Source organism: Bacillus sp. FSL R5-0443 (assembly GCF_038608285.1).
GTDB lineage: Bacteria > Bacillota > Bacilli > Bacillales > Bacillaceae > Bacillus > Bacillus velezensis.
Window position 1 is genome coordinate 172,501 of the sequence record NZ_CP152013.1, and the last position, 57,671, is coordinate 230,171.

The 57,671-nt window shown below is 44.6% G+C and carries 55 protein-coding genes, 5 tRNA genes and 1 pseudogene (1 of these 61 running past the window's edge); 40 read left to right on the plus strand and 21 right to left on the minus strand.

What is annotated here, in order from left to right; genetic code table 11:
• Positions 1-4: 4 nt before the first annotated feature.
• On the minus strand, positions 5-1,216 hold the full coding sequence (locus tag NYE28_RS01005; RefSeq protein WP_198161195.1) for an MFS transporter: 1,212 nt from the start codon (positions 1,214-1,216) through the stop codon (positions 5-7).
• 228 nt (positions 1,217-1,444) lie between these two features.
• Between NYE28_RS01005 and NYE28_RS01010 the strand changes: the two genes are divergently transcribed.
• The 5 genes from NYE28_RS01010 (at position 1,445) to NYE28_RS01030 (ending at position 7,438) form a co-directional block, all read left to right on the plus strand.
• Complete coding sequence (locus NYE28_RS01010; protein WP_007408029.1) at positions 1,445-2,713, plus strand: aspartate aminotransferase family protein; 1,269 nt, start codon at positions 1,445-1,447, stop codon at positions 2,711-2,713.
• The gene (locus tag NYE28_RS01015; protein ID WP_160222803.1) at positions 2,710-3,660 is read left to right on the plus strand and encodes an inositol monophosphatase family protein; all 951 of its coding nucleotides are present in this window, start codon (positions 2,710-2,712) and stop codon (positions 3,658-3,660) included. The genes NYE28_RS01010 and NYE28_RS01015 overlap by 4 nt, the downstream gene beginning before the upstream one ends.
• The gene (locus tag NYE28_RS01020) at positions 3,635-4,681 is read left to right on the plus strand and encodes an alcohol dehydrogenase catalytic domain-containing protein (RefSeq protein WP_076425732.1); all 1,047 of its coding nucleotides are present in this window, start codon (positions 3,635-3,637) and stop codon (positions 4,679-4,681) included. The genes NYE28_RS01015 and NYE28_RS01020 overlap by 26 nt, the downstream gene beginning before the upstream one ends.
• A 231-nt stretch (positions 4,682-4,912) precedes the next feature.
• Positions 4,913-6,346: a SulP family inorganic anion transporter gene (locus NYE28_RS01025; protein ID WP_043021532.1), complete on the plus strand. Its 1,434-nt coding sequence runs from the start codon at positions 4,913-4,915 to the stop codon at positions 6,344-6,346.
• A gap of 150 nt (positions 6,347-6,496) precedes the next feature.
• Positions 6,497-7,438 carry a bile acid:sodium symporter family protein gene (locus tag NYE28_RS01030; RefSeq protein WP_094031904.1) on the plus strand — a complete coding sequence of 314 codons (942 nt, stop codon included), beginning with the start codon at positions 6,497-6,499 and terminating at the stop codon, positions 7,436-7,438.
• On the opposite strand, the gene NYE28_RS01035 is transcribed toward NYE28_RS01030, so the two are convergent.
• From NYE28_RS01035 to NYE28_RS01090, 12 genes are all read right to left on the minus strand, one after another.
• Positions 7,427-8,179, minus strand: a complete 753-nt coding sequence (locus NYE28_RS01035) for an alpha/beta hydrolase-fold protein (protein ID WP_032870174.1) — start codon at positions 8,177-8,179, stop codon at positions 7,427-7,429. The genes NYE28_RS01030 and NYE28_RS01035 overlap by 12 nt on opposite strands.
• Positions 8,176-9,186, minus strand: coding sequence for an iron ABC transporter permease FeuC (gene feuC / locus NYE28_RS01040; RefSeq protein WP_032870282.1), 1,011 nt, complete (start codon positions 9,184-9,186; stop codon positions 8,176-8,178). The genes NYE28_RS01035 and feuC overlap by 4 nt, the downstream gene beginning before the upstream one ends.
• A 1-nt stretch (position 9,187) precedes the next feature.
• A complete protein-coding gene (locus tag NYE28_RS01045) occupies positions 9,188-10,195 on the minus strand; it encodes an iron ABC transporter permease (protein WP_007408022.1) in 1,008 nt (335 codons plus the stop codon).
• 19 nt (positions 10,196-10,214) lie between these two features.
• Positions 10,215-11,171, minus strand: a complete 957-nt coding sequence (locus NYE28_RS01050) for an ABC transporter substrate-binding protein (protein ID WP_337681203.1) — start codon at positions 11,169-11,171, stop codon at positions 10,215-10,217.
• 87 nt (positions 11,172-11,258) lie between these two features.
• Positions 11,259-12,854 (minus strand): helix-turn-helix domain-containing protein, encoded by a 1,596-nt coding sequence (locus tag NYE28_RS01055; protein WP_060562972.1) that lies wholly within the window; start codon positions 12,852-12,854, stop codon positions 11,259-11,261.
• 137 nt (positions 12,855-12,991) lie between these two features.
• Complete coding sequence (locus tag NYE28_RS01060) at positions 12,992-14,236, minus strand: DUF1343 domain-containing protein (protein WP_337681204.1); 1,245 nt, start codon at positions 14,234-14,236, stop codon at positions 12,992-12,994.
• A 15-nt stretch (positions 14,237-14,251) separates the two neighbouring features.
• On the minus strand, positions 14,252-16,165 hold the full coding sequence (locus NYE28_RS01065; protein WP_160223403.1) for a glycoside hydrolase family 3 protein: 1,914 nt from the start codon (positions 16,163-16,165) through the stop codon (positions 14,252-14,254).
• Between the two features lie 46 nt (positions 16,166-16,211).
• Positions 16,212-17,495, minus strand: a complete 1,284-nt coding sequence (gene pbp4b, locus NYE28_RS01070; RefSeq protein ID WP_043021528.1) for a penicillin binding protein PBP4B — start codon at positions 17,493-17,495, stop codon at positions 16,212-16,214.
• Positions 17,496-17,513: 18 nt separating this feature from the next.
• Positions 17,514-18,881 (minus strand): PTS transporter subunit EIIC, encoded by a 1,368-nt coding sequence (locus NYE28_RS01075; protein ID WP_015239055.1) that lies wholly within the window; start codon positions 18,879-18,881, stop codon positions 17,514-17,516.
• Between the two features lie 128 nt (positions 18,882-19,009).
• On the minus strand, positions 19,010-19,939 hold the full coding sequence (gene murQ, locus NYE28_RS01080) for an N-acetylmuramic acid 6-phosphate etherase (RefSeq protein WP_015416693.1): 930 nt from the start codon (positions 19,937-19,939) through the stop codon (positions 19,010-19,012).
• A 99-nt stretch (positions 19,940-20,038) separates the two neighbouring features.
• Entirely contained in the window at positions 20,039-20,515 is a 477-nt protein-coding gene (locus NYE28_RS01085; RefSeq protein WP_015239057.1) for a GNAT family N-acetyltransferase, read from the minus strand.
• A gap of 18 nt (positions 20,516-20,533) precedes the next feature.
• On the minus strand, positions 20,534-20,986 hold the full coding sequence (locus tag NYE28_RS01090) for a DUF523 domain-containing protein (RefSeq protein WP_007408014.1): 453 nt from the start codon (positions 20,984-20,986) through the stop codon (positions 20,534-20,536).
• Positions 20,987-21,166: 180 nt separating this feature from the next.
• Between NYE28_RS01090 and NYE28_RS01095 the strand changes: the two genes are divergently transcribed.
• From NYE28_RS01095 to NYE28_RS01170, 16 genes and pseudogenes are all read left to right on the plus strand, one after another.
• Positions 21,167-21,238: transfer RNA gene (locus tag NYE28_RS01095), tRNA-Glu, on the plus strand.
• A gap of 3 nt (positions 21,239-21,241) precedes the next feature.
• A tRNA-Val gene (locus tag NYE28_RS01100) sits at positions 21,242-21,317 on the plus strand.
• 5 nt (positions 21,318-21,322) lie between these two features.
• A tRNA-Thr gene (locus tag NYE28_RS01105) sits at positions 21,323-21,395 on the plus strand.
• 19 nt (positions 21,396-21,414) lie between these two features.
• A tRNA-Tyr gene (locus NYE28_RS01110) sits at positions 21,415-21,499 on the plus strand.
• Between the two features lie 4 nt (positions 21,500-21,503).
• Positions 21,504-21,575 (plus strand) — tRNA-Gln (locus tag NYE28_RS01115).
• 230 nt (positions 21,576-21,805) lie between these two features.
• On the plus strand, positions 21,806-22,369 hold the full coding sequence (gene sigW / locus NYE28_RS01120; RefSeq protein WP_003156766.1) for an RNA polymerase sigma factor SigW: 564 nt from the start codon (positions 21,806-21,808) through the stop codon (positions 22,367-22,369).
• Positions 22,370-22,382: 13 nt separating this feature from the next.
• Entirely contained in the window at positions 22,383-23,009 is a 627-nt protein-coding gene (gene rsiW, locus NYE28_RS01125; protein WP_011996220.1) for an anti-sigma-W factor RsiW, read from the plus strand.
• 165 nt (positions 23,010-23,174) lie between these two features.
• Entirely contained in the window at positions 23,175-23,996 is an 822-nt protein-coding gene (gene cdaA / locus NYE28_RS01130) for a diadenylate cyclase CdaA (protein ID WP_003156763.1), read from the plus strand.
• Positions 23,989-25,428, plus strand: a complete 1,440-nt coding sequence (locus NYE28_RS01135) for a YbbR-like domain-containing protein (protein ID WP_015239058.1) — start codon at positions 23,989-23,991, stop codon at positions 25,426-25,428. Before cdaA ends, NYE28_RS01135 begins: the two co-directional genes overlap by 8 nt.
• A 17-nt stretch (positions 25,429-25,445) precedes the next feature.
• The gene (glmM, locus tag NYE28_RS01140) at positions 25,446-26,792 is read left to right on the plus strand and encodes a phosphoglucosamine mutase (protein WP_007408011.1); all 1,347 of its coding nucleotides are present in this window, start codon (positions 25,446-25,448) and stop codon (positions 26,790-26,792) included.
• 431 nt (positions 26,793-27,223) lie between these two features.
• A complete protein-coding gene (gene glmS, locus NYE28_RS01145) occupies positions 27,224-29,026 on the plus strand; it encodes a glutamine--fructose-6-phosphate transaminase (isomerizing) (protein WP_052826991.1) in 1,803 nt (600 codons plus the stop codon).
• 703 nt (positions 29,027-29,729) lie between these two features.
• On the plus strand, positions 29,730-31,043 hold the full coding sequence (locus NYE28_RS01150) for an ATP-binding protein (RefSeq protein WP_342490251.1): 1,314 nt from the start codon (positions 29,730-29,732) through the stop codon (positions 31,041-31,043).
• Between the two features lie 89 nt (positions 31,044-31,132).
• On the plus strand, positions 31,133-32,128 hold the full coding sequence (locus NYE28_RS01155) for a hypothetical protein (protein ID WP_342490252.1): 996 nt from the start codon (positions 31,133-31,135) through the stop codon (positions 32,126-32,128).
• A 15-nt stretch (positions 32,129-32,143) separates the two neighbouring features.
• The gene (locus NYE28_RS01160; RefSeq protein ID WP_342490253.1) at positions 32,144-33,118 is read left to right on the plus strand and encodes a TIR domain-containing protein; all 975 of its coding nucleotides are present in this window, start codon (positions 32,144-32,146) and stop codon (positions 33,116-33,118) included.
• Positions 33,119-33,721: 603 nt separating this feature from the next.
• Positions 33,722-34,593 (plus strand): annotated as a pseudogene (locus tag NYE28_RS01165) (ABC transporter ATP-binding protein).
• Entirely contained in the window at positions 34,571-35,224 is a 654-nt protein-coding gene (locus NYE28_RS01170; protein WP_122503672.1) for an ABC-2 transporter permease, read from the plus strand. The pseudogene NYE28_RS01165 and the gene NYE28_RS01170 overlap by 23 nt, the downstream one beginning before the upstream one ends.
• Positions 35,225-35,337: 113 nt before the next feature.
• On the opposite strand, the gene NYE28_RS01175 is transcribed toward NYE28_RS01170, so the two are convergent.
• Positions 35,338-36,219, minus strand: coding sequence for a hypothetical protein (locus NYE28_RS01175; protein WP_043021526.1), 882 nt, complete (start codon positions 36,217-36,219; stop codon positions 35,338-35,340).
• Between the two features lie 134 nt (positions 36,220-36,353).
• Here NYE28_RS01175 and NYE28_RS01180 point away from each other — a divergent pair, with 134 nt between their 5' ends.
• Positions 36,354-37,520 carry a DUF4885 family protein gene (locus tag NYE28_RS01180; protein ID WP_033575103.1) on the plus strand — a complete coding sequence of 389 codons (1,167 nt, stop codon included), beginning with the start codon at positions 36,354-36,356 and terminating at the stop codon, positions 37,518-37,520.
• 52 nt (positions 37,521-37,572) lie between these two features.
• On the opposite strand, the gene NYE28_RS01185 is transcribed toward NYE28_RS01180, so the two are convergent.
• From NYE28_RS01185 to NYE28_RS01195, 3 genes are all read right to left on the minus strand, one after another.
• A complete protein-coding gene (locus NYE28_RS01185) occupies positions 37,573-38,418 on the minus strand; it encodes an aldo/keto reductase (protein ID WP_011996234.1) in 846 nt (281 codons plus the stop codon).
• A gap of 110 nt (positions 38,419-38,528) precedes the next feature.
• Entirely contained in the window at positions 38,529-39,221 is a 693-nt protein-coding gene (locus NYE28_RS01190; protein ID WP_007408978.1) for an LrgB family protein, read from the minus strand.
• Complete coding sequence (locus tag NYE28_RS01195) at positions 39,191-39,595, minus strand: CidA/LrgA family holin-like protein (protein WP_025284151.1); 405 nt, start codon at positions 39,593-39,595, stop codon at positions 39,191-39,193. Before NYE28_RS01195 ends, NYE28_RS01190 begins: the two co-directional genes overlap by 31 nt.
• A gap of 196 nt (positions 39,596-39,791) precedes the next feature.
• Between NYE28_RS01195 and NYE28_RS01200 the strand changes: the two genes are divergently transcribed.
• The 12 genes from NYE28_RS01200 (at position 39,792) to NYE28_RS01255 (ending at position 49,945) form a co-directional block, all read left to right on the plus strand.
• Positions 39,792-40,223 carry a MarR family transcriptional regulator gene (locus NYE28_RS01200; protein ID WP_011996235.1) on the plus strand — a complete coding sequence of 144 codons (432 nt, stop codon included), beginning with the start codon at positions 39,792-39,794 and terminating at the stop codon, positions 40,221-40,223.
• A gap of 424 nt (positions 40,224-40,647) precedes the next feature.
• Entirely contained in the window at positions 40,648-42,033 is a 1,386-nt protein-coding gene (locus NYE28_RS01205; protein ID WP_015416703.1) for an amino acid permease, read from the plus strand.
• Positions 42,034-42,125: 92 nt separating this feature from the next.
• Complete coding sequence (locus NYE28_RS01210; protein WP_327954654.1) at positions 42,126-42,839, plus strand: YjjG family noncanonical pyrimidine nucleotidase; 714 nt, start codon at positions 42,126-42,128, stop codon at positions 42,837-42,839.
• A gap of 10 nt (positions 42,840-42,849) precedes the next feature.
• Entirely contained in the window at positions 42,850-43,980 is a 1,131-nt protein-coding gene (locus tag NYE28_RS01215) for a sensor histidine kinase (RefSeq protein ID WP_032870194.1), read from the plus strand.
• Between the two features lie 4 nt (positions 43,981-43,984).
• Positions 43,985-44,629 (plus strand): response regulator transcription factor, encoded by a 645-nt coding sequence (locus tag NYE28_RS01220; protein ID WP_342490254.1) that lies wholly within the window; start codon positions 43,985-43,987, stop codon positions 44,627-44,629.
• 141 nt (positions 44,630-44,770) lie between these two features.
• A complete protein-coding gene (locus tag NYE28_RS01225; RefSeq protein ID WP_220006938.1) occupies positions 44,771-45,706 on the plus strand; it encodes an ABC transporter ATP-binding protein in 936 nt (311 codons plus the stop codon).
• 8 nt (positions 45,707-45,714) lie between these two features.
• A complete protein-coding gene (locus NYE28_RS01230) occupies positions 45,715-46,896 on the plus strand; it encodes an ABC transporter permease (RefSeq protein WP_342490255.1) in 1,182 nt (393 codons plus the stop codon).
• Positions 46,893-48,035: an ABC transporter permease gene (locus NYE28_RS01235; protein ID WP_337681212.1), complete on the plus strand. Its 1,143-nt coding sequence runs from the start codon at positions 46,893-46,895 to the stop codon at positions 48,033-48,035. The genes NYE28_RS01230 and NYE28_RS01235 overlap by 4 nt, the downstream gene beginning before the upstream one ends.
• Before the next feature lie 13 nt (positions 48,036-48,048).
• Complete coding sequence (locus tag NYE28_RS01240) at positions 48,049-48,228, plus strand: hypothetical protein (protein WP_059366490.1); 180 nt, start codon at positions 48,049-48,051, stop codon at positions 48,226-48,228.
• A gap of 103 nt (positions 48,229-48,331) precedes the next feature.
• Positions 48,332-48,808: a DUF4879 domain-containing protein gene (locus NYE28_RS01245; RefSeq protein ID WP_007408988.1), complete on the plus strand. Its 477-nt coding sequence runs from the start codon at positions 48,332-48,334 to the stop codon at positions 48,806-48,808.
• Between the two features lie 80 nt (positions 48,809-48,888).
• Entirely contained in the window at positions 48,889-49,137 is a 249-nt protein-coding gene (locus tag NYE28_RS01250; protein ID WP_038460644.1) for a sigma-G-dependent sporulation-specific acid-soluble spore protein CsgA, read from the plus strand.
• A 109-nt stretch (positions 49,138-49,246) separates the two neighbouring features.
• Positions 49,247-49,945 carry a DUF308 domain-containing protein gene (locus tag NYE28_RS01255; RefSeq protein WP_337681213.1) on the plus strand — a complete coding sequence of 233 codons (699 nt, stop codon included), beginning with the start codon at positions 49,247-49,249 and terminating at the stop codon, positions 49,943-49,945.
• Between the two features lie 45 nt (positions 49,946-49,990).
• Here NYE28_RS01255 and NYE28_RS01260 read toward each other — a convergent pair whose 3' ends face one another.
• The gene (locus NYE28_RS01260; protein ID WP_025284161.1) at positions 49,991-50,251 is read right to left on the minus strand and encodes a hypothetical protein; all 261 of its coding nucleotides are present in this window, start codon (positions 50,249-50,251) and stop codon (positions 49,991-49,993) included.
• A gap of 185 nt (positions 50,252-50,436) precedes the next feature.
• Between NYE28_RS01260 and NYE28_RS01265 the strand changes: the two genes are divergently transcribed.
• The 5 genes from NYE28_RS01265 to NYE28_RS01285 all read left to right on the plus strand — a co-directional run bounded on the left by NYE28_RS01265 (position 50,437) and on the right by NYE28_RS01285 (position 54,145).
• Positions 50,437-52,056, plus strand: coding sequence for an APC family permease (locus NYE28_RS01265; RefSeq protein ID WP_015239073.1), 1,620 nt, complete (start codon positions 50,437-50,439; stop codon positions 52,054-52,056).
• Positions 52,056-52,184, plus strand: a complete 129-nt coding sequence (locus tag NYE28_RS01270; protein WP_277424704.1) for a hypothetical protein — start codon at positions 52,056-52,058, stop codon at positions 52,182-52,184. The genes NYE28_RS01265 and NYE28_RS01270 overlap by 1 nt, the downstream gene beginning before the upstream one ends.
• A gap of 435 nt (positions 52,185-52,619) precedes the next feature.
• Positions 52,620-53,675, plus strand: coding sequence for a hypothetical protein (locus NYE28_RS01275; RefSeq protein WP_342490256.1), 1,056 nt, complete (start codon positions 52,620-52,622; stop codon positions 53,673-53,675).
• Between the two features lie 3 nt (positions 53,676-53,678).
• Positions 53,679-53,822: a hypothetical protein gene (locus NYE28_RS01280; RefSeq protein WP_342490257.1), complete on the plus strand. Its 144-nt coding sequence runs from the start codon at positions 53,679-53,681 to the stop codon at positions 53,820-53,822.
• Between the two features lie 74 nt (positions 53,823-53,896).
• The gene (locus NYE28_RS01285) at positions 53,897-54,145 is read left to right on the plus strand and encodes a DUF2651 family protein (protein ID WP_041482172.1); all 249 of its coding nucleotides are present in this window, start codon (positions 53,897-53,899) and stop codon (positions 54,143-54,145) included.
• 180 nt (positions 54,146-54,325) lie between these two features.
• On the opposite strand, the gene NYE28_RS01290 is transcribed toward NYE28_RS01285, so the two are convergent.
• Together NYE28_RS01290 and glpT are read right to left on the minus strand one after the other, a co-directional pair.
• Positions 54,326-55,213: a glycerophosphodiester phosphodiesterase gene (locus tag NYE28_RS01290; protein WP_337681215.1), complete on the minus strand. Its 888-nt coding sequence runs from the start codon at positions 55,211-55,213 to the stop codon at positions 54,326-54,328.
• Between the two features lie 95 nt (positions 55,214-55,308).
• Complete coding sequence (gene glpT / locus NYE28_RS01295; RefSeq protein ID WP_003156725.1) at positions 55,309-56,643, minus strand: glycerol-3-phosphate transporter; 1,335 nt, start codon at positions 56,641-56,643, stop codon at positions 55,309-55,311.
• A gap of 334 nt (positions 56,644-56,977) precedes the next feature.
• Between glpT and NYE28_RS01300 the strand changes: the two genes are divergently transcribed.
• Positions 56,978-57,220: a DUF2651 family protein gene (locus NYE28_RS01300; RefSeq protein ID WP_007408994.1), complete on the plus strand. Its 243-nt coding sequence runs from the start codon at positions 56,978-56,980 to the stop codon at positions 57,218-57,220.
• Positions 57,221-57,275: 55 nt separating this feature from the next.
• Here the strand turns inward: NYE28_RS01300 and hpaB are convergent, their stop codons facing one another.
• Positions 57,276-57,671, minus strand: the final stretch of a protein-coding gene (gene hpaB / locus NYE28_RS01305; protein WP_342490258.1) for a 4-hydroxyphenylacetate 3-monooxygenase, oxygenase component. 1,050 nt of this gene lie beyond the right edge of the window; only the last 396 of its 1,446 coding nucleotides appear in the window; its start codon lies beyond the right edge, outside the window; it ends in the stop codon at positions 57,276-57,278.

The window sequence follows — 57,671 nt, forward strand, 5'->3', positions numbered from 1 at the left end:
TTGTTTACATTGATTTTGCTTTGCTGTTGTGATGTTGAAGATTGTTTGATTTTATTGTCTCGAGCATTCTTAAACTGAACACAATCAGCAGCATAAGGAGCATCAGTGCAGTAAACAGCCAGAACGCAGTTTGTGCGGGATATTCATCTAAGCTCCAGCCGACGGCGATCGGAAGGAGTGAACCTCCTAATCCGTTTGAAGCGAGCAGAATACTGGTAGTTGTTTCTGTCTTTCCGGGATAAAAATGATTCGTGATGATTAGGGCTATTGCAAACATGCCTGCCATGAACAGTCCTAAAAAGAAGCAAAGGGCAAAACCGAACCATACGTTTTTGCTTAATGCTAATACGGTAAGTGCAGCCAGACCGCCAATGCTTATGAGACGGAGATAACGGTGATATGTCAGCTTTTCTGATACCGGGCCTGTTAATAACCTTCCGATGATCATACCCGTCCAATACACTGTAACTGTTATCGTTACCAAAGAGTTGGGGATATCCCATTTCTCAGCGAAGATGGAGGGGATAAAATGTACAATGGAAACTTCACTGCCGCCGTAAAAGAAGAAGTAAGCACCCGCCAAGGCAATAAACAGCAATCCGTGTGACCGATAACCGGTGCTTTCTTTTTTAGTGTCATCGGAAGAGACCTCTTTGCGGATGAGAAGCTGATCAATACTGCCGAAACTCATCTGCTTCCATGCGATTAAAAGTGCAAAACTGGATAACCCTAATACTAAAAAAGCAATTGTCCACATGTGGTTGTTGATAAGAAAGCCTGAGAGCAGAGGCATGAACAGCGCACCTAATCCGTAGGCCACTTCCATCTTGCTCATGGCCACAGCCTGTCTTTCTTTAATAGCGGTGAGGATGATCGTGCCTACACAGGATTCCACCAATCCGGCGCCAAGCCCTGCGATGCTGACGAGAAGAAAGAGCAGCGGCCAGGGCGGCAGGAAGGTGATGAACATTTCACAGCTGATGAGTGCCAGGCCAAAGATAACGACGTTTTTGCGCCCAAGCTTTTTCACCATGTATGGCATGCCAATAACTCCGATGAGAAAGCCCATGAACTGAGAGAATACTAATACACCGCCATTACTGTAGCTTTGTGAATAATGTGTGAGTAACTCAGGCAGTACGGCTCCCAGAATAACAAGTGTAAAAGCAATCGATCCATAAGAAAAACAGCTTATCCACAGCAGACGAGTTTTCATCATTTTATCTCCTTATTGGTAAAATCATATTTCTCTCTACTCGTATAACATGATGTTTTTACAAAAAATCCAATTATTGTTACTATATCACATAACTTTTTCTCGTACATCCATTATGGTAACGTTAACAAATTGTTAACATTTTTTACAAGAAAGATCGTTGACATTATTTTCAATAATTTATACGATAAAAAGCGAAATTCTAATAATTTCATAGGGGTGGTATTTGTGGGAACGAAGGAAATCACGAATCCAGACAGCTTGTATTACAGTGTTGACGATGTAGTAATGGAGCGCGGAGAAGGGATTTACCTGTACGATCAAGAGGGAAATGAGTACATTGATTGCGCCTCTGCCACGTTTAACTTGAATTTAGGATACGGTAACAAAGAGGTCATTGATACGGTTAAAGAACAAGCCGATAAGCTCATCCATGTAACATCATCTTTTCAAACAGACGCCGTAAATAAACTGGCAGAAAAACTAGTAGAAATCGCCCCCGATAATCTCACAAAAGTACACCCTAAAGTCAGCAGCGGTTCCGGTGCAAATGAAGGAGCTATTAAAATGGCTCAGTATTACTCCGGAAAAACCGATGTCATCTCCTTATTTCGAAGCCACCTCGGACAAACGTATATGACTTCCGCTTTGTCCGGCAACTCATTCAGAAAAGAACCTTTCCCGCCGCAAATTTCTTTTGGCCTGCAAGTCCCCGATCCCTATTGCAGCCGCTGTTTTTATAATCAGAAACCTGATTCATGCGGTATGCTGTGCGTAGAAAGAATTAATGATTTTATTGAGTATGCGAGCAATGGGAAAATTGCCGCCATGATTATTGAACCGATATCCGGAAACGGTGGAAATGTCGTTCCGCCTAAAGAGTATTTTAAACAGCTGAGAAAGCTTTGTGATGAACATGATATCGCTCTGATTTTTGATGAAATTCAGACCGGGTTCGGACGGACGGGTAAAATGTTTGCCGCCGACCACTTCGATGTGAAACCTAATATGATGACGGTAGCAAAGGGGCTCGGGGGCACAGGCTTTCAAGTCGCCGCCACTCTGACGGAGGACAAGTATACCGGGCTTCCGGGGTATACGCACTCCTTCACATACGGCTCAAATGTGATGGCCGCCGCTGCCGCTTGTAAAACCATAGATATCATGCAGCGACCGGGATTTTTGGAAAATGTAACGACGGTCGGTCATTATATTATGGATCGCTTAGAAACGATGAAAGAGGATTTTGCTTTTATTTCTGAGGTAAGAGGCGTCGGTCTTATGATCGGTGTGGAGATTGTTAAAGAGAACAATGAACCGGATGTGGAGCTGACCAATTATATTGCTAAACGGGCAATGGATTACGGGCTGATTCTCCGGACATCCCGTTACGGCTTCGGAAATGTCTTTAAAATCCGTCCGCCTTTAACCATAACACTTAGTGAAGCCGAAGTGCTCTGCTACAGACTTCGCAAGCTATTGGAGGAAATCAAGTGAGAGACTATATCATTGAGCTTGGACAATTTGTTTATCAAAAGGTGAAAAATCAAAAAGGCACGCTGAAAAACCGGCTCGTAAACGGCTATTCTCCGGGAGGCGATGCCCAATTTAACATAGACGCCGCTGCTGAGGAGGCGGTGCTGGATTATATTCAAGAAAAGGGCCATCCGGTTGCTTTTTACACGGAGGATGGCGGCCTGAAGCTGATTGGAGAAGATCCGCAATATATTTTAATTGTAGATCCGATAGACGGAACGCGCCCGGCCGCCGCGGGACTTGAAATGTCGTGTATTTCGATTGCGCTTGCTTCGTATAAGCCAAACGCAAAGATTAAGGATATCGAGTTTGCTTTTTTACTTGAATTGAAATCAGGCGCTTATATGTACGGTGATGTATACAGCGATGCCATTCATTTTGAAGGGTATCATGGAGAATTGCCGAATTTGAGCGAAGTGCGGGATATTAAAAATATGTTTTGGAGCCTTGAATTTAACGGGCATCCGGCGCAGCTGATGACGGACGCATACGGCCATCTGATTGACCAGTCGGCCAATAATGGCGGGGTTTTTGTTTTTAACAGCGCTTCTTATTCGATTTCACGAATTATCACGGGGCAGATGGATGCTTATGTGGATATCGGCAATCGTCTGCTGAAAGATGATCCGAAGCTGCTTTCAGATTTTAAGCAGGTCGGGAACGGACAGGTGCTGCATTTGTTTCCTTATGATATTGCCGCAAGCGTCTTTTTGGCGAAGAAGGCGGGAGTGGTCATTACGGATGCGTACGGCCGGTCTTTGGACGAAACGCTTCTGACAGATTTAAGTTATCAGAATCAGCAATCATGTATTGCGGCATCAACGAAGGAGCTTCATCAAACATTGTTAGACCAAATCCGCTGGGGCAGAAAGGAAGAGAAATATGAAGGCGTTGGTCTGGACTCCTAATGATAAGCTTGAATATCAAGAGGTGGACGAGCCTCAAATTCGGAAATCCAATGATGTGAAAGTGAAAATTTTCGGCACCGGTATCTGCGGAACGGACTTAAATGTGCTGAAAGGAAAAATGAATGCAACCCATCATATGATTATGGGGCATGAATCGGTGGGAGCGGTCGTGGAAATCGGACCGGACGTGACAAATGTAAAAGTCGGAGACCGCGTCGTGATAGATCCTACGCAGTTTTGCGGGAAATGTCATTATTGCCGGAGAGGGCTGACGTGTTATTGCGAAACCTTCGAGGATTGGCAGCTCGGAATCGGGGCGCACGGAACGTTTGCGGAATATTACGTGGGGGAAGACAGGTTCATGTACAGAATTCCGGATTCAATGGAATGGGAGCGGGCCACATTGGTTGAGCCTCTCTCCTGTGTGCTGAATGTTGTGGACAAGGCTTCGATTCAGCCGGAGGACTCGGTCTTGGTTTTGGGATCCGGACCGATCGGACTGCTTGTGCAAATGATGGTGAAAAAAATGGCGCGATTGACGGTTGCGACTGAAATAGGCAGTTTCCGAAGCGAGGCGGCAAGCCGGATATCTGATTATGTCTACCACCCTGAAGCATTAACCGTGGATGAAGTGAAACGGATTAATCAAGGAAGAAAATTTGATGTGATTTTTGACGCGATCGGCAACCAGCTTGATTGGGCTTATCCTTTTATTGAAAAGGGAGGAAGAATCGTGCCGATGGGCTTTGATGATACGTATGAGATGACGGTCAGGCCGTACCAGCTGCTGTCAAACGGCGTAACGATTGTGGGCACAGGTGAAGCCCGCCAGATCATGGAAGCCGCGTTAGCATGCGCGTCCGACCTTCCGCAGCTCTATGATTTTATTACGGAAAAGACGGAACTGAAGAATTATGAAGAAGCCATTGATCATCTCATGGGCATCGACCCGGTGACAAAAGAAAGAAAGGATATCAGCGCAATAAAAACGATTCTTGTGTCTGATCCGGAACTTTTATAAAAGCGGAAACGGCTCCAGTGAGAGTCGTTTTCTTTTCTTATTTATACGGTCTTGCACATTTCTTTAAAGTTTAATATGATACTCTTTGTTCACAATTCCTTTCCTCAACGACATTATACTCTGAGCGTGTCCTCTTTTTCCCCGTAAGCTTGCCTCATATTCCCCAGATGAAAATCAATGTTTCCAACTGATAGGGTGCGGATTTTTATAGTGAAAAGGAGTCGTTATCATTTGAAAGATTATACGTTACAGCAGCAATGGTTCGGGAATGTCCGTAAAGACATTCTGGCCGGTATTCTGGTTGCCCTCGCTCTGATCCCTGAGGCGATCGGATTTTCAATTATTGCAGGTGTCGATCCGATGGTCGGCCTTTATGCATCATTTTGTATCGCGATTATTATTTCTATCTTCGGCGGCAGACCGGGAATGATTTCAGCCGCTACGGGTTCAATGGCGGTTGTCATGGTGACATTGGTGGCTGATTACGGGCTGCAGTATTTGTTTGCGGCAACCATTTTGACAGGTATTATTCAATTTATTCTTGGTGTCAGTAAGATAGCGAAATTGATGAAATTTATTCCGCGTTCGGTCATGATCGGATTTGTGAATGCTTTGGCGATCTTGATTTTTTCTGCGCAGCTGCCCCAGTTCAAAGGAGCTTCATGGGTCATGTACGCCATGCTTGCCGGATCACTGGCTATCATATATCTATTGCCGAAGGTTACGACGGCTGTGCCGTCTCCGCTGGTGGCGATTTTTGTCATGACGATCATTGCGGTGGTCTTCCATGCGGATGTCCGCACGGTCGGTGATATGGGCGGGATCACAAGTTCACTTCCGCATTTCTTGATACCGGATGTTCCGTGGACGTTTGAGACATTGCGGATTATTTTCCCGTATTCTCTGGCGCTTGCTTTCGTCGGATTGCTTGAGTCATTGCTGACAGCCCAGATCATTGATGAAATGACGGATACGGATAGTGATAAGAACAAAGAAAGCCGCGGACAAGGCATCGCCAATATTGTGAACGGATTTTTCGGAGGCATGGCCGGATGCGCCATGATCGGCCAGTCTGTCATTAATACGAAAGCCGGCGGACGCGGCCGGTTATCGGCTTTTACCGCCGGCGCGTTTTTAATGTTTTTAATTGCCGTATTAAGCGGTATCGTCGTGAAAATTCCGATGGCTGCGCTGGTGGCCGTGATGGTTATGGTGTCTATCGGCACGTTCGACTGGTCATCGATTAAAGGTTTGCGGAAAGCGCCCCTTACTGATTCGATCGTTATGGTTATTACCGTCGTGACGGTCGTCCTGACAAATGATTTATCAAAGGGTGTCTTCGCGGGTGTGCTATTAAGCGCGATCTTCTTTACGGCTAAAATTTCTAAGCTGAAGATTGTGTCACATTCCGAACAGAAAGATGTCAGAACTTATAAGGTAACGGGACAGATCTTTTTTGCTTCCGTGTCTGAACTGATGAATGCCATCGTTTATGATGAAGACGTGAAACGGATTGTCATTGATTTGACCGACGCCCACGTGTGGGATGATTCGGGAGCGGCGGCTCTTGAGAAAATTGTCGCCAAATGTAAAGAATACGGAATTGAGGCTGAATTAAAGGGATTAAATCAGAAAAGCCGAGATTTAATGAAACAAATGGCATAGAATTTGTGAAGTCCGGATGAATATATCCGGGCTTTTTTTCGGTTAAATTTGCCGGGGTGCATTGTTATAATGAATGAGACTTGAAAACCGTATATAGGAGACTTGCATATGATGTGGCTTCAGAAGTTGAACCAAGTGTTGGGGAGAATCATGCCGCTTTTGACTCCGTCAAGTGTGGCGGCGGGTGTGCTGTTATCTCAGCATATCAGCTGGATGGCCGGCGCTGTGCCGTGGATATTTGCATTTATTACATTTACGGGCAGTCTGAGTGCCAATTTTCATTCGCTGAAGCGCAGTATTGAGAAGCCGCTACCGATGATCATGGCATTGTTTGTTCTGCATATTTTCATGCCTGTTTTTGCATGGGGAAGCGGTCATCTGATTTTCAGCGGTGACCCTTTAACTGTGACGGGGCTGATTATGGGTGTGGTGATTCCGACCGGAATTACGAGTTTGATTTGGGCTGCGATGTATAAGGGGAATGTCGGATTGACGCTGTCTATTATCCTGGTTGATACCGTGCTTTCTCCTTTTATCGTACCGTTAAGCCTGTCTGTCCTGGCCGGGGCGAATGTTCAGATGGATGTGTGGGGAATGATGAAAGGGCTGGCGGAGATGGTGGTGATTCCATCCATCGCAGGGATGATAGTCAACCAGTTTTCCCCGCCGGTAAGGACTCAGGCAATAAGCCGGTCGCTGTCTCCTTTTTCAAAAATCTGTCTGATGATTGTCATTGCCATTAACAGTTCGGAAATCGCGCCGTATGTCACGCACGTGGATATCAAATTTGCGGGCATCGCAGGCATGGTATTTTTTATTGCCATGACGGGTTATGCCGTGGCATGGCTGATCGGAAGGCTGATGAAGCGGAGCCAGGATGAAATTGTGTCTCTGATTTATACGGGGGGCATGCGCAATATCAGCGCTGGAGCCGTTCTCGCCGTGTCTTTTTTTCCGTCTCAAGTGGCGGTTCCGGTCGTCATCGGGATGCTTTTTCAGCAAATCCTTGCAGCTTTGTTCGGCTATTTGCTGAGACGCTTTGAACTTAAGCCGGTCGTGATGAAGTATGAAAAAAACCGCTCAGCTACGTGAGCGGTTTTTTCCGTACAGCCAGCTTAGTGCTGCATTGAATTGTCGTTTGAATGCTTCTTGATGGTGCACGGCGTCCTCTTCAACAGTGAAAGAGAGCTGAGATTGAGAAAAGCCTTTTTCCCTCAGGCTTTCATGCACGTCTTTATTTTGTCGGATCATGTTGTTTTGGATGTTGTTTTTATGCTCAGCTTCGCGGCTGCCGACAGACATATAGATACGCCGCCGTGCCGGACGCAAAGATGCGGAGCGGACATAATCTGCTGATTTTTCATACCAGAAGGAACCGGAAATACAACCGATTCTGCCGAATATTTCAGGCTTTTGTAGCATCGCGTATATCGAAAACAGTCCGCCTAATGACGCGCCGATCAGTCCTCTCGTTTCCGGATGTGCAGAAATGTGATGCATATCTTCAACAGTGGGAATGATGACATTTGTCAGCTCCTCGAGAAAGAGCCTCCCTTTGCCGCCGAAATCATGAAACGCAGGGCTCAGGGAAGGCGCGGGCCACGGCGTGTACTCATCGAGCCTGTCAGCCGGTTTGATGCCGATGAAAATCAATTCGGGAAGTGTTCCGTTCGCAAATTGGGATTCAAGCTTATCCATCTGTTCTAAAAACAAAGAACCCCCGTCCAGTACGTACACACAGGGTAAAGCCCCTGTTTGAACCGAATAGGAGGGAGGAAGATACACAGTGCATTCCTTTCCGTTTATCCGGTGTTCTGTAAGGGTGCCTCTCATGCATCCAGCCCCTTCTTTTGCTTAAACAGAAGAAAAAAGAAATAAGGAACGCCGAGAATCGCAAGAATAATTCCCGCCGGCACTTCTGAAGGCTGAAAGAACAATTTGCCCGCAAAGTCGGCGGATATGACGAGGAGCATACCGACCAATCCGCTGACCGGTAATGAGTATCTGTGCTCAATCCCGGCGAGCCTGCGGGAAATATGGGGCGCGATCAGTCCGACAAATGCCATGCTGCCCGCTGCGGTTACACATGCGCTGATCAAAGCGATGCAGGCAATGAGTAAAATCGTTTTTTCTTTATTGGTTGAAACACCGAGGCTTTTCACCGTGTCCTCATCGAAACGAATGGTATCCAGCAATGACGTTTTCGCCATAAGCAGAGGAATGAACACGATCAGCCACGGAAGGATCGCCGTAATGGTCATCCAGTTTGCCGACCAGATGCTGCCGTTTTTCCAAACCATCGCCATCTCATAATCCTGCGGGTCCATTTTTAATGAAAGAAATAAAGACAGCGCGCTGAATCCGGAATTCATGGCGATCCCGACGAGAATAATTCTGCCCGATTCCAGATGCCCCCGGTGCCAGGCGAAAATATAGATCAGCACGGCCGCCATCAATCCTCCGATGAGGCCGAAGACAGGCATACCCATCGCAGAGGCAAGTGCCGTCGCTTCAGATTGTCCCTGAAACAGAAGCATAAACGTGACGATTCCGGCTCCGGCTCCTGCATTAATGCCCAAAATACCGGGATCGGCAAGACCGTTTTTGGTAATGGCCTGAATAACGGCTCCGGCTATCCCCAATCCGAGCCCGATGGCAGCAGCCATGACAATGCGCGGCAGCCTCAGCTGAAACAGCAAAATGTCATATTGCGGATTCGGATGGATGCGGAAAAGGGTACTGAGCAGTTCACCCGGCTTTGCGGAAAAAGAACCGCTTGTCATGCTGAAATAGCTTACGAGCAATATGAGAGCAATCAGAATGATATAAATTCCGGCCATTTTACGCACCACGCTGATCCCCTCCTTTTCTTTTAATCAAATAAAGAAAGAAAGGAACACCGATGATAGAAGTGACAACTTCAATAGGCGTCTCAAACGGATAATTGATGAATCGGCTGGCAAGGTCGCAAAGGGTCAGGAAGACGCCGCCGATGATGCACGCGCATGGGATCAGCCTGCTGTAGTCCGATCCGACGAGAAAACGTGTGATGTGCGGAACGACCAAACCGACAAATGCAATTTTTCCGGCGAGTGCCACCGAGCTTCCGGTCAATATGACAACGGCCGCCATCGCCATGAGTTTGATGGTTCTTTTCTGCTGTCCCAGACTTTTTGAAATGTCGTCTCCTAATGATACGGCAGTGACCTTTTTGCTGAGAATCATGGCCGTGATGATTCCGATCGCAAAAAACGGGACGGCCAGTTTCAAAAAATCAGGGTTCATTTGATGCAGTCTCGCACTGTACCAAAAACTGAGATCCTGCGAAATTTGAAAATAAATCGAAAGCGCAGCCGACAGACTGCTGAGAAGCATACTGGTCACCGTTCCGATGATGGCAAGCTGCACCGGGGTAAAACCGCCGGGAAGAATGGAGGCCAGCCCGAAAACAAGAGCGGCCCCGAATGCGGAACCGATAAACGAGTATATGATCATTTCAATGGATGTCGATTGAGGGAGCAATACCATGCAAAGGGTGATGATAAAAGCGGAGCCGTCCGACACACCCATGATCGAAGGCGAGGCCAGATAGTTCCGTGTGATTCCCTGCATGAGCGCTCCGGAAACAGCAAGGGCGGCGCCGATAAACATAGCGCCGGCAGCCCTCGGGATTCTTGAATGCCATATGATCTGATGGTCGGTATTCTCCGGATTAAAGTGCAGCAATGCGGAGAACACGGTATGGATGTCAAGCTGCTTTGCGCCGTATAAAACGGAAAGCAGCAGTGACAGAACAATGGCAATCGGTGAAGCAATGATAATCATGTGTGTCCGCCGTTTTGCATACATGTGAAAAACCTACTCTTTATTAGTCTTGAGTCAATTTGTCAGCCGCAACCTGTAAGAAGCTGATTTTACTCCACGCGGTTCCGCCTTGGGCTAATGGATCAATCGTATTGACGTATACATGGTCTTTTTTGACTGCCTTCAGGCTCTTCCAGATCGGATTTTTCTCTAAGTCTTTCAAAGCGTCCGGCTTATCTGCGTTTTCGTCATCAGAGAATTGTACGAAGATATGGTCAGGGTTCATTTCGCTTAATTTTTCAAGAGAAATCAGTTCCTGCGCTTTCGCCGCTTTGACTTCGTCCGGCGCCTTCAGGCCTAAATCACCGTAAAGCGTGGAGTTGAAATATACTTGTTCAGGATAAATATAAATATTGCCTTGTCTGATTCTGATGACCAGCGCGTTTGACTGTTTCGCTTTGCTGTTGATCTTTGTTTTTGTCTTTTTCAGGTCCTGTTCGTAATCTGCGATGATTTTTTTCGCTTTTTTCTCTTTATCTGTAAGCTGGGCGAGCAGCATCATGTTTTCTTTCCAGTTTGATGAGATATGAGAGACAGGGATCGTTTCAGCGGTGCCGCTCAATTTTTTCAACGTTTTTTCCGGGAATTTGGTTGATGCCAGAATGACGTCCGGCTGCAGCTCAAGAATTTTTTCCATATTCGGCTGCATTTTTTCTCCCGTAGATACGGATTTATCTGTAATATCTTTAAACAGTTCCGGGAATTTGCCGGAGAAAGAAATTGCTCCTGCCGGATGAACGTCAAGCAATTTGGCGTCTTCCATTGATTCTACGCTGCCTGTAATGGCGATTTTGTCAGTCGGCGCTTTGACTTCATATGTTTTTCCGAGATATTCGATTTTCTTTTTATCTGAAGAAGCGTCCTTTCCTTTACTTGCTGTATCAGATGTTTCTGAGCTTCCGCAAGCCGCGGCCGTGAAAGCCAAAAGCAAAATCATGAAAGTGAATGCCAATTTCTTCATCTATTGTTCCTCCTGTTCAATTGATAACTATTATCAATTGGAATTATAGAGAATGAACAGGGATAAGACCATGGATAATTTCCGGCATTACCATGGACGATCTTCGGATAAAATGGAAATGCTTTGCTCGATCATCCGCTGATGTCCGCTTGGAGAATATTCAATCCACGGGTCAGATGATATGGGAAACACGCGTTTATCGCTGACGGCTCTAAGGTTCTGCCATATCCCGGTCTGCTGAATCCGCTGAAAATAACGAAGCGTTTCCGGTTCTTTACAAGTGAAAAGCATGATGCAGTCAGCCTGGCAATCCGCCAGCATGTCCAAGGAAATCTTTTCGTCAGGAGCAAAAGATTCCGGTTTTGCGGAGGCAAAGCCTAAATCACCGAAGAAGACATCCTCAATACTGTTGTTATGGGCGATGTACATATTTTCTTTATATACACGGACAAATAAGAACCGCTGATGCCGCACGTGTTTCAGAGCATCTTTCGCTGAATGGGCGAGACTTTGATAAGCTTTAAGCCAGTGCCGCGCTTCCTGCTCTTCATTCAAATATGCGGCTGTGCGAAGAAACTGGTCTCTCCAATTCTCTTGAGCCGGAAGGTAAAAAACTTCAGTGATGTCATTCAGGCGCTGTTTTTCTTCTTCACTGACAGAATCAAGACTGAAAATGATGTCCGGGGCAGCTTGGGAAAGCGTGTGCAGGTTCTCTTCCCAATTTGCATTATAGCGGTAAGCACTCAGGTGAACCGGAATATCGGAAGAGAATTGTTTGTAATAATAGGCCGTCCATTTCGGGTGCAGCGCCGCAGCATAAGGCACGTGATGCAGAGGAATCAGATGCCCCATCGTTTCTTTTCCGTACGCGGCCATTTTTGTGCGCCTTTTTTTCATATAGCTTGTAGGTGAGCTGCCGGTATGTTTTTTAAAGATGCGGCTGAAATAAAATTCGTCTTGGTAGCCGATTTGATGAGCGATTTCCCGCAGTTTGCAGTTTGCCTTGGCCATCAGTTTTTTCGCATTGGTTATGCGGATGTCTGTGATATATTCAGTTACGCTCTGCCCGTATAGTTTTTTAAAGGTTTCACTGTAATGCTTGGGACTGATTCCCGCCATATGAGCGAGCTGGGTGAGCGTGATTTTTGTGTCGGACTGAGCATGTATGAATTGTTTTGTCTGTTCGATCGCCGCTTTCGTATTATTTTGATGGCATACTTTTGCAGCATAAAGGTCATACATCAGCTGCTGAAAGTCGGCTGTATATTTCATTTTCTGCAATGCATCCGCCGATCGCACGTTTTCAGAAAGTGACTGAAGCCGGCTTGTCAAATGATCAACCGTTTGTAAATTCATTTGCTGAAGTCCGTGGAAGATGTCTTCCCCGTTATCCGGAAGCATCGCTTCATCATCTGATGAATAGGAGAAAACACGGAGTCTGACGATATATAAATGGATGCCGCCTGACGGTATAGGGGCAATATTGAATGTCTCATCACAAGGACAGATGTAGAGCGTTTCCTTCTGCAGCGGAAAGCTGTCTGTTCCGATATCAATTTGTCCCTCGCCTTTCACATGAAAGATCAATACGGGGGAATCAGTGAGCTGATGCTCTGACAGAAGGTCGGCTGTTTTTTTTACGGAGATGATATCAATGGGCTGAAAGAATAATATGTTTTTCATGAGAAACCACCTTTTAGGAAACATTCATTTAAATGATAACTGTTATCATTTAAATTGTACCAAATAAATGAATGTTTTCCTATAAAAAGCGGAAATGTGAAATGCGTCAAAATGTTACACGTGTAACACGAATGTTGTCAGTATATGAGGTATTGTTTTCTTATAGTTTTGAATTGGTCCAGCCGGCGTTGATATGTGCTGGTGATGTCTTCAATGGAAGCGCCTTTTTCTATTTTTTTGCGTACCCAGCCGTTACCGATCAGCTTGTCAAATGAGCCTGTCGGCAAGAATAAAAAGTCATTCGGATATAAGTCATGCATGGTTTTCAGAATGGAGAGCCCTGTTTTTGCCGCTTCAAATGTGTTTCTGTTTGTTACGTAGACTTGTACGCCGTGGCACAGCTTGCTCTGGTGCTTGGAGAAGCTGGGGATAAATGATGCGGCTCTGAAGGTGACGCCCGGAAGCTTGAGACTGTTCAGGCGTTCTTCGAGCTCGGTGCTTTTCATATAAGGCGCGCCGATCAGTTCAAACGGCTTTGTCGTGCCCCTTCCTTCGGATACGTTTGTGCCTTCGATTAGTCCTGTCGCCGAATATGCGAATATGCTGTCCGGGGTCGGGATATTAGGCGAAGGGAGGACGAACGGCAGACCGGTATCTTCAATCGTCATCGTCCGCTTCCAGCGCTTCATTTTTACGACGGTGAGGTCGGCGCCAATATGAAACTCTTTATTGAATAAAAGAGCAAGCTCACCGATCGTCATGCCGTGCTTCAGCGGGATCGGATACAGTCCGACAAATGAAGCGTAATCCGGTTCAAGAACCGGGCCGTCCGGATTTCGTCCGCCTTGCGGATTCGGCCGGTCCAATACATAAAAAGGAATGCCTTTTTCTTTTGCCGCTTCCATGGCATAGGCCATTGTATAAATGTAGGTGTAGTATCGCGTTCCGACATCCTGAATATCGAAAATCAGCACATCTGTATCTTTCAGCATGTCTGGCGTCGGTTTCCTCGTTTCCCCGTACAGGCTGTAGACGGGAAGCCCTGTTTTTTCGTCTATATAGGATGTGACTTTGTCTCCGGCCTGAGCATCGCCGCGGACACCGTGCTCCGGTCCGAATAATGCCGTCAAGTGGATGTCTGGTGCCTCATACAGCACGTCAACGCTGCTTTTCAATGAATTGTTCACACCGGTCGGGTTGGTGATCAGCCCGACCCTTTTTCCCTTCAGTTCCTGTTTATAATCTTTCAGCAGGCGGTCGATGCCTGTTTGGATGCTTGGTTTCTTGGCGGTATGAAGGTTTCTGTCAGAAGCCGCCGAGACTGCCGTCATAGCACTGATGACGACTAATCCGGCAAGAAGCGCAGCCGTTTGTGTTTTCATGATCAGTCCTCCTGTTTAAAGCGGTTTTCCGGTCTTCAGATTGATACCGAAACCATAAGGATACAGTGTCGTTCCCGGATGCGTGACGGAAGGAATGTCAGCGGGCAGCCTGCCTTGCGGTTTTGTCTGTCCGAATATCGCTTCAACGCCTGCCGGAATGTTTGGCTGGAGAAATTGTCCGTCTGTATATCCTTTAAAGCCGTAGACTGCGATAAGGGCTTCAGCTTCTTCAAAGTTCGCAGCGTCATATGGATTACGCAGGCTCATCAGCACAAAGGGTTTTTGGTTCGATTGTGCGGCTTTCATGACGGCCCGCGGAAATGCAGTCGTCCACTTGCCGGGATCTGTGACGGAATCGTCAATCACGCCGTCGTTTACGACAGGATCATTTTTCACAACATATGAGCCTGTAATCACGTAATCAGCGTCAGATATCTGCTTTTTGTGTTCATCATGAAATGTACGCTCGGCGAAGTTCATTTTACTGATGGTTACCGGCCGGATTTTTTTCTTTTTGATGAGCTGCCGAATGGTTTGTTCCATTGACGCTGTTTGATCTTCATATGGAGCGGCAATGAGAACGCGGCTGTTCTTTTTCGGTTTGAATGGGAGCGTGCGGTTTTTGTTTTGTAAGACGGTGACGGACCTTTCCGCGATTTGTTTTTCCGCTTTCAGGTGATTTTTGCTGCCGACGGTTTTCTTTGCTTTTGCAATCTTCTTTTTCAGATTTTTCTCTTTCGGGGAGGGATATATCCCTCTTTTTATTTTCAGGGAAATGATGCGTTCCGCTGATTTGTTAATTTGCTGCAGCGGAATTTCCCCTTTTTGTACCGCCTTTTTTAAAGCGGAATGAACCCGGGCAAAGCGGTTTTCCGTTTGCAGCGATGTCACTTGGGCCGGCATCAGGGCAATATCGACTCCTGCTTTTACGGCCATGACGACCGCCTCTTCCTGGCCGAAATGATCGGCAATGGCTTTCATATTTAATGCATCCGTGACGATGACGCCGTTAAAGCCCATTTCCTCACGGAGAAGATGAGTCATCACTTTTTTCGAGAGTGTGGCGGGTACGAGGATGTCTGAACCGTCCAGCTTGCTTTTATAGGTTGTATCGTCAAACGCGGGAAATTGCACATGGGCTGTCATGATCATATCAGCTCCGGCCTGAATGGCCTTCCGGAACGGATAAAGTTCAATCTGACGCAGCCTTTCTTGATTGTGGGTGACAAGCGGAAGGCCGTAGTGGCTGTCGACATCCGTGTCGCCGTGTCCCGGGAAATGTTTGACGGCGGCAGCGACATCCTGCTTTTGCTGAGCCTTCATTGAGGCAAGGCCGAGTGAAGCTGTCAGATCTCGGTCTGAACTGAACGACCTGACGCCGATGACAGGGTTTCCGGGATTATTATTGATATCGAGAACGGGTGCGAAATTCGTATTAATGCCCAGTGCTTTCAGTTCTTTCCCGATAATGGCGCCGGTCTGGGACGCGTAGGCTGTTTTTCTAGCGGCTCCGAGCGCCATATTGCCTGGGAAATGAGTGCCCTCACCAAGTCTAGTTACGATGCCGCCCTCCTGATCAATGCTTAATAATAGCGGAATGTCAGGGCTCGCCTTTTGAAAGGCATCTGTCAGGCGTACCGTTTGTTCAGTGTTTTTTACATTTTCTGCAAATAAGATAACTCCGCCGAACCGGTACTTTTGAATAAGCCCTGCGACTTCGTCATTCATTTGGGTAAGAGCCTCAGGTGATGACTTCCCCTTTTTTTGCCAATTGCGAAAATCAGGCATGAGCATCTGCCCTAATTTTTCATCTAATGTCATACGGGATACCGCTTGTTCCGCCTGTGACGGAATGTCCGGTTTTGTCGATACATGATGCGTGCCGAAAACAATGAACAACAGTAATACAGCTGAGATGACAAGTTTCATGATGGTGCCCTCCTGCCTTCATAGTTTGGACAAAAGACATGGGTTGTCATTCAATGGCTTCATAAATCGTTTTTATGACGCTGCCGTAGCTTCCGGTCGGAAAAAGATCCCCTTCAAAAACATTCGGGTTTTCACCGGGACTGACGACGGGGGAATGCTTTTTATTGGTTAAAAGTGCGATCCCCAGCTTATAAGCGGGATCAATAATCGTGACGGTGCCGGTCCATCCCGTATGGCCATATGCCTGCCTGCTTGCATAAGGGCCGAACATCCACTCCATATCCGGGCTGCCGTTTTTCCGCCAGCCGAGAGCGAAAGTCGGATCAGAGGATGCCGCCGTTGTGAACAAATCGGCCGTTCTTTTATTGAAGAGAGAAACGTGTTTATAACTGCCTCCGTTCAGCATGACTTGAAGAAGGACGGCCATATCATCAGCTCTGGAAAACAGCCCGGCGTGACCGGACACCCCTCCCATTGAGTAAAATGCTTTTTCATCGTGAACTTCCCCCTGCAGCGTATACGTCCTGATGTGAGGAAAATGGATGACTCCGTCACGTGTGTTGCCTAAACGTTCAGTAGCTGCGAATGCTTTTTCTTTAAAGCCTTTTTGCAGCGGGTTGAACAGTGTGTGCGTCAGTTTCAGCGGTTTGTACAGTTCTTGTTCCGCATAGGCATCAAGGGTTTTTCCGGTTATGTTTTCAATGATGCAGCCGAGAAGCATGTAACCGATATCGCTGTATACGTGTTTTGTTCCCGGTTTGTATTCAAGCGGGATTTGGGTGAGAAAACGGATCGTTTTATCCCGTTCTTGTGAATACAAAGGGCCTGCGGTGTCCGGCTGATAGAAATAAAAGCTTGCCGGCAGACCGGATTGATGCTGGAGCACATCGATGACGCGAATGCGGTCTTTTTCTTGAATCGGATCGCTTTTTCTGTCTTTGAAATCAGGAAGGTAAGCCGAGACTTTTTGATACACATCAAGCTTTCCCTGGCTGACGAGTCGCTGTAATGCAAAATTCGCCGCGTACATTTTTGTATTGGAAGCTAGATCAAACATGGTTGATGTTTTCATTTTTTTCGGACGGGATAAAAGGGTGTTCCCGTCATATTTTTTGCTGTAGCCGTATGCTTTCTTTTTGATCACCCGTCCGTCCTTTACGACGACGAGGACGGCTCCGGGGAATCCTGCTGCGATGTCTTTTTCAATCATTTGATCAACCTTTCTGAGCTTTGCTGCGTCGTATAATTTGGATTGGGCTTCGGCTTTGTGCTGCGGCAGAAAAGAGAGGCTGATGACCATTGTGAGTATGGCGGCTGTCAGTGTTTTCATATTCTGATCCCTCCCGGTTTATTCAAATTCAGCAGCCATGTCATCCTTAAATCCGAACGCATAAGTGAAGACAAAGCCCGCCGCGTAAGAGATGAAGAGACCGATGATATACAAAACGATTTGAGCCGGCTGTACGAGAAACGAGAGCGGAAGGCCGGAGACACCGATTGAAAAAGTAGCCACCTGAAAATGGGCTTGAAAGGCGCCGCCGATTCCCGCCCCTAAACACGCCGTCAAAAACGGCCGGCCGAGAGGGAGCGTGACGCCGAAGATGAGCGGCTCTCCAATTCCGAGCAGACCGGATGGAAGTCCTCCGCCGATCGCTCTTTTCAATGAGGCTTTTTTTGTTTTCATAAAGATGGCGAAGGCCGCCCCTACTTGACCCGCGCCTCCCATCGCGAGAATCGGAAGAAGCGGGTCATCTCCGATTGATCGGATTAATTCCAAATGTACGGGAGTCAAGCCCTGATGCAGGCCGGTGACGACAAGCGGCAGGAAGGCGGCTCCCAGTACAAACCCTGAGAGCACTCCCCCGACATTCAGCAGCGACAATAAACCTGATGTAATCAGATCAGAAATAAAACCGCCTGCAGGGATAAAAACGACATATGTCACCAGCCCGGTGATAAGTAAAGACAATGTAGGCGTGACGATAATGTCGATGGATTGATGGACGTACTTTCTGATAAACCGTTCGGTATAAGCGATAAAAACCGCAGCGAAAAGAACGCCGATTAATCCTCCCCTGCCAGGGAGCAGATTCTCTCCGAACAAACTGATATTGGCGATCTCAGGGTTAAGGATCAATATGCCCGCAAGGCCGCCCATCGCAGGTGTCCCGCCGAATTCCTTCGCCGCATTGATGCCGACAAGGACGCCGAGGTAAGCGAATAAGCCTGAACCGATAACCGTTAAAATAAGTGCGATTTGGGATTCTTTCGGGAGCCAGCCGGCCTGAATGACGGCTTTCGTAATACCGGTGATTAAACCTGATGCAATGAGTGCGGGAATAAGGGGAATGAAGATGCTTGATATTTTTCTCAGAAACAGTGTGATGGGTGTGGTGTTTTTTCTGTTGAGATCGGCTTTTTTCCGTGAGGCGGCTTCTTTTAAATCAATGTTTTTTCCGGATGACATAAGTTTTGCGAAAGCGTCAGCGACATGATTGACGACACCCGTGCCGAGAATGATCTGCAGTGTTTCGGCTTCGACGACGCCTATTACCCCGTCAAGCCGTTTCAGCGCTTCAATATCCGTTTTGTCCTGATCTAAAGGTGTAATCCTCAGGCGTGTCATACAGTGGGTAAAGCCTGAAATATTCGATGAACCGCCGCAATTGTCCAGGATATCTTTGGCCAGTGACTGATAAAATGCCTCTTTGCTCATGGAGATCCTCCTTTGTCCGTACGATTTTTCCCGGGGAGCTGTGCCTGAAACGCGTCCTAAAAGCGCCTGCGCCGATCATGAAAACGGCGCGGGCTCGTAAAAGCACATTATTTTTCACCAAAGAACGATCAGCGTTCTTTTTCCTTTGAAACGTGCTGTTCAATGGCTTTGTCAATGAAGCCGTCTGCTTCTTTGAGCAGTGCCTTCGCGTGTGTTTCGTCTGAATTCGTCTTCAGCATGACGATTGCCGTTTTGACATGGCTGCCTGCGGCCTCAAGCGTTTCTTTTGCCTTGTCGTACGGAACGCCCGTGATGCTTTGGATAATGCCGATTGCGCGTTCTTTCAATTTTTCGTTGCTGACATGAACGTCCACCATTAAATTTTCGTACACTTTGCCGCTTTTGATCATCACGGCCGTGGAAATCATGTTCAGAATCATTTTATGTGCCGTCGCCGCTTTCATTCGTGTTGACCCTGTAATCACTTCGGGGCCGACGACGACTTCAATGCTGTGATCGGCATAAGTGCTGATCAATGAGTGTTTATTGCATGTGAGCGCGACGGTTTTGGCGCCGATTGTTTTTGCGTATTTCAGCGCACCGGCCGCATACGGCGTGCGCCCGCTTGCCGCGATGGCGATTACGGTGTCTTCTGCGGTAAGCCCAATCGTTTTGAGATCGAGAGCGCCGGTTTCCTCGCTGTCTTCTATACCTTCAGCCGCTTGCAAAAAGGCGTCTGCTCCTCCGGCCATCAGACCGATGACGGTGTCGGGACTTACGCTGTATGTAGGCGGGCATTCAACCGCATCCAGTACACCGAGTCTGCCGCTTGTGCCCGCTCCCGCATAAATCAGCCTGCCGTTTCGCCGTAATGATTGATGGGCGAATTGAACGGCAATCTGAATATCGGGCAGCACCTGCTGAACGGCTTCAGCCACTTTGAAATCCTCTTCGTTAATGATGCGGAGAATTTCCATCGTGTCTGCTTGATGGATTGAAGCGGTCTGCGGATTTCTGGTTTCTGTGGTCAATCTGTGAATGTTAAGCCGGTCTGTCATGATTGTACCCTCCCAAGTCGTTAATACTTGAAGTATATGGGCTTCTGAATAGATGTTTCAAGAAAAATCGGCAGGGATGAGATGAATAATCAAGCGCTTTCACAAAAAATGATGCAGAATGTGCTGTTCACCGATGGGGCCGATCCTGCGACGACCTTTATCAATAAAACCGGAAGACCGGTACAGGTTCTTTGCACGATGATTGCGATGGTTTACAGCAAGCACGATTTCATCACACCAAGGAAAGTAATTTGCGACAAAAGCGGGGAGCTGCAGCATCGCTTGTTTGGCATAACCTTTTCCCTGATGCGGCGCATGTAAGGACAGCGCACTCAGCAAAATGGCAGACACATTATTCGAATACGGGGCAATGGTTTCTTTTGAGGTATGTAAAATAAAAAAACCGACGGGGCGGTCTTCTTTTAAAATGACTGTCGGGTAGCGATCCCGGATGACGAGAGCCTGCGGCAGGACATCCTTCGGGAGAGCTGTGAACTTTTTATCTTCTTCACTCAGCACAAACCCGTTCAGTCCGTCTGCATGCTCCGGTTTATAAAAGGACAGGGCTACATCCATGATATCTACTCTCCTTTTTTATAATTGATCCAATTCATCTTCTGATAGAACACGGCAGCCTGCCCGTTTTAAAAGAGCGGAAGTGATGCCGTCTCCGATTATTTTTTTTCCTGAGAAAGTGCCGTCATAGATAAAGCTGCTGCCGCAGGACGGACTGTTTTCTTTAAGGATGACCGTTGCGGCGCCTATTTCTTTTGCGTATGCTAATGTTTTTTCCGCGCCGTCCATATATAAAGCCGTAACGTCTTCGCCTGATGCCGTTACGATTCTTGCTGTTCCGTTCAGCACGTCTTCGCCCGTGCCGCCGATGATTTCCGCCGGTTCGCGGGGAGTGGTGAAGCCGCCCAAAAGTTCGGGGCAGACCATAACAGCTTTCTTTTCTTCTACGAGTCTGCGGATTTTTTCCGAAGCGGCGTGAGAGCCGTTATACCTGCATTCGATACCGCCGAGACAAGAGCTGACTAAGATCATCTGTGTCCATTCCCTTCAATATTTTGATACTTTCATCATAAATGAAATAAGAGAGGAGGGATGAGTTTTTCAGTTAAAAAACGGGTAAAAAAGTTTGAAAATAAAAAAAATAATTTTTCTCTTTACAAATGGGGTACAACCTGTATATAATAACTTTTGTCAGCTCGACGCGGACACAACGGCCCGTTGGTCAAGCGGTTAAGACACCGCCCTTTCACGGCGGTAACACGGGTTCGAATCCCGTACGGGTCATATGGAGGATTAGCTCAGCTGGGAGAGCATCTGCCTTACAAGCAGAGGGTCGGCGGTTCGAGCCCGTCATCCTCCACCATATTTGCCGGCCTAGCTCAATTGGTAGAGCAACTGACTTGTAATCAGTAGGTTGGGGGTTCAAGTCCTCTGGCCGGCACTGTTTTTCAAAAAAATACGGAGGGGTAGCGAAGTGGCTAAACGCGGCGGACTGTAAATCCGCTCCCTCAGGGTTCGGCAGTTCGAATCTGCCCCCCTCCACCATTTTTGGGCTATAGCCAAGCGGTAAGGCAACGGACTTTGACTCCGTCATGCGTTGGTTCGAATCCAGCTAGCCCAGTCTCAGACACCTTTTGCATAAAGGTGTCTTTTTTTTATCAGCATTTTGTTTCGATTTCTGATTGTTCATCAGATATACTATTTTTAAGCTGCTGTTAAGGCAGTATATTCTGTATTTTCCATCTACACCCTGCCTGAAATTTGGTAAAATAAATGTAATAAAAAAATGAAACCTTTTAAAACAATCAACGTATAGATACAGACCGGTGAAGGGCAGAGGTAAGATAAAACATGGAAAACCTGATTAAAAAAAGAATCAAGCAAGTCAAAAAAGGCGATCAAAATGCGTTTGCAGAAATCGTTGACCTTTATAAAGATAAGATTTACCAGCTTTGCTACCGCATGCTCGGCAATGTTCACGAAGCGGAAGATATTGCGCAGGAAGCTTTTATCAGAGCGTATGTCAATATCGACAGTTTCGATATCAACAGAAAGTTTTCAACGTGGCTTTACAGAATTGCGACCAACCTGACCATTGACCGCATCCGCAAGAAAAAGCCTGATTACTATCTGGACGCAGAAGTAGCGGGAGCAGAAGGGCTGACGATGTATTCGCAGATCGCCGCGGACGGGGTTCTCCCTGAAGACGCCGTATTGTCATTGGAGCTGTCGGACACAATTCAGAAAAAGATTTTAAAGCTGCCTGACAAGTACAGAACGGTTATTGTATTAAAGTATATTGACGAACTCTCTTTAATTGAAATCGGGGAGATTCTGAATATCCCTGTCGGCACCGTCAAGACAAGGATACACAGAGGCAGAGAGGCTCTTAGAAAACAATTGAGGGATCTTTAAGTGGGGTGATGAAATGAGCTGTCCTGAACAGATCGTGCAGCTTATGCATAAGCATCTTGATGGAGATATCCTTCCTGAAGATGAAAACGTATTAAAACAACATTTGCAGTCATGCGGGAATTGCAAACGGCATTTTCATGAAATGGAGAAATCCGTAGCACTCGTCCGAAGCACATCGCATGTCACGGCCCCTGCTGATTTTACTGCCAAAGTTATGGCGAATCTTCCAAAAGAGAAAAAACGCGCTTCTGTAAAACGATGGATCAAAACTCATCCGATGATTGCAGCCGCAGCAGTTTTTGTGATTTTAATGGGCGGCGGTTTTTTCAACAGCTGGCATAATGACCACAATTTCAGTGTGTCCAAACAGCCGAACCTTGTCGTGCAGAATCACACGGTCACCGTCCCTGAAGGCGAGACCGTAAAGGGCGATGTTACAGTAAAAAACGGCAAGCTGTTCATTGAAGGAAAAGTCGACGGCAATGTGACCGTCGTCAACGGAGAAAAATACATGGCCTCAGCCGGACAAGTCACCGGGCAGATTGAAGAGATTAACCAATTGTTTGACTGGGTCTGGTACGAACTGAAATCGGCGGGCCAGGGCGTCGTGAGCGCTTTGGACCCGAGTGAAGATGAGTAAAGCGTATAATCGCTTTACTCTTTTTTTGTGCATCGCCGCTCTGGCTCATTTCACTTGAGAAATCAAAATGTGGTATAATGAGCACGCTATATGATGTACATATTGCTCATGCAGCACAATTCATAACAGAAAAACGAAATGACTGAATTCTTGGAGGACGAGGAAATGGCTTTTGAGGACATCCCATTTTTGCAATACCTCGGCAATGCCGTTGATATTCTCCTTGTTTGGTATGTGATATATAAATTAATCATGGTCATACGCGGGACGAAGGCGGTTCAGCTTTTAAAAGGAATCGTCGTCATCGTATTGGTTCGGATGGCCAGTTCATATTTGGGACTCAGCACGCTTCAGTGGCTGATGGACCAAGCGATAACATGGGGATTTTTAGCGATCATCATTATATTCCAGCCTGAGCTGAGACGGGCGCTTGAACAGCTCGGACGGGGCCGGTTCTTTTCCAGGAGCGGAACCCCCGTGGAGGAAGCGCAGCATAAGACAATTGAAGCGATTACAAAATCGATCAGCTACATGGCGAAACGCCGCATCGGCGCACTCATCGCCATTGAGCGCGATACGGGAATGGGCGATTATATTGAGACGGGCATCCCGCTTAATGCGCAGGTCAGCTCGGAGCTTTTGATTAATATCTTCATCCCGAATACACCGCTGCATGATGGAGCGGTCATTATGAAAAATAACGAGATTGCGGCGGCTGCCTGTTATCTGCCGCTTTCTGAAAGCCCGTTTATTTCAAAGGAGCTGGGGACGCGTCACAGAGCGGCTGTCGGCATCAGTGAAGTGACGGACAGCTTAACCATTATTGTATCTGAAGAGACGGGCGCCATCAGTGTGGCCAAAAACGGAGACCTTCATAGAGAATTGACGGAAGAAGCACTGAAAGAAATGCTTGAAGCCGAGTTTAAGAAAAACGCCAGAGATACTTCTTCTAACCGCTGGTACTGGAGGGGCAAGAAAAATGGATAAATTCTTAAACAACCGCTGGGCTGTAAAGATCATTGCATTGCTCTTTGCGCTGCTGCTTTACGTTGCGGTTAACAACAACCAGGCGCCGACTCCGAAAAAGCCGGGGGAATCTTTTTTTCCGACATCAACGACTGACGAGGCTACGCTTACTGATATTCCTGTAAAAGCATACTATGATGAAGCGAACTATGTCGTCACCGGCGTGCCCCAGACCGTAAATGTCACGATTAAAGGCTCGACAAGCGCGGTGAAAAAGGCGAGACAGACGAAGAATTTTGAGATATACGCCGATATGAATAAGCTGAAGACCGGGACTCATAAGGTCGAATTGAAGGCGAAAAACGTATCGGACGGACTGACGATCTCCATTAACCCGTCAGTCACGACGGTTACGATTCAGGAAAAAACGGCTGAGAGTTTTCCCGTGGAAGTTGAATACTACAATAAAAGCAAAATGAAAAAGGGATATACCCCTCAGCAGCCGATTATCAGCCCGAAAAACGTGCAGATTACAGGTTCGAAAAATGTGATTGATAACATTTCACTTGTCAAAGCATCCGTGAACCTAGAAAATGCAAATGAGACCATTGAAAAGGAAGTGAAGGTGACCGTCTATGACAAAGACGGCAACGCACTTCCTGTTGATGTTGAACCGTCAGTCATTAAAGTGACGGTTCCCGTAGCCAGTCCGAGCAAAAAGCTTCCTTTCAAAATCGAAAGGAAGGGTAGTCTTCCGGACGGGGTGAGCGTTGCGAGCATTGACTCGAATCCGAGTGAGGTGACGGTTTACGGCCCGCAGGATGTGCTGGATTCACTTGAATTTATTGACGGCGTATCTCTTGATTTAGGCAAAATTGATAAAGATACCGATATCAATGCCGATATCCCGCTTCCTAAGGGTGTCACCAAGGTATCACCGGAAAAAATCACGCTTCATGTTAAAGTGGACAGTGAAGACAAAAAGGATTTTGACAATGTCGGAATCAAGACGGTCGGACTGGGAGGCTCACAGCAGATTGAGTTTCTCGATCCTGAATCGCAGGCGATAAATATTACGGCCAAAGGCTCTCCCGCCAACATTAAGGCGCTGAAAAAGTCGGACATTGAACTGTATGCCAATGTCTCGGACCTGGATGACGGAGAGCACTCTGTAAAGCTTGAAGTAAACGGCCCGCAAAACGTCACATGGTCCCTGTCAAAAGACACGGTTAAGATCAAGCTGACTTCTAAGAAAAACACAAGTTCAAATAAAAATGACGGCGGCTCCGCTGATTCCGGCAATAAGAACGGCACAAGCGGAGACGCAGACAAAGACAAGAACAAGAACCGGGAAGACGACACTGACAGCGATCAGAATAAAAGTCAAAACCAGGATCAAAATCAAGACCAGGATGAAGACGGATCAAGCGCTGATTCTTCTTCAACAGAATGAAAAAGGAGCGATACAAAATGGGCAAGTATTTTGGAACAGATGGTGTAAGAGGTGTTGCCAACAGCGAGCTTACGCCAGAGCTGGCCTTTAAAGTTGGGCGTTTTGGCGGTTATGTCCTGACCAAAGATAAGCAGCGCCCGAAAGTGCTGATCGGCCGTGATACACGTATCTCCGGACATATGCTGGAGGGAGCCCTTGTCGCCGGACTTTTATCGATCGGAGCTGAAGTGATGCGCCTCGGCGTTATTTCTACGCCGGGGGTATCCTATTTAACGAAAGCCATGGATGCTGAGGCGGGCGTCATGATCTCCGCTTCTCACAACCCCGTACAGGATAACGGAATTAAATTTTTCGGAGGGGACGGCTTTAAGCTTTCTGATGAGCAGGAGGCCGAGATTGAACGTCTCATGGATGAACCGGAAGATAAGCTGCCGAGACCGACAGGCGCGGACCTCGGGCTTGTAAACGATTATTTTGAAGGCGTTCAAAAGTATCTGCAATTTTTAAAGCAGACGGCGGACGAAGATTTCACAGGCATTCATGTAGCGCTTGACTGCGCCCATGGTGCGACATCATCCATTGCGACGCACCTTTTTGCCGATCTCGATGCTGACGTATCTACAATGGGGACGTCTCCGAACGGATTAAACATTAATGATGGCGTCGGGTCTACACACCCGGAAGCGCTGAGTGCTTTCGTCAAAGAAAAAAACGCCGATATCGGCCTTGCGTTTGACGGAGACGGCGACCGCCTCATTGCTGTTGATGAAAAAGGAAACATCGTCGACGGTGATCAGATTATGTACATATGCGCGAAGTATTTGAAATCAGAGGGCCGTCTGAAGGATGATACCGTCGTATCGACTGTGATGAGCAACCTCGGTTTTTACAAAGCGCTTGAAAAAGAAGAAATCAAAAGCGTTCAAACGGCAGTCGGCGACCGCTATGTCGTAGAAGCAATGAAAAAAGACGGCTATAATGTCGGCGGCGAGCAGTCAGGGCACCTTATTTTCCTTGATTACAACACTACCGGCGACGGTCTTTTGTCCGCGATCATGCTTGTGAATACGCTGAAGGCGTCCGGCAAAACCCTTTCAGAACTTGCGGATGAAATGAAAAAATTCCCGCAGCTCTTAGTGAACGTGAAAGTGACGGATAAATATAAGGTAGAAGAAAACGCTAAGGTGAAGGCCGTTATTTCTGAAGTGGAAAAAGAAATGAACGGAGACGGCCGGATTTTAGTGCGCCCGTCAGGCACCGAACCGCTCGTCCGCGTGATGGCTGAAGCGAGAACAAAAGAGCTTTGTGACGAATATGTCACAAAAATCGTGGATGTCGTGCGGACAGAAATGGGAGCGGAGTAGCGAAGTTTATAAGCAGAGAGCGAACAAGACAAGTGCGATCAGCATAATATGATAGTAAACATGATGCCGGGGCGGCAAAAAATAATTGACCGTCCTTGGCACATGCTGTAAAATCAAGCTTGTTCAGCCTTTGTTTTTCACTTGCAGGAAAGGCGGGATTGTTTGCATCTTTTATAATTACAGCGCCCGAACTAAGCGCCCGAAAAACGGCTTAGTTGACGAGGATGGAGGTTATCGAATTTTCGGCGGATGCCTCCCGGCTGATTCATTTAGATCACAGCCGTAAGGATTTCTTCAAACCGGAGGGGCGACTCTCCGAACAAAGAGAAATCACATGATCTTCCAAAAAAACATGTGGGAGGGGACGATTGAAAGTCCCCTTGTAATTTGACTTTCTTCGTCTCCTTTTGCACCTTTAGGAGGAAGAAAATATGTGTGGAATTGTAGGTTACATCGGTCAGCTTGATGCGAAAGAGATTTTGTTAAAAGGATTAGAGAAGCTTGAGTACCGCGGTTATGACTCTGCCGGTATCGCTGTGGCGAATGAGCAGGGCGTGCATGTGTACAAAGAAAAAGGCCGCATCGCCGACCTTCGTGAAGTGGTAGATCACTCGGTTGAATCTCAAGCGGGAATCGGCCATACACGCTGGGCGACTCACGGCGAACCAAGCTTCCTGAACGCTCATCCGCATCAAAGCGCACTCGGCCGCTTTACACTTGTTCACAACGGTGTGATCGAGAACTATGTTCAGCTGAAGCGCGAATATCTTGAAAACGTTGAACTGAAAAGCGACACGGACACTGAAGTAGTCGTTCAAATGATCGAGCAATTTGTGGCGGGAGGACTTAGCACAGAAGAAGCGTTCCGCAAAACACTGACTCTGTTAAAAGGCTCTTACGCAATTGCATTATTTGACGGTGAAAACACAGACACCATTTACGTTGCAAAAAACAAAAGCCCTCTGTTAATCGGCCTTGGAGATACGTTTAACGTCGTGGCATCTGACGCGATGGCTATGCTTCAAGTAACGAATGAATACGTTGAGCTTTTGGACAAAGAAATGGTGATCGTGACAAAAGACGAAGCCGTGATTAAAAACCTTGACGGTGAAGTCATGACACGTGCGTCTTATATCGCTGAGCTTGACGCCAGTGATATCGAAAAAGGCACATACCCTCACTACATGTTAAAAGAAACGGATGAGCAGCCGCTTGTTATGCGCAAAATCATCCAAACGTATCAGGACGAAAACGGCAGACTGGCCGTGGCCGGCGATGTCGCTGACGCCGTGGCGGAAGCGGACCGCATTTATATCGTGGCTTGCGGAACGAGCTACCATGCCGGTCTTGTCGGGAAACAATATATTGAAATGTGGGCAAACGTACCGGTTGAAGTGCATGTAGCGAGTGAATTCTCTTATAACATGCCGCTTCTGTCTAAGAAGCCGCTCTTTATCTTCCTTTCTCAAAGCGGAGAAACAGCGGACAGCCGCGCCGTGCTTGTTCAAGTCAAAGCGCTGGGTCACAAAGCGCTGACAATTACAAACGTTCCGGGATCAACGCTTTCCCGTGAAGCGGATTACACATTGCTTCTGCACGCAGGCCCTGAGATCGCTGTTGCATCAACAAAAGCGTATACGGCTCAGATTGCCGTGCTTGCGATCGTTGCATCCGTTGCAGCAGAACGTAACGGCGTTGATATCGGTTTTGATTTAGTCAAAGAATTAGGTATCGCGGCAAACGCCATGGAAGCCCTCTGCGACCAGAAGGACGAAATGGAAATGATCGCGCGTGAGTACCTGACTGTTTCAAGAAACGCTTTCTTCATCGGCCGCGGCCTCGACTACTTCGTATGTGTCGAAGGCGCCCTGAAGCTGAAAGAGATTTCTTACATCCAGGCGGAAGGCTTCGCCGGCGGCGAGCTGAAGCACGGAACAATCGCTCTGATTGAAGAAGGAACACCGGTCTTTGCGCTGGCGACACAAGAACACGTCAACCTGAGCATCCGCGGAAACGTGAAGGAAGTCGCAGCCCGCGGCGCCAACACTTGCATCATCTCGCTGAAAGGCTTAGAAGACGCAGACGACAGATTCATCCTGCCGGAAGTCAACCCTGCGCTTGCTCCGCTGGTATCTGTTGTGCCATTGCAGCTGATCGCTTACTACGCTGCACTGCACCGCGGCTGTGATGTTGATAAACCGCGCAACCTTGCGAAGAGTGTGACTGTGGAATAAGGATTTGACAAGGAAAGAAAACAGTATGTTGTTTTAAATTCAAAGTTTGTATTGTTCCTGGAAAAAGTTGCACCGTTCTACCCCTTTAGATATACTCATCTAAAGGGGTATTTTCATGTCTAAACAGAAAACTAAGTAGAAAAATTGATTGAAAAAGGTATAGGAGCTAAAAAATACATAAACTGGAGCTAAACATTCAAGTGTTAACTACAATAAGGATGCTCATCGTTTATAATAAATTGAATAAGGAAGATAGTAGGAGCCTTCTATCTGATATAAAACAATAATTATAACATTTAACTGAATATTTAGAAAATAATATTAGCATACAAGATAATCATTAGATTATATTATCAATGAAAGGTTGCAGATGAGTTAGAAATAAACCATCATACAGTTCTTAAAACAAAAGAACACATTGTTATGATAAAGGCTTAGGGAGACGAATAAATATTGGTTAGAAGGTTGTACAAAATCAATATACTGAGAAATATCAGTTAATGTTTTTGAAGTAGTTTTAAACCCATTCGAGATCTAGGTAATATTATCATCTTTACTTAAATCAAGAGAGTTGGAGAATTCGTAAAGGATATTTAAATGAATAATATAGAAGGCTCCTCAAATCTTATAATGCCGAAAATAAAAAGAAATTAATACCCGGGAATTCAGAAAAATACAGGGAAAAAGAGGTTTGATTATTACTATGTCTAATGAAGAGGTTTTATTAAATAAAGTTTTAGATGCGAGTTCTAATACAATTTGGGATGAATTGAAAAAGATAAGAGAGTCTTCAGAAATAGAAAAAAAGACTATTAGGCGTAGATGGATATGGGAACTAATTCAAAATGCATCAGACTGTACACCTAAAGGTAAGAAAATAGATATAAAAATTGATTACTCTAATAATCAAATCATATTTAGTCATAATGGACTGCCATTTTCGTATGAAAATTTATTAGATTTAATCACACAAATCTCATCTAAGCAAAGTTCAGAAGAAAAGAAAACAGGAAAATTTGGAACAGGTTTTATGTCGACTCATTTATTATCAGAGGTTGTACGAATTGAAGGGTCGTTTAGCCAAGAAGATAGTAGGTATACAAAATTTGAGTTCATTGTTGATAGGTCAGGAGATGATTATAGCGATATTAAGAATAAAACAAAAATTATGCTAGAACAATTAGATCTTGTAAGCAGAAATCAAGAGGAATTACAAGAAGAGTATGAGGATACAAAATTCGTTTATTTAATACAGGATGATGACATAAAAGAAGCAGTAGAGGAAGGGATAGAAGATTTAAAAGAGACTATTCCTTATGTATTAACTTTTAATAAGAATATCAACTCTATTACATACAATGGTGATTGTTACAAAAAGGAGAAAGTAGAAACTTCACGTTCAAATAACAAGCTAAAAGCTGTTCAAATTAACGTTTCTGATAGTATTAAAGAGTTGCTAATATTAAATGAAAATAATGTAACTATTGGTTGTGCTATTGAACGTAAAGACAAGAAATTATATTTCTTACCAATTCCTGATGCCATGCCAAGGGTCTTTTGTGAATTTCCTCTATTAGGAACTGAAAAATTTAGTTTTCCTATAGTAGTTAATTCAGGATTATTTGAAGTAGAAAGGGACAGAAATGCTATTAGAGATAGCAATCCAGTAAATAATGAATTAATAAAGGTAGCTGTCTCTTTATACAAGGAATTAATAGATTATTGTTCAGAAAGTAAAAGGACAAGAAATGAATTTAATATTTGCATTTTAAAACCCTCTACTTCATCAAATATTCAGGCTTATAGCTATAAAGAAATTAAAGAGCATATTGAGAAGAGTCCAATTGTTCCTATCCATAATCATTTGGAAGATTTGAAACGATTAGCATTTAAGGATAATAATGGTAACGTAGCAATAGGCATACCAAAAACAAAAAAAGCACACATAAGGACTTACTTTGGGATGTTTTATCTAATTATAACGGAGTATCGATACCAACTAAAGATACTTACTTAGGCTGGGCGGAGGTTTTTGGAGAGAATGCTGGATTCTCTTGGATAAACGATATTTTTGAAGATTCAAATATTGATAAATTAGTTGCTTGTTTGAATGATAAGACTCTATATGCAGAGTGGTTAAATGCATTTTTTTCTCTTTGGATTAAGGATGCAGGTATTGATGAAGTTGTAAAATCGGCATTTGTATCGAATCAAATTAATGAATTTGTACAGTTCGCCTGTATTTATCTTGATAAAAATATAGATCAAGAATTAAAACAGATCTTAACATTATTGGGTGAGAAAATTGAAGGACAGTTATTGAAACTAGATATTATTTCATTTGAACACTATTTCGAAGAACACCCCAAAAAAATTAAGACTAATGAAATATGCTCTGATCAAATTGAGCTCAAAGTATCAAAACTTCTCAGTGAGGAAACTATTGACAGGATAGAAAGAAATGAATCTACCCAAAAAATATTTAATAGATTAACTAATTGGTTCCTATCAAATCCTGAAAAATCAAAAAAATGGTTTGGGAATTTATATTCAAAGAGAATGATGTTATCTTCTCCAGAAGAAAATCTGAGAAGATATAGAATAGCGGAAAAAATAGAGGAAAATAACATTAAGTTTGAAGAATTAGATGAAATTATTAATAATCGAGATAAAATAATGGAGATTGTAACTAACTCTGAACTGAGTAAAGAAGATATTATCAATCAATTAAAACATGTTATTACCTCATCCGAAGAAATGAAACGCTATGTTGAGAAATTACTACATAGAAGTACAGAAAATATTTTTAAGTATTTAAGCAGACTTAAAGATTATACACTTCCGGCAACTTTAGAAGAATGGATGAATGAAAAGTATTCTGATACGGTATTTCCGGCTAAGTATAACGGAAATGATTTTAGAATCATTATTCGTCCAAGTGATTATCAAAAAATAATATTTTATTATGATGAAGAATTAGAGGCTTTAGATGATGTCAACTATCAATTATGGACGGATGATGGAGAAGTACAACGAATGGTTACTTTAGGTGATTTGCTTAAAACAACAGGTATATCTAAAATTCCATTGACTAAGTTATAAGAGAGGTACTTTTTAGTGTTTAGAACAATTAAAGATATTGAAAACAAAATAAGTACAAATAATAGACAGAATACAACATATATACACCCAATTGCGAGTCATGAAGAAATAGCAAAATTAATTGTTGCATACTCGAACAGTAACGGTGGAGATATAGTCTTTGGAATACGAGATGATGGAAAAAGATTAGAAATAAAGAATTTTCCCTTTAGATTTGGTTTGGAGAGAGTTCAAAATTTGATAGAGGGTATTATAAATATTAAAAGTGAGTACTTTACTTTAAAAGACATTAGGCTATATTATATTTCTATTAATAAAGCAGAGGAATTAGTAACAGTAAATAAAACGATTTATAAAATTGGTGATAGTGGAGTGGCTGAACAGATGAAGAACCAGAAGATATTTATTTCATATTGTTGGAATGATGTAGCGTTTGCTGATTTAATTGATAATGATTTCAAAAATATGGGGTATACTTTGACTAGAGATGTTCGAAACATTGAGTTTAAAGATAGTATTAAAGATTTCATGAAAACTATTGGGAAACACGATTTTGTTATTAGTATTATTAGTGACCAATATTTAAAATCAGTAAATTGTATGTATGAGATATCTGAAGTTATGCGTTCGCGTGAATATAAAGAGAAAATGTTATTAGTTATACTAAAAGATTCTGATAAAGAATTTGTACCTTCACTTTCAGAGATACCGACTACAATTGCAGCTAATATATATTCTTTTGAGCAAAGGATAGGATATATATCTTATTGGGAAGAGAAAGAGAAGGCATACTCGGAAATGATTCAGAAAATAACTCAAGATACAAATAAGATTGAACCTTTACAGGAGTTAAAAAGAATAAAGAGTATCACAAATAACGTCAGTGAATTTTTATCTGATATAAGTGATTGGAACAATACTAATTTAAGTGACATAAAAGCATCTGACTATACAGCTTTTATAAAAGAAATTAACCAAAGTGTTAACTAAATGATTGCTTTGAATTTAGTTAATGCCATATACATAGTGGGAAATTGATATTTTATATCAATCTTTTTTATAAAACCAAACTCCACACAAAAATCAAACCCACGCATTTTGATCAAACTTTGTTCAAAATGTGTGGGTTTCTTCTATTATAAAATCAACGTTTGCAAAATGCTTTTAATTGAACTTTATTCGAAAGCTGCATTATTAGCCAGAGGGGTTTTTTTAATGCGGAAATGAGAAATACATACTCTTTGCGATTGTAAAGAAATCCCCTTTTATATATTGAAAAGGATTAACACCTGCTTTATAATACGAGATGCATTCCGGTTAACATCCATAAATGTAATCATTAGTAAATTGTTTTGTGCATGCCTCATCGGAAAGTAATCACCTCCAGCAATTTTCATCATGAATAGTCCATTATATAAATGTAATCAATCGATTACAATTTCACATTATGCTTAAGACTTTAAAATCCCTTTTGTATTTGTCGACTCCTGATCCATTATGAATACTCGACTAGATATAAAAATAACAACATTTTTTGCAATAATCCGGTTCAATTCTCAAAAAAAGTCTGACAACAATGATAGGAGTGGAATGATGTCAAACCTTTTAGAAATCAGAAACATCAGCAAATCTTTTGGCCATAAACTGCTTTAAAGGATGTTACATTCAATGTGCCTGCCGGATCAATTGTCGGTTTTATCGGTGATAACGGCGCAGGCAAGTCAACAACATTTAAAACGATATTAGGATTAATCTCTCAGGATAGAGGTAAAGTGAAAATCTTTGGTAAAGAGAATCTGGATAAACATATAAAGTTCAAAGAAGATATTGGGGTCGTATTTGATGCGATGAATCTTCCTGCGCACCTTACGATAAAGCAGCTGAATCATGTATTTAAGAAACTATTCGACGCTTGGGACCAAGAGCATTTTTACCGGTTGGTTCATTCTTTCTCTTTACCTATGGACAAAAAAGTGAATACATTCTCGCGCGGCATGTCAATGAAGTTATCCGTAGCTGTTGCTTTGTCGCATAATGCACAATTATTACTCCTGGATGAAGCAACGGGAGGGCTTGATCCCTCTTCAAGAGATGACCTGTTAAATGAATTAAAAAGCTTTGTGAGTAAAAGCAACGGCGGTATTTTACTTTCATCGCACATTATGACTGATGTCGAGAAGATAGCCAGCCATATCATTATTATGAAAGATGGCGAAATTTTATTAAATGAAGAGAAAGATAAGGTTCTTGAAAGCTATACTGTTATAGACGTTGATGAAGGCCAATTGGCTGAGCTTGACGAAGATATCATTCTAGCAAAAAGGAAACATGGATCTTATTGGAGTGTGCTTGTATCGGATCAACAGAAATTGCCGAATGGCGTAACGGCCAACACCATTTCCATAGAAGAAATCAGCGTCTTTTTAACGAGGAGTGAAAACATTGAGAGGTCTGTTACTGACTAACTATTACCTGGTTTATCGAAGTTTCTTTGCATACACGGGGTTGGCCATATTGGTATCAGCAGTCATTTTTTATTTTGGGGATGCTTCAATGCATCGTTTTGTTGCTATGCTGATTATTTTGTTTGTCGTCATGCCCGCACTTGAGGTTATAAAGTATGAGAGCAAGTCTGGCTATGACAGGTATGTCCTGACTTTACCGGTCAGCAGAACAAATATTGTTCAAAGTCACTATTTCTTTTATCTTTTGATTGTTGTGCTCGGAGCCGTACTATCTTATGGTGTTTTCTTTGTATACAGCCTGGGATCAGATGAACCGATTGACAGCATATTTAATATTGTCTCTTTTGGAACGTTCATCGTTCTCTTTGCCGGTGCAATCGTTTATCCTCTTCTCTACATGATAGGCCCGGAAAAATCCGATGCTATTGTAATTGGAGGGGCAATGGGGGGACTTTTTGCTACCTTTGGATTGCAAAGTGTCGTTGGGTATGTAGCAGAACAAGTACCGCTGTCATTTTTGCACATAAATCCTTCTTTATATGTTCTGATTATATATCTCATGATCGGCGTTATCTTATATATCATTTCATTTTTCATTGCCGCAGCTATATATCATAAAAAAGAATTTTAGCAGCGTGTTTAATGATTTTATGCTATGACAACAGGATAAGATGGCACGGGCTCGTAAATTCACTTTAACTCCAAGCAGGCAGCCGCCCGCCCAATGGGCGGCTGTTCTTCTAATTAAAACTGCGTTGTCACATCGTACTCATAATCAATCTTCAATTTTACATTTTTCATAGTCGATTTAGCTGTTGCAAGTGTGTTGTATTTAAAATTCCAGATGCTTGCCGCTGAGAGGTTATCATCCAGTGTAATACCGTAATTCCCTTGTGTGGAGCTGTTTGCAAGTGCACGGTGCCACACTTTATTTTCTTCCGACATGATGTAGTGGCTTGTATTTCCTTGGCTTGGTGTTTGGGTTGCGGTGGTGTTGATTCTTTTCACTGTGGCGTCTCTTGGAATGCTTGTCTGTTTGGTTAAGTCGAGTCTAAGAACAGTTGAATCTGATCCATTCGGACTGAGGCTTGTGTTCCCTTTATTTTCAGCTGTACCGCTGAATGAGAAGGTCTCACTGCCGGATTTGATTCGGTCGTAAATAGAGAGTGTAAAGTACATATCGTCAGTGTAGGAGCCGCGGGACACTTTCACGTAGAACGTCTCGTTATTTTCTTTCGCATCTGTATTCGCATAGATAAAAGGTAGCGCCGTATCAGGATTTATCACTTCTGTGCCTTTACTGATCAGTACTTTATTTTTATTATAAATTTCAATGTCCATTCCCTTGTATTCACTTCTTGTTGAACTCCTGACATAAAGTCTTTCTCCCTTATTTGCCGTGAAAGTGAAATACGAATCTTTTTCCCCTTTTGGCAATATGGCAGTATCAATATTTTTATATTTCCAGTAGCCTACCGGATTGGCAGTTTCAAATGAATGATTTCCTGTAATGGCGCTTATTTGTAACGAGTTCTTTTGAGACGCAGAGGCTGAAGGTGAAGATGCAAACAATGCGCCTGATAAAACGATGACACTGACAAATAGAATCAATATACACTTCTTCATGGAAAAATCCCCCTTTTTGACTACATCATACATAAAAACATTAGCTATGTAAACATTTGTTATTTAAGGTTAAAATCAACTGGGAAACAGCCGATACAAACACTAGAACATCATCTCAAGCGGAGGTTAAAAACATGCGCCTAAACGCTCGATATATAAAAAATCAAGTAATGGCTCAGCAAGTGCTTCAGCGGTATTCTTCCAAAACAAATGTGAAAGATGCGGCAAAAGGATCGGACAGCTTATTGATTCAGACAGGCGGGAGCCGCGATCTGAGCCAGGTGAATTATTCAAGGAGCGGTGTCACTGAGAAAGGGAGCAGCCTGTCCCGTTTATATCAATCTGCAAATCAGAAAACGATTACGGATAATGGGAATGAGACGGTAATAGACGCTAATAATCCGTATGAGTCTGAGAGTGATATTGCGAGCAAGATTCTTGATGAGAAATACAGCCGTATCAATGAAATCAATAAACGAAAACCAGATCCTTTGCATTATATTAAGGATAAATACCAGCGTGCCGATTCACCTTATTTCAGAAGTGATTTATCAGAATCGGAGCGTCAGGCCGCTTATCATAATGAAACGGAATGGCTGTTTAAGGGGAAAGCCCAGAGCTATGATTTCCGTGATGCGGCGTTTCGGGGTGAAACGCTCAACGGAGAGATTCAAGTCGAAAATGAAAAAGTGTTTCAGCGCGGGCAGGTGAATCAGCAGATTGAGATGCTTTTCCATCGGAATCATATTCAGATTCCGGAGGGTGCGAATCTTACATTTACGATATCACCGATTGATTATCTGTTAAAAGTGAGCGGGACTGACGATAAAGAGCTCACTCAGCAGATTGAAGCTGTCTTAAACTCCGGGGAAAACAGCAAAGAGCTGTTTGCGCACATCATTCGCAGCCGGAGTGATGACTCCTCGCAGTTTACGCCGGAAACATATGAGAAATATCAAGTCGTTCGGGAAATGTACGAGGTGACCGGCTATCATCTGAAAGACTTGCAGATCGTGGACGGAAAGTACGTCACAGAAGACGGACGCGACCTTTTAGACGTCTATAAGGAAGCGCTGCAGCAAGATCCTTTGTTGAGACATACGGCCGCAGAAGCAGCCGCCCATTACGGACAGGCGCTCACGAAGCTGGCGAGAACGGGTTATGATGCCATTCCTGATTTGGTTCTGTCCATTGAGTATAAAAACGGATCTCTGCGTGATGTCGGCCAAAGCAGGCAATACGGATCTGGGGATACAGATTGGCTTTCTGAATGGAAACGGGAGCTGGGTGTGCGTATATAAAATGAGAAAAAAGCTGACAAATGATGCCGTCAGCTTTTCTTTATGCGTTTACTTAAAACTCCTCATACTCCGCCGGGTCTTGGCCGTTTATGCGTCCGTCGGGGCGGGTAAGCGAGTCGATAATGCTCATGTCGTTTTCATCAAGGGAGAAATCAAAAACGGAGATGTTTTCAAGCTGGCGCTCGGGCGATGCTGATTTTGGAATCGGGATGGCGCCCAGCTGGATATGCCAGCGTAAAATGACTTGAGAAATGGTTTTGCCGTATTTGTCCGCAATCCGTCCGAGTTTTTGATCGTTCAATACTTCGCCGGCGCGGGATAACGGACTCCATGATTCTGTCACGATGCCCTGTTCTTCGTGCCATTGGCGCTGCTGCTGCTGATTAAAAGCGGGATGCAGTTCTATTTGGTTGATGCCTGGCTTTACGCCGGTTTCACGTTCGAGCCGTTCGATATGCTCAGGCAGGAAATTGCAGACGCCGATGGATCGGATCAGACCCCATTTTTTCGCATCAATCAGTGCCTGCCATGCTTCCGTGTAGCGGTCTTGTTTCGGGTTCGGCCAATGGACGAGATACAGGTCATAGTAGTCCAGACCGGCGCGGTATAAAGATTCTTGGATGGTTTGTACAGCTTTGTCATAGTCATGGTAGCGTCCGGGCAGCTTGGACGTCACGTATAGCTGTTCTCTCGGAACAGAGCTTCTCTTGATGGCTTCTCCGACCGTCCCTTCATTTTCATAGTTATAAGCGGTGTCAATCAGACGGTAGCCGATATCAATGGCGCTGGTAATGGCATGAACGCCGTTGTTTCCATTAAGAGCGTATGTACCGAAGCCAATCGCAGGAATGCTTGTCCCATCCAGCAGTTTCTTTTGCGGAATTGCTCCAGTCATCATTAAATCCCTCCTTGTTTTCTACTTTACCATTATTTTTACAAATGAAACATAATAATGGAAGGAAATGAGATGAGCCGCACATGAAAAAAGCTGACGGAGAACCGTCAGCTTTAAATTTGAAACATCCATGCTACGACGGGGCCGAAGACCGACCCTAACACGGCGCAGAGCGTCATGGAAACAGAGCTCATGGAGACCGTTAATTCTCCGTACTCCATTGCTTTTGAGGTGCCGAGCGCATGGGAAGCGCTCCCGAATGCAATTCCTTTCCCGAGTGAGCTGCGAATGCGGATCCACTTGAGAAGCAGCGGTCCTAAGATAACGCCGGAAAACCCTGCGATCATGACGAACACGACTGTCATGGAAGGGACACCGCCGATACCGGACGCAATCTGTATGGCGACAGGCGTCGTAATTGATTTTGGGATAATTGACAAAATCAAACTCCGGCTGATGCCGAACAGCTCTGCAAATAGCAGGCCGCTGACCATTCCGGAGAATAAACCGGCCAACACGCCGCCGATGATCGGAAACATATACTTGATTAACACCCGGCGCTGCTTATAAAGCGGGTATGCCAAAGCCACCACGGCGGGTCCGAGCAGTGAATTGATCCATTGGCCGCCGATCATATAGTCTTTATACGAAATATGAAAAACAAGCAGCACGGCGATAATGAAAATCGTAGTCGTCAAAACCGGTATGAGAAAGGGATATGGAAAGCGCACATATAATTTCACCATAGCCAGATAGGCGGCGGCCGTGAACAAAATTATAAGGATTGCGATACATGCTTGCTGCACTTCTTTTTCTCCTTTCTCTGATTGGCTTTGTGCTCTAACAGCTGGCTGGCGTACCCTGCGGCGATCATTGTGACGATGGTGCTCAGCACGATGATCAGAAACAGAGCAGCCCCGCTGGCGGAAAACAGTGACGGGTAATTGATGACGCCCGTCATGGCCGGAATGAATAACAGCGGAAGAAAAGACAGCAAAAATCCGGCTCCGTCTTCAATCATTTTGACGGGAATGATCTTAACCGATAAACATATGATCAGCAGGATCAAACCGATGATACTTCCGGGAATGGGCAGGTGAAAGAACTGCTGAACGGCTCCCCCGATAAAGGAAAATGCGAATAAAATAATGATTTGCAAGATGATGCGTATGGCTTTCACGACAATGCTGTTCTTTGGAGAAGAGCAGCTTCCCCCTTTCTTGATGCTTCGATATGTTTCTTTACTTTTTGCGCATATATTTGTACTATACAAATATATGTATGCAAAATCTTTCTATAAGTTTTCTGAGTAAATGTGCATATGTTTGTATTATACAACTAATATTGCTGTTGTCAATTGTAAGGAGTGAGGCTGTTTGTCAAAACAAGATCCGATTGAATTAATTGAATATGAGCTCACCACTTTTATCAGGAGAGCTGTTTATCTTGATAACTCCGATCGTAAAATCGGACATCTGGAAAGGGCTGCGTATTTGTTATTACGGCAGCTGGATGAATTCGGACCGGCGCGTGTAAAGGAATTAGCCGAATCTTTTAAGCTGGATATTTCCACATTGTCACGCCAGGCCGCGGCCTTGGAGTCGAAAGAGCTGATCCAGCGTTTTTCCGATCCTTCTGACGGGCGGGTCAGTCTGTTTGCGATTACGAAGCTTGGCAAACAGAGGTTAAAAGCTGATAAAAAGATGCGTCTTGATCGATACCGACATATGCTTGACGATTGGTCAGGCGATGAAAAAGAAAAGTTCGGCCGGCTTTTGCTGCGGCTGAATGAGGCATTTATCGATTAATGCATGATTTTTGCCGGTTAAGCAGGATTATGGCGTATACAAGGGAGAATGGAAGAGAGTAAGACTTTACGCCATTCTGCTTAGCAAAAATAATATTGAATAGGGGGCGGAACATGTTTCTCCAGGGACATCCTGTTTCTCGGAGGCTGCGGCATTTATTATCTCAATATTCATAATTCATTAAAAGTGAAAGCGCTTTATTTTTAGTCTATTGGTTTAGGGTGTAAGGTGTTTACCTGAAAAAAACAATTGTATTTTCCACGAAAATTTATTATGATGGAATAAGGAAATTGGAGATTATATAACAATAGAAAGATAGAATATTTCTAATATTGCGGGAAATGAAGAGTGAGTTAGGTTCAACAGGTGCACCTTCTGCTTCATTATTTCACATATATCAGAGCTGTTAAGAGGAGGAAGCGAAGTGGCAAACAAAGAATTAAAGAGAGGCTTAGGCGCGCGTCATATACAGATGATTGCGCTGGGCGGCACGATCGGTGTCGGTTTATTCATGGGATCATCCAGCACGATCGGATGGACCGGGCCGTCTGTCCTGCTGGCTTATGCGATCTCGGGTATCTTTATCTTTTTTATCATGCGTGCGATGGGTGAAATGCTCTATGTAGAGCCGAGTACAGGGTCGTTCGCGACATTCGGCCATAAGTATATACATCCGTTAGCCGGCTATATGACGGCGTGGAGCAACTGGTTTCAATGGGTGATCGTCGGGATGTCTGAAATTATCGCCGTCGGTTCGTATATGAAATATTGGTTTCCTGATCTGCCGGCATGGATTCCCGGCATTATCGCCATGGCCATTCTCGGTGCGGCGAATTTAATTTCGGTAAAATCTTTCGGTGAGTTTGAATTTTGGTTTGCCATGATCAAAATCGTCACCATTATTCTGATGATTGTGGCCGGAATCGGAATTATTTTCTTCGGTTTCGGTAACGGAGGGCATGCGATCGGATTATCTAATTTATGGTCGCACGGCGGTTTCTTTACGAATGGTTTTTCAGGATTTTTCTTTGCCTTGTCTTTGGTCGTTGCGGCCTATCAAGGTGTCGAACTGATCGGGATTACGGCAGGGGAAGCGAAGGACCCGCAAAAAACGCTGCGAAGCGCGATTCAGAGTATTATTTGGCGGATTTTAATTTTCTACATCGGTGCGATTTTCGTAATCGTTACCGTATATCCGTGGAATGAGCTTCACTCACTCGGCAGTCCGTTTGTTTCGACATTTGCGAAAGTCGGGATTACGGCGGCGGCCGGTTTGATTAACTTTGTTGTGATTACCGCTGCGATGTCCGGATGCAACAGCGGGATATTCAGTGCGGGACGCATGCTTTATACATTGGGCGTGAACGGACAGGCCCCGAAATTCTTTAAGAAAGTTTCTTCGAGCGGTGTGCCGATATTCGGTACGTTTGCCGTATTAATCGGACTTGTGATCGGTGTCGTGCTGAACTACATCGCGCCTCCGAAAATTTTTGTCTATGTGTACAGCGCGAGTGTGCTGCCGGGAATGATTCCGTGGTTCGTCATTTTAATCAGCCATCTCGGTTTCAGAAGAGCGAAGGGCGCTGAGCTTGATAAGCATCCGTTTAAAATGCCTTTTGCGCCGTTTACAAACTATTTGACGATCGCTTTCTTACTCATGGTATTGATCGGCATGTGGTTTAACAAAGATACGCGGATTTCGTTGGTTGTCGGGGTGATTTTCCTGGCGATTGTGACGGTCAGCTATTATGCGTTCGGTATCGGCAAGCGCATGCCTGGTGAAAAATCGAAAATAGAAGACGCTGTATAATTCAAAAAGACACCTCTCTTACAGGGGTGTCTTTTTCGGCTTGTCCGCGAGTGGTATACTGATTAAAAAAAGCAGAACCGGGGGAAACATCGATGAGTCATTACCGTACGTTATTATTTGATATAGACAATACGCTGCTGGATTTTACCGCTTCAGAAACCGATGCTCTTCAAAAATTGTTTCAAGGTTCAAAGCTGGAGCTGACGGCAGAGGTGGAAGCCCGTTATAAAGCGTTAAATCAAGGGCTGTGGAAGGCGTTTGAAGAGGGGGAAATGACCCGCGATGAAGTGGTGAATACACGGTTTGCCCTTTTGTTTAAAGAATACGGCCTCGAAGCCGACGGCGTGCTGATGAATCAGGCGTACCGCCAATACTTAGAAGAAGGGCACCAGATGATAGACGGAGCTTATGAGCTGATTGAACGGCTGAGTCCTTTATTTGATTTATACATCGTGACGAACGGCGTCTCAAGATCACAATATAAGCGGCTGGGCGACTCCGGTCTGTATCCGTTCTTTAAAGATGTGTTTGTATCTGAGGACACGGGTTTTCAAAAGCCGATGAAGGAATACTTTGATTACGTGTTTGCGAGAATTCCCGGTTTTTCTGCCGAGGGCGGACTTATTATCGGCGATTCACTGAGCGCGGACATAAAAGGCGGTCAGATGGCGGGAATGGATACGTGCTGGTTTAATCCCGGAGAGAAAGCAAATGAGTCCGGAATCATCCCGACGTACGAGATTCATTCGCTTGATGAGCTGTATGATGTGCTGAACGTGGAGCGGAAAGCCGCCGCTCATTTGTAAGGAGAATACGATGAAGATTGCACATACGAAGTTACTGATCAGGGGTTTTGCATTACTATCAATCTTTCATGCGATTCTTCAGCTTCCTCCCGGCCGGGGGGAGCTGAAGGTTTTTTTGTCTGTGCTCGTGATGATGCTGACGGCTAATGACTGCCTGCGGCCGCTATATATGAAGAGAAGGCCGGCTGTATATCAAGGCTCTTTTCTCCTGAGCAACGCCATCGCGGGAGTACTTTTGTACAATGTCTATAGTGTGGGGGCACAGGCCGTAATGGTGCTTTTATTGGCGGAGGTGCTTATTACTGATAAGGAGATTTCGGCTGTTTTGTTAACGATGAATGCCGCCGCATTTGCCGCAGCTTTATACGCCGGCGGAGCGGGTGTCAGTGATATCGTGCCGCCATACTTCATCATGTTTGCGGTGATTTATTTATATCGGAAAAACCTGCAGGAGAAGTCGAAGGTTGAATTGCTGAACCGAGAGCTGAAGATCGCTAATGACACACTGAAGGAATATTCAGACCGGATTGAGGAACTGGCCGTTACGAAAGAAAGAACAAGAATTGCGCAGGAGCTGCATGATTCTCTCGGTCATTATCTGGCTGCTCTGAAAATGAATTTGGAATTTGCCGGGAAGACAGCCGGGCATCAGCCGGACAAAGTGAAGCAGATCATTCATAAGGCGCATGATCTTACGAAAGAATCCATTTTAAAGCTTCGCCAGGCCGTTATGCTGCTGCAGGGCTCTTTGCCGGGGCGCGGATTTGAGCAAGAGCTCCGTGACATTTTCAGCCATTTTCAAGAGGCGGGAGGCATACGCTTCGAGCTGGAGATGGACGCGGCCATAGAAGCGGAACAGCCGGATGTGAAGCATTGTCTTTATCAATCCGTTCAGGAAACGATTACGAATGCGATAAAACATGGACATGCTTCATATGTTTCTGTCCGGATTCAAAAAAACCGAAACATGATATTGGCGCATATTCATAATAACGGCTCAGCCTGCGGAACGATCATAAAATCAAATGGTCTGAAAGGAATTGAGAAAAGAGCGGCCGCACTTGGCGGAGAGGCTGTTTTCTCGTCCGGGAAGGAAACGGGTTTTGACGTGAAAATAAGGATTCCATGCAAGGAGGAATAATCAAGTGAATGTCATGATTGCAGACGACCAGTCCATTGTGAGAGAGGGGCTGAAAATGATTCTGAGTCTTCATGAAGGAATTCAAATATCGGGAGAGGCTTCTTGCGGCGAAGAGGTTCTCCGGCTGCTTTCTCAAACTGAAACCGATGTGATTTTGATGGATATCAGAATGCCCGGTATGGACGGAATCGAAACGACAAAAGCGGTAAAAGCGCGATATCCGTCCGTAAAAGTCATCATTCTGACAACGTTTGAAGAGGATCACTATATTTTTGCCGGGCTGAAAAGCGGAGCCGACGGCTATCTCTTGAAGGATGCTGATTCAGATGAAATTACCGCCTCCCTTCAAGCCGTTTATGAAGGGAAGATGATGCTGAATCCCAAAATCACGGTTTCCGTCGTAAAAGCGCTGAACAATATGGAGATCCCTGCGGTGCAGAAAGAGCCGCGGTCAAAGCTGAAGGAGATTCTCACGCCAAGAGAGCTTGATGTGGCGAAACACATTATGGAAGGCAAAAGCAATAAACGCATTGCCGCAGACTTATTTCTGACTGAAGGCACTGTGAAAAACTATGTATCCAGAATCCTCGATAAACTTGAAGTGTCAAACAGAACCGAGCTTACCTTATATTTGCAAAAATTGCTATAACCCCGCTTCACCCTCCTCTCTCCCTTTTTATCACTAAACATATGACGAAAGTAATACCCATATCGAGTACGAAAGTGAATAGAAAACAAGGATCGCCAAGAGTAGAATAAGTGCAGATATGACACAAGGAGTGCTGCACGAATGCTCGAATTAACGGATTTGACAAAGAAGTACGGCGATTTTACCGCTGTCAATCATATATCACTGCGCGTCGAAAAAGGAGAGATATTCGGTCTCCTGGGACCAAACGGCGCTGGTAAATCAACAACGGTGTCGATGATCAGCACCGTGCTCCCGCCGACGGGCGGAACAATCTGCATTGACGGAACCTCATTACAGGAGCAGCCTGCGGCCATAAAAAAAGTGATGGGAGTCGTCCCGCAGGAAATCGCTTTATATCAAGCGTTAAGCGCAAAGGATAATTTGGCTTTTTTCGGGAGTCTGTACGGACTTTCCGGTAAGGAACTTTGTAAACGGGTTGATGAAGTGCTGGACATCATCGAATTAAAGGAACAGCGACATCAAAGGATATCTGAGTTTTCAGGCGGCATGAAAAGACGGGTGAATATCGGAGCCGCGCTAATGAATGAACCGAAACTATTCATTTTAGATGAACCGACCGTCGGAATTGATCCGCAATCCAGACACCATATTCTTGAAACCGTGAAGACGTTAAATCAAGAAAAAGGGATGACCGTCATCTATACGAGTCATTACATGGAAGAGGTCGAATACCTCTGTGAAAAAGCGGCGATCATGGATCACGGCTCAATCATTGCCTGCGGGACGAAAGACGAATTGAAGCAGTCAGCCAAAGCCTCTGATACCCTGATCGTGAATGCAGAGGGTCTGAATGATGATGCCGTTAAAAAAATTCGCCGCATTCCCGGTGTTGCCGAGGCTGCTGTCAGCCAGCAGACCATTACGATGCTCGTCTCTGCGGCAGATCGCAATATCCTTGATATTGCGGATGATATCAGGAAGACCGGTATCACCATTAAGGGCATTCATTTCGAGGAAGCCAATCTGGAAAGCATTTTCCTCCGGCTCACCGGCAAAACGCTGCGGGATTCATAGGGGGCGTCATGAAAATATTATTCAGGCTGATCTTATTAGATTTTCGGTTATTGGCCGGAGCAAAGTCTTTCTATATAAAACTGATTCTGTTTCCGGCACTGATGATTTTTATTTTAGGAACGGTTTTTCACGGCGATTCGAAAGTGAAGCCATTTCAGACCGCGTTTTATAATGCGGATCACGCGCAGAGTTCTTTGGGCGACGTATTAAAGAATGACGTGCTGAAACAAACTGATCTCATCCGTGTAAAAGACATAGGCAGTTACCAAGAAGGGAAACAGCTTGTCGAAAGCGGTAAAGTCTCCGTTTTTGTATACGTGCCGAAAGGCTTTGCAAAAGCGGCAGAACACAATGAAAAAACAAGTATCAAAGTTATCTCGGACCAACAAGGCTCTGTAAACGGAGACATTGTGGAAATGATGGCCGATTCGTTTGTCACCAGAGTAAAAGCGGAGATCAGTGAAGAAAAAGCGGTGCTGAAGCAGTCGGGACATCTGTCAAAGGGAGATGCCCGCAAAATCATCAGCGGCCTTTCGGGTGAACAGGCTGTCACCATTCCGAAACAGTCGGCCGGCAATCATGCGGCTCCGATTGATGCGATGCAGTATTTTTCAATCGCAATGGTCGTCATGTTCTCCATTATGACCGCGTTTGCGCTCATTCACGGGATAGTGGAAGAGAGACAGCAGCACACGTTATTCAGAATCAAATCAATGCCTGTTTTACGTATCCAGTATGTGGCGGGTAAGCTTTTGGGAATCATGCTTGCCATCCTTATGCAAATGGCTGCCGTCATCATCGCAAGCAGCATCTTGTATCAGGTAAAATGGGGCAATTTGTTTGAAATATTGCTGGTTACGATTGTTTATTCATTTGCGATCGGCAGTATCGTGCTTCTTTGGGGGTTTACTGCAAAAAACCACGAGACCGTCTCAAGCATGGCGGCTCCCATTTTATACGGATTCAGTTTTTTAGGCGGAAGCTTTATCGCAAAAGACGGCTTGCCTGACAGTTTGAAAATCATCCAGGAACTGATACCGAACGGCAAAGCGATCAACAGCTATGTCAGTGTCACGCAGCATGCCGGTCTGAGCGGTATTTCGACGGATTTGGCAGAGCTTGCCGCCATTGGCGCCGTGTTTTTATGTTTGACCATCTGGGTGTTTAAACGGAAGGAGGCTGTTTCATGACGCAGCTGTTATTCATGATCAGACATCAGCTGAAACTGATGCTGCAAAATCGGGCTGCCATCTTTGCGACGATTTCCGCCCCGCTCCTTCTCACATATTTCTTTTCCTTTTCTGCGGATGGCAGTCAGCAGAAGGAAGTATATGTAGCTGATGAGGATCAGAGCGCCTATTCAGCGCAATTTATGAAAATGATTCAGAAAGCCGGCCATATAAAATTCACGAAGGTCACGGAGGACGTATTAAAAACAAAGGTTCATCATCAGGATATATCCTTTGGATTGCTGATCGGCTCTCATTTTGAAGAGACATTATTTTCCGGAGATGAATTGAACGTTTCATTTATTCAGAATGAAGAAAAGGGTGATGCTGTTTTGACAGAGCAGCTGATTGCGCAGCAGGCGGGCGCGCTGAAAAAAATAGTCCGCGATGCAAAAGTGATATCCCGCACGCTGCACACCGACGGGAAGCAGGCGGCAGCTGATCTCTTGAAGGATATTCAGGGTCATTCCACCGTCAATGTTGACCGCCATCACGTTTATGAAGGCGGACAGGCAGCCGACAGACTTATCGGATTTTTAGTGATGTTTATCTGGTTCGTTGCAGTCCAAAGCCTGCGATCATTTATAGATGAACAAGAAAATCATACATATGACAGATTGCTGAGCACACCCGTTTCCTATACGGCATATGCAATCTCTAAGTTTGCGGCGGCGTATCTTTTCGGACTTCTCCATATTATCGTAATCCTCGCTGCCGGAACATTCATGCTGCATATCCGTTTTGCTGATCATGTTTTTGCTGCGGGAGCGGTGCTTGCGGCCTGCTCGTTTGCGCTGACTGCTGTAACGATGGCCGTGATACCGTTCATGAAGAGCCAAAAGCAATTCACGTCGCTTGCTTCGGTTTTTATAGCTGTCACGGGTTTATTGGGAGGGGCTTTCTTCACATTAGACGCGGCTCCAGAGTACATGCAGATGCTGTCGTTGTTTACTCCTGAAAAATGGGCGATCGGCGCGTTTCAACACAATGGCGGAGGCAGCATGCAGATAGTGCCGCTGAGCCTGTTTCTTGCTGCCGGTGCAGCGTCATTGGTCTTATCACTTTATATGATAAACCGTCATATGAAAAAAAACGGTTAGAAGGGTGGCTGCTTTGTATATGGCAGAAATGATCGGAATCATAGAATTGCTCGCGGGAGCCGCAATGAACGTATGGATCGGGAGGCTCGGAAAAACTTTTTTCGGTAAAGATGACAGAAGTTCGAGAGTCATGTTAAGAATCTGCGGCATCTTTCTCATGATCAACGGTGTTTCAAGAGCGTTTCATATCTAGTTCACAAAGTGTTCCGGACTCTTTTATAAAATGTAATCTTTTTCCTTGTAAATCGTGTAAAATAGTATAGGATTCTACGAAAAGAATAAGAGGGGGAAGAAACATGAAAAAGAGACTCGTTATGCTATTCGCGGCGGCCGCCGCTGTTTTGTTGCTTGTGAGCGGGTTGTGGGCTCCATCAGCGTCTGCGGCGCCGGCTCCTGCTTTAACACAAATCCGTATTATCGGTGTGACGTCTGACGGTCAGAGTTACCAATGGGAAAATATCGGGCCGAACCAAATCAGCGCATCAAAACCGATGAAGGGTACAACGGGTTATTTAGCCGTATATTTCCAAGGGTATCCGAACAATAACACGATCCAGGCATTTAACAACGGAACGAATATTACAAATCTTACGTCAAAAGCGCTGGAAGATGAATATACGAAAAACGGCAATATCGTTACAGGCTACATTAAATATTACAGTGTTCCTCTTTCTTATGTCAGTTCAGGAACGTTCTCTTTCTCCGCAACGGGGCTGAACGGGCCGTACACGCCGTTAAGCAGCGGATTTTTCTCCATTCAGGTACAGAGTTAAAACAGCCGCCCGGTGCTTTCATGTATAGTTTTTCTCTCTTTCCGGGAAGCTATTCCTATAGAAAAGGGAGGGCTTACATGATGGACAGGACACTCGGATATTTGCGCGAGTCGCTTTCGAACCACTTGGAGCATGACGTGTGCCGAGGGATTTATAAAAAGCTTCAGGCGAAGCATTATGCAAATGAGGGCGAGTTTGTGAAAGATCTAAATGATTTGGAAATGGATGCGCTGAATCAGGTGCTTGAAAAGGAAATCAAATATGCTGAGAACGAGCAGGATGAGAAGCGCACGATGGAATTGAATGAAGTATATGAGCTCCTGTTTTAAAAAGCCTCCCGGCGGTCGGGAGGCTTTTTATTGTTTCGGAAACAGTTTACAGAATCATCCAACCCTTTGTATAATGGATAGTTGTGAAAAACACAGACGGAGGAGAAACATGAACGACGAAAAAAAACAGACGGTTCTTGAGTTGTCATCGGTTGAAATAGCTTTGGTTTTTCTGGTGCCGCCATTATTGGGGCTGGTCATCGGATGGTTTCTGCCGGTCATTGCGAAGTGGGCCGTAACATTGGATTGGCTGCCTTTTCACGGGCCGCTGGACATTATCGCTTCTTTTCACGGATGGAAGGCTGCGGCTGCAACCGCCGTTATCGGCTTAATCGGGGGAGTGTGGCTGACGCGGGCAGCTTTTAAAGAAACTCTTGTGGCAGTCGTGACGGATAGCGAGGTGTCCTTAACCATATATAATGAAGAAAGCGTGTTTTCGAAAGACAGCATTTCCGGTGTGTTTACGGATGAAAAGCATCTTGTCTTATTGGGGACTGAAGGGCAGGAGCTTTTTCGGGAGAAGCTTGAGCCCGCGGTTGAAAAAGCGGCTGATGCGTTTCGCGCGTATGGGTATGTCTGGCTGGGGACGGAAGATCCTTTTAAAGAAGAATACAAACGGTGGGTGCCGGACACGCCGGATTTGGAGCCAGGGGCAAATGCTCTTTTAAAAGCGAGAGAAAAGGCGCTGAAAGAGGAGGAAAAGGCTGATGCGAAAGAGCTGAAAGCGGAAATATCCAAACTGGGCATTACTGTGCGGGAGAAAGGATCGCGCCAATATTGGCGGATCTATCAAACGCCGTCTGCATAAAAAAAGCTGCCGCCGTTTGATACGGCCGGGCAGCCCGGGAACAGATTATTTCTTCTTGTCATCATAATATTGAACCGGGTACATGGAGCCTTCGGATACCATTTTGTTATCTTCAATATCTTCGGGATGCGGGTTGCCTGCTTTGTTGACGGGGAATGATTCAATATCCTGCTTCCCGGAGAGCGATGTTTTCATATTGCGGATAAAGCTCATCACCTTTTGGCGGTTTGATTTATCTTTGAGCAGGTAGGAAGTCACTCCGACAGTCGACACGGCAAGTCCTGAAATGAGCAGTTTTTGTTTCACGATAAAAACTCCTTTCTATTTCTGGCTTGCAGTAGTTATTCCCGCTTAACGGCTGTTTAAACATCGGAAGGGTAATTTTGGCTTTCTGCTTTAATGCGATAAAGATTGACAAAACTATTTTCAGAATAATATTATAAATATATGATAGCGCTGGAGTCATATTTTAATTGAAAGGTGTTAACTTTATGAATCAATTACATCGCAGAATGGGAACGTTTGCACTCATGATGGTCGGACTTGGGTCGATGATTGGCTCCGGTTGGTTATTCGGGGCGTGGCGGGCGGCTCAGATTGCGGGACCTGCCGCAATTATTTCCTGGATTATCGGTATGATCGTTATTTTGTTTATCGCACTTTCTTATAGTGAATTGGGTTCAATGTTCCCGGAAGCCGGGGGAATGGTAAAATATACTCAATATTCTCATGGATCATTTATTGGATTTATCGCAGGATGGGCAAACTGGATTGCGATTGTTTCCGTTATTCCGGTGGAAGCGGTTGCGTCTGTTCAATACATGAGCTCATGGCCGTGGGAATGGGCAAAATGGACAAGCAATCTCGTTCACAACGGCACTCTTACGGGAGAGGGGCTCGGCTTCGCATCCGTATTACTGATTATTTACTTTTTACTGAATTATTGGACAGTTAACTTATTTTCAAAAGCGAATTCATTGATTACCATCTTTAAAATCATTATTCCGGGGCTGACAATCGGAGCGCTGCTGTTTACCGGTTTTCACGGCGGAAACTTCACATCCGGTTCAAGCATTGCGCCGAACGGCTGGGCAAGCGTGCTGACGGCGGTGGCCACATCAGGTATCGTATTTGCGTTTAACGGGTTTCAAAGCCCGATTAATATGGCCGGAGAAGCAAAAAATCCCGGCAAATCGATTCCGATTGCGGTTGTCGGTTCGCTGCTGGTCGCAACCGTCATTTACGTCCTATTGCAAATCGCATTTATCGGTGCGGTTGAACCTTCCATGATCGTTCACGGCTGGAGTCACCTGAACTTCAACTCTCCATTTGCCGATTTGGCGATCGCATTGAATATCAACTGGCTTGTCATTATTCTTTATGCGGATGCGTTCGTATCTCCGTCAGGAACGGGTATCACTTATACCGCTACGACGTCACGCATGATTTACGGCATGGAAAAAAATAAATATATGCCGAGCATTTTCGGGAAGCTTCATCCGCTGTACGGCGTGCCGCGCCAAGCGATGATTTTCAACCTGATCGTATCGTTTATCTTTCTGTTTTTATTCAGAGGATGGGGCGTGCTTGCTGAAATCATTTCCGTTGCGACGCTGATTTCTTATATCACGGGTCCCGTGACGGTGATGACGCTGCGGCGGACGGCGGCGGATTTGTACCGGCCTCTCCGTCTGAAAGGCCTCAGCGTGGTTGCACCGCTCGGCTTCGTGTTCGCGTCTCTCGTGCTGTATTGGGCGCGCTGGCCGTTAACAGGGCAGGTGCTGTTTATCATTTTGATCGGCCTTCCGATTTATTTCTATTACCAAGCGAAAGCGAAGTGGAAAGGATTCCGCAGAAACTTTAAAGGCGGCGTCTGGATGGTTGTCTATCTGCTCAGCATGATGGTCATTTCATGGCTCGGAAGTGAAAAATTCGGCGGTCTGAACATCATTCCGTACGGCTGGGATATGGGGCTGATCGCAATCGTTGCCCTTGCCTTCTATGCGTGGGCGCTGAAGAGCGGATTCAAGACTGAGTATTTGAAAGACGCCAAAGCAATCAACGATCAATTAAAAGGCGGACAGGCGGAAGCCGCTGCCGGAAAAGAATAATGATTAATAAAAACCTTGCGGGAACGTTCCCGCAAGGTTTTTTGATCGGGCAAAAAAACATGGGTTCGGCATCATCCCCGAACCCATGCTGGCTCGATACAGACGTGACGATGAATGAGAAAGCCTAACGACAGGCAACCAAGGACAGTATTCTATTTTTCTCATGATTTCTCCACCTTATCAATAACTGTCTTCCATACTAAAGAATGAATCTAAAAGATATGTTGGGCAACTATTAATCTTTTATGTTTCTTCTTCTCCATGCTTCATCTTTTTCCTGTACTCCAAAGTCAAAGTTTTAGAGACAAAACAAATAATTAACCATAGAATAAATACAGTACGTAAGTTGAGATTACAATAATTGTATAATAAATTAAAATATAGGAGAATAAATAAATAGCAGGAGGTAATAAGTATGAAAACGCGAAAATTAGGACTGGGCGTCTACCCAAGAGACATCAGAGATTCCGATTATACAAAAACTATTAAAACATTTTGATGAATTATTTTCACTCCCTAAGTTTATTTAGGGAGTCATATTATTTTAAGGAGAGAGATTATATTTGAACAAGATTAAGTGGCTTATTATAATTGCGGTCATAGTATTAATAGGTATATTTATATGTATTGGAACTTTTAAATATACTAATTCAGTTTCTAATGTTAAACAAACTGAAAAAGAAAAGGAAAAGTATTTCTTGAATGATAAAATTGCAGCTATATATTATTCAGCTACAATAGATTATCCTAAAGATGGGAGTTATACTGTATACATTGATGAAAAAGGAGCAGCAACAGCTGTAAAAGGAGATGCTATTGAGGTTGGAACCATTGCACAAGATGAAAAAAACATAGTTAGACAGGACAAAAAAGAAGTTTATATGATAGGCGATAACTTTAAAAAATTCCCGATGCAACATCAAGTACATACAAGTTATGGGCAGTCATCAGGCCATTTAAGAAAAGAAAATATCTTTTATTTTTTGAATAATCAAGGAGTCGGTGAAAACCATTATAATAGTTTAATCAGATGGGGTAACGGCAGTGGATTTCATGAAAAGATTATTCCGGGTTTCTATACAAGTACTGGTAATGACGGTGAATATATTTACGTGATAAATGAAGATTCTTCAATTAAAACACCGACTTTTCAGGGTATTAAAATAGATAAAGATAAAGTTACAGTAGGGAAAGGAACAACAATTCCTATATTAAATGAAGAAAATTGGAGTGTTTATTCACAAATAATAGTTAAAAAAAGCTCAGCCTTTTTTATACTATATAACCAAACGGATAAATCAAACAAAGTACAATTCAAAGTAGCAGAAATTGATTTAAAGCATAAAAAGTTTAAAGGGGCATATCCTTTAGGCAGTTATCATATCCCTGATGAAATTTCTCAACTGGCAATTCCTCTTTCCACTAATAACTTTTTTGTGAAAAATGACACTTTATATCATTTGGCAGCTAATTCAATACTTTATACTTTCGATCTGAAAAGTATGAAGCCGGGAAAAAAAATCCCGTTAAATAGGTCGACAAAATTTGAAAACCAAGCAAAATTCACTTATTTTGACGAGTCTGAAATTTTCTTGTTAGAAATAAGCAAGGGTGGGTAATATGTGATTAATTCTTACTCTTATAAAAACGGAAAAAAATTAAAATCTACTCCTGTCAGAGGACTTGAAAAAATTATTAACAATACCCATGTTTCTGAATATGACTTTTTTATGATTAAGAAAAACAAAGAAGTATGGAGTGATTAGATACATTTTTTAAATCGCTAGACAGCTGAGTGAGTATATTTAAAGGGAAATTAAATTCACAAAGGAGAATAATAATGGATGAGCTAGATCTTGCTTTTGGTATTTTACCACTTTCTATTATCGTCTTATCGATTATATTCACTTATATTTTCAAAAAAGTCTATATAATGCCGCTTGTCAGTATAGTTGTTTCAGTCATATTAATGTTCACTGTTTTTAATCTATCCTTCTGGGGATGGGTGGTTGTCTATGGTTTAGTATCACTTGTATTATCGTCTATTACAAATAGTATAAGAAAGAAACTAGATAATAGAAATAAATAATTATATTCCTTTGTTTAAAAAGGTATCACAAGTAATTCATCATTACAGTGATATCTTTTTACAATTAAGGTGAGTCTCAGCCTTTTAATAATATGCTCCGCCCGCTACATAACCCATGATGGCGTTTGCATTATCGGGCAAAAAAATGGGTTCGGCATCATCCCCGAACCCATGCTGGCTTTATGATTTGTATTCTTTTTTAACCTTTTGGAATATATCCGCATAGTTGGTAAACACACCGGTTACGCCCCAATTCAGCAGACGGCGCATGTCCGCCTCGCTGTTTACGGTGTAAGGATGAAGCAGAAGGCCGTGGCTGCGAATGTTTCGGACATTTTGAGCGTTCAGCGCTTTGTAATCCGGTCCGATTCCGACGGCATATGTTTTAATGTCCGTTAAATCTGCGTCAGTCATTGACGTCATCTGTTCCGCTTCAAGCAATTGGACAGCGGGAAGTTTCGGATCGAGCTGTTTGATTTTCAGAAGGCTGTCCCTGCTGAAAGACTGAATGATAACTTGTCCAAGTTTCGCATGCTTACCTGCCAATTTGTATTTTTTCAGTGAAGCGATCAGTTTTTCTTCCATACCCGGATATGTTTCGGGCGCCTTTGTTTCAATATAATAGTTTGCATGTCTGCCGAACCGTTTTAACACGTCATCAAGTGTGGGAACGCGAAGTCCGGCGTATTGCGGTTTTGCTTTTTCCGGGTAGGCCTTATTGAACCAATAGCCGGCGTCGAGCTTTTGAATCTCGGCTAATGTATGATCCTTCACCCAGCCTTGTCCGTTTGTGGTGCGGTCCAGTTTTTCATCATGCATGACGATCAGCTTGCCGTCTTTTGTCATTTGTAAATCCAGCTCAATATAGTCAGCCTTCATTTTTTGCGCAGTTTCATAAGAAAGGATCGTGTGCTCCGGGACATACCCCGAAGCACCGCGATGGGCAATGGTCAAAATTCTGTCAGGAGACAAGAGGTTTCCTTTTCCCGCTGCCGATACAGGCGTGACGATGAATGACAATAAACCGAATGAAAGCAATACCAAAGCAAACAATTTATGTTTCCGCATGTTTTCTTCCCCCTTAAAAATCAATATCTGTCTCTAGTGTAGAAAATCGTTGTAAATGCTGTACTGCAAAAATATTAATCTTTTATGTTGTTTTCTTACACATGCTCCGCCCGCTTGCCCGTATTCCACGTCATAGCCAAGAAGACGATGGACAGCACGCATGAGGAGATAAGCATGATAAAGCCGCCGTTCCAGTCAAAGCGGTCTACGACATAACCCATGATGGCGTTGGCGAAAGCAGAGCCTCCGATGTAGCCGAAAAACCCGGTTAAGCCGGCTGCCGTTCCCGCCGCTTTTTTAGGCGCAAGGTCAATGGCCTGAAGCCCGATCAGCATGACAGGTCCATAGATTAAGAAGCCGATGCTGATCAGCGCGATATTATCGATGAGCGGATGACCGGCAGGGTTAAGCCAGTAGACCAATACAGCGATAAATACGCCGGCCATGAACAGTACGCCTGCCGGCGCGCGGCGGCTTTTGAAAAACCGGTCGCTGATCCAGCCGCACAAAATCGTTCCCGGAATTCCCGCATATTCATAAAGGAAATAAGACCATCTGGAATCTTCAGGAGAGAACCCTTTCGCTTCCGTCAAATAGGTCGGCGCCCAGTCAACGACACCGTACCGCACGAAATAAACAAAGACATTGGCAAATGCGATATACCACAGAAACTTATTATTGAGCACGTATTTGAAAAGAATTTCTTTGGTCGTCATCTCTTTTTCCTGGTCTTTGAACGCATGTTTCGGATAGTCATTCCGGTATTCTTCAATCGGCGGAAGCCCGCAGGATTGCGGCGTGTCCCGAACGAGAAGAACAATCACAAATGAAATGACGATGGCGATAATCGCCGGAAAGAAAAACACGCTTTTCCAAGTAACAAACATGGCGATGCCGAGAGTCACGAGCGGGGCGAGAATACCTCCGCCTATGTTATGGGCGACATTCCATATCGACATTTTCGTGCCGCGTTCACTGATGGAAAACCAATGAGCCATCGTCCGTCCGCAAGGCGGCCAGCCCATTCCTTGAAACCACCCGTTAATAAACATAAAAATAAACATAATCGTCACGCTTGACGTGACCCACGGCATGGAAACAAATAAAATGTTTACGACACCTGACAAAAACAGACCCGTCGCAAGGAAATATCTCGGGTTGCAGCGGTCAGACACCATCCCCATAATAAATTTACTGAAGCCGTAAGCGATTGATACGGCCGCAAGCACCAAGCCAAGTTCCCCTTTTGAAAACCCTTGTTCCTGAAAATAAGGAATAGCGAAGGCAAAGTTTTTGCGAAGCAAATAATACCCGGCATACCCGATGAAAATCCCCAAAAATACTTGCAGCCTGAGCCGCTTATAGGCCGCATCCGTCTTTGAATCATCCAATCTCTCAATATGCGGAGCCGGCTTAAACAATTGAAACATCATATCCTCCCCTTTGCTGAACGTCTATCATGATGTATGTATGACTCCTTTCCTTGAAAATGACAAAAAGAACCAGAAATCACCCTTGTGAAAGGGCGGGGTTTCCTGGTTCTCCTCATCTCCATCCAAAAATCATTAACTTGTGTATGATAGCGCTTTCTTAAATTATCATAGTCTGACGTGAATGTAAACGCTTTAAGGAAAGTTTTCATTTTTTTGAATAAATAACCGGAGGGAAAATCAGCCGGAGCGCGAAAGATTTGAAGTACTCGATTTTGTACTCAGGCATAAGATGTGTTAGGCCGGACTAAGAAAAGCGAAGGGAGTGCATCTGTTGATTGATGAATTGGATTTTGCGTTCGGTGTTCTGCCGCTTTGTATCATCATCTTGTCAGTCGCCGGAACGTACCTGTTTAAAAACGCGTTCATTATGCCGGCTGCCGCTTTGGCCGTTTGCCTTATATGCACCTTTACCGTATTGAATTTCTCGTTTATCGGGTGGGCCGTTGTGTATACGCTTGTCTCTTTCGCGTTATCGCATATTACGATGGTGGTGATCAGCCAAAATAAAAAATAGGATCGGCGGCAGCCGATCCAGCTATCATAAGCAGAGATGCGCTCTCTGCTTTGTTTTATTTATGAATGTGCAGGAATTCCTTGATGACCGCGGTCTGTTCTTCTTTCGGATAGCTTCTGTACAGATGGCTGGTTAAGCGGACGGGGTCACCGAAGAAGTACCGCTCATATTGTGTCTGTCTTGTTCCGAAGGGGCTCATGGTCAAATCCCATGCGAGGCGGAACACTTTTACCCGGTCCTCAGCGTTCAATTCGGCCGCCTGCAAATATTGGTCAAGGTCTCCTCTGATGTCAGAACGGAACGCTTTTTCAGTCGGCAAAGTCACCATTCCGCTTGCCCCGATCAGCTGAATGATTTCCGTGAAGCGCGGGTAGATGTCGGGAAAAATCGCGCTGACCACACGAAGCGGAGTGACACTCGGACGCATATAACCCCATTCATCTGTTTCCGC

Excerpts from the sequence above, each read along its gene's own strand:
- NYE28_RS01030 (WP_094031904.1), top strand. The coding sequence starts at position 6,497 with ATGCCGCTTTTGACTCCGTCAAGTGTGGCGGCGGGTGTGCTGTTATCT.
- NYE28_RS01055 (WP_060562972.1), bottom strand. The coding sequence starts at position 12,854 with ATGAAAAACATATTATTCTTTCAGCCCATTGATATCATCTCCGTAAAA.
- cdaA (WP_003156763.1), top strand. The coding sequence starts at position 23,175 with ATGGCTTTTGAGGACATCCCATTTTTGCAATACCTCGGCAATGCCGTT.
- NYE28_RS01065 (WP_160223403.1), bottom strand. The coding sequence starts at position 16,165 with ATGAAACTTGTCATCTCAGCTGTATTACTGTTGTTCATTGTTTTCGGC.
- glmS (WP_052826991.1), top strand. The coding sequence starts at position 27,224 with ATGTGTGGAATTGTAGGTTACATCGGTCAGCTTGATGCGAAAGAGATT.
- NYE28_RS01035 (WP_032870174.1), bottom strand. The coding sequence starts at position 8,179 with ATGAGAGGCACCCTTACAGAACACCGGATAAACGGAAAGGAATGCACT.
- feuC (WP_032870282.1), bottom strand. The coding sequence starts at position 9,186 with ATGGCCGGAATTTATATCATTCTGATTGCTCTCATATTGCTCGTAAGC.
- NYE28_RS01175 (WP_043021526.1), bottom strand. The coding sequence starts at position 36,219 with ATGAAGAAGTGTATATTGATTCTATTTGTCAGTGTCATCGTTTTATCA.
- NYE28_RS01235 (WP_337681212.1), top strand. The coding sequence starts at position 46,893 with ATGACGCAGCTGTTATTCATGATCAGACATCAGCTGAAACTGATGCTG.
- NYE28_RS01230 (WP_342490255.1), top strand. The coding sequence starts at position 45,715 with ATGAAAATATTATTCAGGCTGATCTTATTAGATTTTCGGTTATTGGCC.
- NYE28_RS01290 (WP_337681215.1), bottom strand. The coding sequence starts at position 55,213 with ATGCGGAAACATAAATTGTTTGCTTTGGTATTGCTTTCATTCGGTTTA.
- NYE28_RS01090 (WP_007408014.1), bottom strand. The coding sequence starts at position 20,986 with ATGATCTTAGTCAGCTCTTGTCTCGGCGGTATCGAATGCAGGTATAAC.
- NYE28_RS01270 (WP_277424704.1), top strand. The coding sequence starts at position 52,056 with ATGATTAATAAAAACCTTGCGGGAACGTTCCCGCAAGGTTTTTTGATC.
- NYE28_RS01245 (WP_007408988.1), top strand. The coding sequence starts at position 48,332 with ATGAAAAAGAGACTCGTTATGCTATTCGCGGCGGCCGCCGCTGTTTTG.
- NYE28_RS01215 (WP_032870194.1), top strand. The coding sequence starts at position 42,850 with ATGAAGATTGCACATACGAAGTTACTGATCAGGGGTTTTGCATTACTA.
- NYE28_RS01250 (WP_038460644.1), top strand. The coding sequence starts at position 48,889 with ATGGACAGGACACTCGGATATTTGCGCGAGTCGCTTTCGAACCACTTG.
- NYE28_RS01150 (WP_342490251.1), top strand. The coding sequence starts at position 29,730 with ATGTCTAATGAAGAGGTTTTATTAAATAAAGTTTTAGATGCGAGTTCT.
- NYE28_RS01265 (WP_015239073.1), top strand. The coding sequence starts at position 50,437 with ATGAATCAATTACATCGCAGAATGGGAACGTTTGCACTCATGATGGTC.
- glpT (WP_003156725.1), bottom strand. The coding sequence starts at position 56,643 with ATGTTTCAATTGTTTAAGCCGGCTCCGCATATTGAGAGATTGGATGAT.
- rsiW (WP_011996220.1), top strand. The coding sequence starts at position 22,383 with ATGAGCTGTCCTGAACAGATCGTGCAGCTTATGCATAAGCATCTTGAT.
- NYE28_RS01005 (WP_198161195.1), bottom strand. The coding sequence starts at position 1,216 with ATGAAAACTCGTCTGCTGTGGATAAGCTGTTTTTCTTATGGATCGATT.
- NYE28_RS01085 (WP_015239057.1), bottom strand. The coding sequence starts at position 20,515 with ATGGATGTAGCCCTGTCCTTTTATAAACCGGAGCATGCAGACGGACTG.
- pbp4b (WP_043021528.1), bottom strand. The coding sequence starts at position 17,495 with ATGAAAACACTGACAGCCGCCATACTCACAATGGTCATCAGCCTCTCT.
- NYE28_RS01020 (WP_076425732.1), top strand. The coding sequence starts at position 3,635 with ATGAAGGCGTTGGTCTGGACTCCTAATGATAAGCTTGAATATCAAGAG.
- NYE28_RS01185 (WP_011996234.1), bottom strand. The coding sequence starts at position 38,418 with ATGATGACTGGAGCAATTCCGCAAAAGAAACTGCTGGATGGGACAAGC.
- NYE28_RS01255 (WP_337681213.1), top strand. The coding sequence starts at position 49,247 with ATGAACGACGAAAAAAAACAGACGGTTCTTGAGTTGTCATCGGTTGAA.
- NYE28_RS01180 (WP_033575103.1), top strand. The coding sequence starts at position 36,354 with ATGCGCCTAAACGCTCGATATATAAAAAATCAAGTAATGGCTCAGCAA.
- NYE28_RS01060 (WP_337681204.1), bottom strand. The coding sequence starts at position 14,236 with ATGAAAACACAAACGGCTGCGCTTCTTGCCGGATTAGTCGTCATCAGT.
- glmM (WP_007408011.1), top strand. The coding sequence starts at position 25,446 with ATGGGCAAGTATTTTGGAACAGATGGTGTAAGAGGTGTTGCCAACAGC.
- NYE28_RS01285 (WP_041482172.1), top strand. The coding sequence starts at position 53,897 with ATGGATGAGCTAGATCTTGCTTTTGGTATTTTACCACTTTCTATTATC.
- sigW (WP_003156766.1), top strand. The coding sequence starts at position 21,806 with ATGGAAAACCTGATTAAAAAAAGAATCAAGCAAGTCAAAAAAGGCGAT.
- NYE28_RS01075 (WP_015239055.1), bottom strand. The coding sequence starts at position 18,881 with ATGAGCAAAGAGGCATTTTATCAGTCACTGGCCAAAGATATCCTGGAC.
- NYE28_RS01050 (WP_337681203.1), bottom strand. The coding sequence starts at position 11,171 with ATGAAGAAATTGGCATTCACTTTCATGATTTTGCTTTTGGCTTTCACG.
- NYE28_RS01225 (WP_220006938.1), top strand. The coding sequence starts at position 44,771 with ATGCTCGAATTAACGGATTTGACAAAGAAGTACGGCGATTTTACCGCT.
- NYE28_RS01135 (WP_015239058.1), top strand. The coding sequence starts at position 23,989 with ATGGATAAATTCTTAAACAACCGCTGGGCTGTAAAGATCATTGCATTG.
- NYE28_RS01045 (WP_007408022.1), bottom strand. The coding sequence starts at position 10,195 with ATGTATGCAAAACGGCGGACACACATGATTATCATTGCTTCACCGATT.
- NYE28_RS01210 (WP_327954654.1), top strand. The coding sequence starts at position 42,126 with ATGAGTCATTACCGTACGTTATTATTTGATATAGACAATACGCTGCTG.
- murQ (WP_015416693.1), bottom strand. The coding sequence starts at position 19,939 with ATGACAGACCGGCTTAACATTCACAGATTGACCACAGAAACCAGAAAT.